Genomic DNA, 56524 nt, shown 5'->3' on the forward strand with positions numbered 1-56524 from the left:
CGCGTGAGGTGAGCGGCCGCCGTCGTGCGTTGCTTTGTGTTAGTTGACCTGGTTGATGATGGTTTCCGCAACCTCACGCATGCTGAGGCGACGGTCCATGGAGGTCTTCTGGATCCAGCGGAAAGCTTCCGGCTCCGTCAAGCCCATCTTGGTGGTCAGGAGGCTCTTGGCGCGCTCTACAAGCTTGCGCGTAGCGAACTGCTCCTGGAGGTCGGAAACCTCGTTCTCAAGCGCCTTGATCTCCTCATGGCGGGACAGTGCGATCTCGATGGCCGGGATCAGGTCCGCGGGGGAGAACGGCTTGACGACGTACGCCATGGCGCCGGCGTCGCGTGCGCGCTCCACCAGTTCCTTCTGGCTGAAGGCAGTCAGAAGGACAACAGGTGCAATGCGTGCCTTGACGATCTTCTCAGCAGCCGAAATACCGTCCATGACAGGCATCTTGACGTCCATGAGGACAAGGTCCGGCTTCAATTCCTCGGCCAGCTGCACCGCTTTCTCGCCATTGTCTGCCTCGCCGACGACGTCGTACCCCTCGCCCTTCAAAATCTCGATAATGTCCAGGCGGATGAGGGTCTCATCCTCGGCAACGACAACGCGTCGGGCCGGCTGGGCTGTGGACGTGGACTCCGTCTGTTCGGTCACGGGATCTCCTTGAAAAGGTTCGGCGGGTTCATGTCCATCTTAGTGTGGACTCATTGATGGCTGGTTCTTGTTGCATCAGCGCGCCCGATTCTTTGAAACAGCCTATCTGCATGTAGAGTAATTCCGCGTGCTGGGAACGGATCGCGTTGCTCACAGGAATGTGAACCGCGAACTTCCCGGTAATCCGCGCCCGAGTGGCGGAATTGGCAGACGCGCTGCACTCAAAATGCAGTATCGAAAGGTGTGTGGGTTCGAGTCCCACCTCGGGCACAGTGTTTCCGCAGGTCAGCAGGGTTTCAGGGTCCTGAGTGTGCACAAAAACTCGTTTTCTGTGCACACGAAGCCTAGAATTTTGGGTATGGCCAGCATTTGGGAACGGAAAAAATCGGACGGATCCACGTCGTTCACGGTTCGCTGGCGGAACCCCGAAACGCGAAAGCAAGAGGGGATTACCCTAGCGACGTCGGCCGAGGCCCAGACGCTGAAGCGCCTCCTTGATGCCAACAACCAATCCTTTGAGATTGCCCAGCATGCGATGGTCGCGAACCAGACCAAAGCACCCACCGTCGCGGCTGTGATCCAAGAGCACATCGACTTTCTGGTCCGGCCTTCAGTTGGCACAGTGCACACGTATCAGACCATGCTGAAGCTGCACATCGCCGACGTCATCGGGCACATTCCCGTGGACAAGCTTGATTACCGGCACCTGACGTATTGGATCAAGGCGATGCAGACCAAGGGCCGGTCGGCCAAGACCATCAAGAACAACCATGGCCTGATCTTCTCGGCAATGGAGACGGCCGTCATGCTCGGCTACCGGAAGGACAATCCGTGCCGGGGCGTGCAGCTCCCGTCAGGCGAAAAGGCAGAGGATGAGGCCAGGTTCCTGACGCACGCTGAATTCGGCCTGATTCTGGAGGGTATGGGGGAGCGGTACAAGGCGTTCACCCAATTCTTGGTCATGACGGGAACGCGGTTCGGCGAAGCGACTGCGGTAACGGTGGCGGACGTGGACCTGATGTCGAAGCCGGCAACGATGCGGATCAACAAGGCATGGAAACGCGGTACCGATTCCGAGTATTACGTCGGAGCGACCAAGACCGGTGCCGGCAAGAGGACGGTTTCGCTGAATCCCCATTTGGTGGAAGTGTTGATTCCGCTGGTGGCCAGCCGCCCTGGCTCGGAACTCTTGTTCACCACCCCCAAGGGCGAGCGCATTGTTCACAAGCTGTATTGGCACCACTACTGGACTCCCGCCGTGAAAGCGGCCCAGGCGCGTGGCCTGAAGAAGTCACCCCGGATCCACGATCTGCGCCATACCCATGCGTCTTGGCTGATTCAGGATGGCGTTTCGCTGTTCACGATCTCGAGGCGACTCGGGCACGCATCTACGCGAACGACCGAGCAGGTCTATGGCCACTTGATGCCGCAGGCGCTCCAGGATGCCGCCGACGCCGTCGAGCGTTCCGCCGATGTGTGGCGTGGATAGCGTCTGGGTGGAGGGTTTACCTAAGAGAACTTCTGGCGAGCCTGTGCTCGCGTCCCGATCATGCGGACGGTCGGCGCAGTCGCGCCACCGGATCGGACTTCGCGTAGCTCTGCAATCTCCCTGAGGTGGACCGACGTGAAGACAATCTTTCCCTTGCCCCAGACGGTGTGCGGGAACTCCCCCTTGGCTGCCCCGTCCCTAAGCCATGCCTCTGAACACTTGAGGACGGTGGCAGCCTCGGCTGGTTCGAAGAATTCAAGTTTCATGCCCCTGACCAATCCTTTCGTCGTTATGCGGCGAGGACGGCTTGCGCGAGTCCTTTCCCTGTTCATGTAAGCCGGAAATCACGGCGGCATGACAGTGACCTGGAAACTCGCTTCGAGGACCGCAGCATGGAGCTGCACCTGCTCGGCGGAAGCACTGAACTGAGTCGATGAGCGCTGCACCAGCCCGGCTTCGGTGAGCAGGCCGAGTTGCCTGCGGATGGTCGAGCGCGAGGCGCTGAGTTCCCTGCCGATCTGGCCACAGGTCGAGGGCCCGTTCCTGAGCAGGAATCGGATAATTCGGCTTCGTGTTCGGTTCATCAAAATGATCGACATGTGGACCACAACTAGGGGAATGGTGAAGGGCTGCTGTAGACGGGTCTACAGCTGCAGGCTACTCCGGTTGAGGTCATGTTGGAAAGACCAGAGTGCGTCAATGAATCCTCACCTGGTTGACGCGGTTGATTGCCGTGCCCGGACGACTCAGGCAATACTGGGGCGAAAGGGAGTCGTTGCGCCTGACCGGGCTCTCGGCCCCGCATCAGATCGAGGGGTGGGCAGCGCGGATGGATGAGGCAGGTCGCGGCGACATGTTGTCTCCCCAGGCCCAGCTGGCTCGTCGTCTGAATCTGCTGCTCGACGTCGTGGTTGCCGAACGTGGGAAGCCCGTAACGTTCCGCGAGGTCCAGACCGAACTCGAGGCTAGGGGCATCAAGTTGTCCCGCGCGCGCTGGTTCTACATGAAAGAGGGGACTGGTCGTCTGGTCAGCGATCCGGCGCTATTGGCCGAGCTGTGCAACATCTTCAACGTTGACCCCTCGTACCTGATCGGCGACAGCGCCGACTTGCCCGAGCGGATCGATTCGCAACTCGAGTTTGTGAAGTCGCTTCGTGCGGCCAGGGTGAAGACCTTCGCGGCGCGGACGCTGGGTGATGTTTCTCCGGAGACGCTGAGGGCCATCTCTGAATACCTCAACAAGGACATTGATCGCCATCCTGGAGCGGAGGAGGCAGCAGCTAGTCCTCCAGAAGATAGTGAAGATGAGCCGCCAGCAACTCCTTAATCCGCGCGGGGTTGGTTGAATAGCGCGGCGAGCGGCCATGGCGCCGGCCCGGCTTAAGGTCCACCGCGATGGCACCGGTCTCCTCAAGTGCAAGCAGGTGTTTGGCTACGCTCGGCTCACCGGCGCTTACTGCTGCCACGATGTCACCGCGGGTCGCCGGACCGTGCGCGGAAAGGTAGCGGAGGATCTCGTTCCGTGATCTGTTGCCAAATGTCGCGACAGCGGCCTCGACGTCGTTCGACCAGGCTTCGTCGTGAGGCTGCGTGATCCTGGGCATGGAACCATTCTCACCGAACGATCCCCGAAAAGTAAGACCGGCAGTCTTGACGATACTTTAATTATCTTTGAAAATAGTTTGTATAGCTTTCCTGTCGTAGTGGTCGGCCTTGGCTTTCGCTGCCACTCTTAGGGCGCCGGTCGTGCCGGCGCCGGACTTATTGGAATCGTTTAGTCGAAGCGGTGAAGACCATGCGCGTCGAAGCCAGGTTGAATCAGGCCTCACAAGATCATCCAAATGTAGGAAGTATCGACATCTCCCTGCGCGGTGCGCCGGAGCCCGCCGCGGTTGCCGTTCCGGTAGATCAAATCATGATCGCCGTAGACGGTGTACAGCGGTACGTGGTTTCGCATCTCTCGCGGATCGGCCGGGCCTGCGACGTGGACGACGTTATGCAGGACATCCGGGTCGCGGTGTGGGATGGGGTGACCCGGGGGCATTACCGCCAGCTTCCCGGTATTCCGTTCGGTGCGTGGGTTCAGGGGGTGTGCGCGAACGTGTGCGCCGCGCACACCCGTCGGGAGCTGAGCCATCCGACACTCCCGATGATCATGGAACCTGGGAATGCCGACGGGCCGACGGCGTTTGTTCCTCTGGCGTTGCTGGGCATGGACCGGGGTGGAGGTCAAATTGCCGAGCAGATTATTGACCAACAATGGGCACGAATGATCATTGAGCTGACTCGGGCCAGCGTGCCGGCAGGAGTTTGGGATCTGGCCGTGGGCAGTCTCACCGGGCCGCGACACTACGGTCCGCCATCGCCACAGGACCGCCGGCGCTGGCACGCGGTGACCGTGGTGCGCAAGACGGCGAAAACCGTTCAAAATGCACTGGACGTTGAGCAAGCGGCCATTAGCAATATCGGAGACGTATGCCAGCGCGCAGCAGAGTGCCTGCCCACACCGGTCCTCCGCAGAACGGCTGAAAGTATCGTTCGCCCCGGACTACGAGGACCCGAACGGAAGAGGGCGATGGAAGCATTGGCGGCCCAGTTGGGCGTCACCGAGCGCTATCTGGCTGTCCAGATCGGCTTCGCACGCCGGCTGTATCAAACGGCCTGGAGGATTCTCCAGGCCGGGACGCGGACTGCCTACTGAGTCATGTTGTGGCCCCGTCCTCTCGCCATGGACAGGCGAGAAGGAGGCCCGAATGCACGTGATGAAGAAGTACGCTCAACCTGGTCTAAGCAGCCGACGTCGATGGTGGATCGCCGCAATCGCCCTCTTGAGCGTGGTCGCGGCGCTTTTTGCTCTCACGCGGCCGTCGCCCACGCCCGTAGAGGCTCCGTTTGCACCCTCGTCGACGACGCCGATCCCTCAGAGCCCGGCAAACGCTTCCCCCGGGACGCAGGCACAAACTCCGACGGGGGCTCCTGACGTTGTGATTGCCGATGCGGAGGGCGCACCCCGCACTGCTGACTTCCGCCAGCTCGCCGCCGCGGCGGCGACGGCGATCTACACCTGGGACACGCGAACGTCTTCCTACTCGGAGGTCTACTCACGGATCCGTGACTGGTGGGACGTGCTGCCGGACGGCTCCAATCCCTTGGCCGTCCTGGTGCAGGAGTTCGAAGCGACCGGGGTCAACGCGGGAAGCTACGCGACTTTGGGTGACCAGCAGGCGCGCCGTTCGGCCGCGGTCGAATCCCTGCACTGCGACAGCGAGCTGGCCAAGGTTCGGGAGCGGCCTGCGCCATGGGCGGGACTGCATGTGTGCACAGCCTCCGTCAGCGTTCTGGATCAATCAATTTCTGCTCGCAACACCTACACGGCACCTGTCAGCGTCATGGTGAACTGCCCGCCGGCTGTTACTGCCCCGACGGACCACTGCGTCATGGTCGGCTTTTACGCCGCACCGAGCAGGATCGTCTATTGATGCCGGCCGCCATGGTGTTGGCTGGGCTGGTCACGCGCCGGGCCATTCTGCGGGTTTCGCTGGCCGCGGCCTCCATCTTGATCCTGGTGGTGTCCATTGCGTTTAGCGCAGCCGTGGCGGTGCTCGGCGCGAGCGCAGCCGACACCCCGTCCGTCTGCTCGCAAAGTGGCGTGGCTGGCGAGCCCGGCGCCAGCGGATCCGGCGCCCTGAGCATCCGCACAAGCAACCAGGCTCTGGTCAGTGTGACCGACAGGCAATTGGCCGTCGCGGGGGACTACGTTTCCATTGGCCGGCAATTGGGGGTACCCCGGGAGGGCCAGATCATCGCAATCATGATGGCTCTGCAGGAATCCAGCCTCAGAGTCCTCGCCAACGTGAACGTACCAGCCTCGCTCGGGTACCCGCATGACGGCGTCGGCCGCGACCACGATTCCCTCGGCACAGCCCAGCAACGTCCCGCGGCGGGCTGGGGGACAGTTGAGCAGTTGATGGATCCCAAGTACAACGTGCGAGCCTTTTACGGCGGACCTGCCGGCCCCAACCATGGCCGCCCGCCCGGGCTGTTGGACATCCGAGGTTGGCAATCCATGAACAAAGGCCAAGCTGTGCAAGCTGTTCAGGTATCGGCGTTTCCGGAGTTGTATGCGCGGTGGGAGGCTAAAGCAAAGGCTATTGTTGAGACGCTCGACGGCGGGATGTCACCGGCTAGGTGCTCCGATACGCTGCCTTCCTCGACGGACACGGTCGTGCCCGCAAATTTGAGCGAAATCCGCAAAAATATCCTGCGGTTCACGCAGGAAGGGGTCGGCGGCGCCTACCTGTGGGGTGGCACGGCGTTCAAGGCGTGGGACTGTTCCGGTTACGTCCAGTGGATTTACAGGCAGGCCGGGATCAACCTGCCGCGAGTGGATCAATGGAGGGTCGGTACGCGGACCGACGATCCGCAGCCAGGGGACCTGGTGGTCCAGAACGCACAGGGGCCAGCCGACTGGGGACACGTCGGCATTTATGCGGGGAACGGCATGATGTACAGCGCGCTAAATCCCGCCGTGGGTACGCTACTGCATCCAATAGCTTGGAATACAGATACGGCCTATTTTGATCTTTTGAGGTGATGCGAAGTTATTTCGAACCTGTAACCCCGCCAAATTTAGGTCCTTCGGGCCAGGCAGGACTGCAAGGATACGAAGTGGCGGAAGACCGGGGTTGTACGCACGTATACGTGACGAGGCGCTTCGGTTCGGTCGCAACACACTGATCGTGGTAACAGGGCCCGAATCAGCGGCGGCTCAGCAAGCGAGCGTCCGGTGGGGTATAGCTGTATACCTGCAACGGACGTCAGGACGGCGCCTGCCCGTTCTGTCAGGTCGGGGCCAATGTGTGTTTCACTGACACTCGAAGGTCGGGGTCTTAGGGTTCAAACTGACACATTGTTAGGAAGTCAGCATGGCCGGCGGGGCATCCGTTTACATAAAGGTCAGCGCCTGGATCAGAACAACCAGCGCCCAGCTTAAGGGCATGCAACGGGACCGGATCTTCACGGATACAGCCTTGGACAACCACACCGGGTGCGCCTGCTGGAGGAGCTGCTGACGTGTTCATTCGAGGCTGGGACACCCTGGTATCGCACAGCAGGGACCGGCTCGCGCGGAATCTGGATGACCTGCGCATCCTGGTGAAAAGGATGACGACAAAGGTGGCCCATATTGAGTTACTCAAGGAATAGTTGGTCTCCAAGCAAAACAGAGGCCAGAACTCGAATGAGTTCCGGCCTCTGTTTTGTAATTTAGGCGGTGATCGGTGGGGTTCTTGTCGTGACCCGGCCGATATCAGCCGGCTGAGCTCCGGATCTGGATGGTATGGCCTTAGTGCGCGGCTTCGTACTTTTCCATGATGTCAGCCTGGATGCGGCCGCGGGTATTGACTGGCAATCCTTGGTCGGCTGCCCACAGCCGGACTTCACGGGCGTTGGAGGAAGAAGGACGAGCTGTCCGAGCCCGCCCGCCGGTCTTCCTGGCCGCTTTGGTGTAGCGGCTGAATACTTCACGCAGTTCGCTTGCGTGAGCATTATTGAGATCGATTGCATATTCGACGCCGTCAAGGGCAAACGAGAGTGTCTCACTTGCCTTGGAACCGTCGAAGTCATCTTCCAAAAGGGTTACTACTCTTTGTGCCATAAGAAAAGCATAGGTCTTCGGGGTTGTCTGCTCAGAGACACGGGACCCCAATAACGTCGTACAGGTACTGCTCCGCGACCACCGGTATCCCATACAGGCGTGCCTTTGCGGCTTTTCCGGAGAGGCTGTCGGGATCTGCTGCGACGACGATATCGGTCTTCTTGGTGGCTCTGTCTGCTACGTTGTAGCCCATTTCGGTGAGGAATCCTGCTAATTCGCTGCGTTCTCTCGTCATTGCCCCTGTCAGTACGATGACGGCGCCGGGCCGGATTGCTCGCGGAGGTGGAGCCGGCGATGCATCAGTCGTCGGGGCAGGAGGCTCTGAAAGGGTGACGTCCACGATGGCTCTTTCAACTGCAAGAAGATCCGCGGCTGTATAGAGGTCTCTTCTTTCCTGGGCTGTCACGACTCCATCGGCCCATGCGGCCCTGACGAGCTGTTCGAGGTAGTAGATGTGAAGGGTACGGCAGCGCTCCTGACTGATGCCGAGTTCATCGGCGACCCGCAGCAGGGCGCGTGTTTCATGAACGGAAAGCTGCAAATCAAGCATGGCCTGTGAAAGTAGCGCCAGATACTGGTCATGTTCTTCAGGTCCGGTGAATTCGGGCATATGCGAAGTAATTCTGGACAAGAAGTGCTTTTCGACGCGGTCACCGGCCGCGCGGAGCACAGGGGAGAACGGCCGGGGACCCGCAGCGTACGAGGGCCAGGAGATGCCTCGGGCAGTCTCCAGAGCCCGGGTCCAGTCGTGGCGGTCAGGGTCCATATCGATATAGCGGCCAAGAAGGCCCGCGGCGGCCATGGCGTCATCGCCGGCGCAGTGTGCCCTGTCATTCGCGACACTGAGGAACTCGCAGCAATGCGCCAGCGACCGGGCATTTCCGATGACGAAATCGTGCGCGAGGCGCATGGTGCATAGCCCGCCGAGGAACGCCTCCGGCAGTGACAGATCGGCGTGGCGGAATTCATGAGCGAGGAAAGATGCATCGAAACTCAGATTGTGGGCGACCATGATGCATCCCTGAAGTATTTCTGCGAGGGCAGGAGCGACCTGGCTGAAGGTGGGCGCATCGAGGACGTCCGCAGCACGGATGCCGTGAATTCGTTGCGGGCCGAGATCCCGTCCCGGATTGACCAAGGTCTCCCACCGGTCAACGATCCGGCCCCCAGCGTCTACCCGTACGACACCAATCTCCGCAACGCGGTGGTTCATCGCAGTGAACAATCCAGTCGTCTCCACGTCCACGACGGCAAACATCGGCTCAGGCACTTGGAGCTCCTAACGCAGTCGCGGGAACCGGCCAGGAACGAACCGCCGAACCACCTATCCCGTTGAAGTACTTTCGAGACGCGCGCAAGCGGTCATTTTCTATCTCCAACCAATAATTCAGGAGTCGGATGCACCCGTTGGCGACCCGCAGCGCTTCTACATTCACTGGCTCAACACATTCCACCGTGCTCTCCCAGACCGAGGGAAGTGGTGGCGCCGGCCAATCGATGTCCTGAAGAGGACCTTGTCGCTGGTACTCCGGAAGCGGTTCGCCGGCGGCGCGGGCCTTCTTGCGCGCTTGAACCTTCTCGGAGTTGTAGGCGGCCCGTCGGTCATTCTCTGCCCAGAACAGGTCCTGGAGAAGATCTACCCAAGACGTGCAGTCGCTGACAAAGACTTCCGGATCGAACTCCGGCGTTTCCAGCACAACCGCTTCCGTGCAATGCTTCCGGGCCCGCGAAGTCAGAAGAACGGGACGCTTATACGAGAGGCTGCGAAATGCCCTCTCATCAAAACCGTCAGTCACAACGGCATTCGTGGCAGATGCTCTCAATGAACCGGTCAGCGACATTGCTGAAACCTGCCAGATAGCCCATCTGTCTTCGTGGATATCGAGAACCGCAATTCCGTGTACGACTGCTTCAGATGTCGGCATCTATTCCCCCATGGTTGAGACCTGCGCTCATCCTAAGCCTAGGAACCTGGAGAGAACGGCCGTTATGAAAAATGACGCGTAGTTCTTCCCAGCAGGTAGCCGGCCCGGGGCCTCATCTCGACATCAATGTAGGTCATAGGTCCAGCCCGGCGGGGAGTGACACCCTCCTCAGGGAGAGGGTCCACGGATTGTTCCGGGCGACGTTCCAGACGTAGTCCCGAAGAAGCTGGGTATTATTCCGGAGATTTGATTCATCCACCTCGCCTTGTCAGGCTCGATCTCGGGGTCGTAATTCCACAGGTCCGGTTCTTTTTAAGATCTAACGCTAAGCACCGAAGAGTCCGTATCGATCTTTATTGAGAAGTGCGGAGGGCAAGGTTTCCTCGATTCCAGCCGCGTGCCTCAATGTCGCACCCTCAAGTTACGCTCCGCTCATGACTATAGATTCAGTAATTTCAGGAGCTCTCGCACGGTCCGACTCTTCGTTGGGCAATGGTGTTCTCACGGGCGTTATCGTTGCCGGGGTGCTTTCTCTGCCACGCCTCATCCGTCGCTTCATTCGCGGAGTCATCACTGCCCCCGAGCGGATGATGATGGGCGCCTTGAACATCATCGATCGAAGGACCTCATCCAGAAAACAGGGGTTGCTGTAAGGGGGCGCTCAGCTTGACTTGGTACTAATTCGCACGGACGGCGATGGCGGTAATTCTGGAGTTCCAGGGTGACGCAGTTGGGATGTTGTCATGTACCCGGAGGCCCCGCAGCGTCTGGCACTGTCCGACCTCCTTGACACATCTCAGTCTCACAATCGATCGATTACTGAGACGGTCGGGCCCGTCTCCCAGGGCGCGTCAGAAGTGTAGAGGACGTCATTTTCCAAAGTCGTCTGCACGAAATGTCCAGAGCCGCCTGCACGGCCACTCGATGTCCGGAAGGGGAACCCGCAGCGGGACGCTTCTGAGGGAGGTTCCGGGTGTCTCCCCGGCTGCTACTGGCCCCAGGGTTTGTAAGAGTTCGTGATGCTCGTTCCACCCGGCGGCGCCGTGACCGGGACTTCAAAGCAACCGTTGTAAGTGTCGAAGTCGGAGTAGCGGTCGACGGCGTCCTCGGGTTCCACATGCCAGGCGGTCGTTTGTTGAAGCGTCCGCGTCGACACCCCGACGCTGGACACGGAGTAGGTCAATTCCTGCCCGGGCTGGAGTGTGACCTGGTACGGCCGTGGCTCCCCGGGGGCAGGTTTCCAGTCCAAATCGGTATCAAGGTAGGTCGTCAGCCGGCCATTGACATCGAGGCCCTCAACGGAGGGTGGCGAGCTATAAACGTAAACCGGCGCGGTTGTTCCGTTCCTGATGATGCCTTGGCCGATGACGTCGACCTGCGTTAGGAGACCAGCGACTGTGGTGTATCGCTCATTGGTCACCGTGACGTTTGTGAGGCCCGAGGTGACCACTCCGGTCGGGCACACCGTCTGCTGTTGTGCTGGGCGCGCCGGCTGTTTCGCGGGGGCCGGGGGCTGCAGTGTTTGGATGGCTTCGGGGGCCGCAGCGGCCGGTGCCTCCTGGAACGATTGCGTGGGGGCAGGTGTGGGGGCCGCCTGCCAGGTCTGCTGCGGGGTGGCCGGTGACCGCGTTGGCCGGACTGTCAGGGCTGGCGGCTGCTTGATCGGCAAGGATGCCACCACCGGGGTCTTCTTACTGGATTCAGCAACTCCAGCGACCACTGCTGCGGCGGCTACGGCGACTGCAATGAAGCATAGGGCGACGACCAGCCAGATAGTAGATTTCCTGGTCCCCCGAATTGTCATAACCGGAGTGTACGTCTCCCCTTAGCTGAAGGACCGCATGTGACGACTACCTTCCGTCCCGCTCCATATAGATGTGGTCGGTGGCGTGCCTGGACTTGCCACAGCAGTCGTGGTCAGTGATGCTGAGGCCAACCTTCTTGCTGCACCCGGAGTGGGAGCAGACATAGTATCCGGCGATGCTCCTCTGGCGTGTCGTCTCGCTCATGGCATGCGTCTAGCCCCCACCCTAAGCCCCGGCTCTGCATCAAAGCCGCGAACCCAGCGGGTGTGCGCGCGTGCACGGTTCACCGGCATCGGTCGGCGATACTCGATTCATGGTTATCAACATCAGGCTCAGCGACCGAAAGACTGCAGAGAGCGATGATCCGCTTGGACGTGATTGGTACGGCTATGACCCTGGGGCAACACCGGAGCAGCTCTGGGCTAACAATCGCGGAGACTGGTTCCTGAGCGCCAGGAGTGTCTCAGAAGAGCGTTGGGCAGCACTCAACTACCAAGGCCGGGTCGTGCTGATCGCGGAACTCAAGGACCCGGACCATGAGATCCTGGCAGGTAACACACGGGCGCCTAAAAAGGCTCTCATAGGCCGCGTCCTGCCGCCCGGACATTTCATTCACGAAGCCCTGATCGGAACGCCGGTCGAATATGCGCCCGGCAGCAGGAACTCAATTTCGTATGGCCCGGACCCTGAGACGGCCGGCGCGGTAGACGCGGACCTACCTGAGGCGTCGGATCTACCCGGGCCAGGGGGACAAGGGCTGCAAATGGACGCCGAGGTCCGCAGAGCGATTGAGAATGCTGCACAGGACCGTTTGATGCGGTACTACCGTGACCGTGGTTGGACGGTTACAGACACCCGGCTAAATCGTCCTTATGACGCTGCAGCGGTCAGGGGTGCTGAGCAGATTTACCTGGAAGCCAAAGGCACCCAGGGCAGAGGGGACACGGTCATAGTCACGCGCAATGAGGTCGATCATGCCCGTCAGTATCCGGGGCTCTGCATGATGGGCGTGTGGTCGGGGATGCGACTCTTGGACGGCGAAGTGGATCCTGATGCGGGAACCTTCAGGATCCTTCCATTCAATCCAGACGACGGGCCACTACGTGCCCGCGACTTTGACTGGACCCTTCCCGACGACGCCAACTGACGACGGCCGCTGTCGTCCGCCGGACCGCCGCCGCGGCGTTTGGGAGAGGTAGTTTTACGTCCTATCAAAGGTTCCTTTGATGAGCCGTCGGCGCTCCGGTGGGTCACTCATGTCGGTTGTCGTTTTTCGAAGTCGTCTGCACTGGCATCCGCGGTAGCCCGGGGGTTGTGCAGACGGGTTTGAACACGCGTTTGTTCAAACCCGGTTGCACAACAGGCATTCTGTCTCAAAGCCGTCTGCACTACCTTTAACTATGGCTTTGAGGCGCCGACACCGTCGTTGCCGGCATGACTGACGAGGAACCGCCGATCGTTGAGCGTGGCCTGCTGGCCATGTCCGATTCGGAGTGGGATGAGGCAGTGCGACAGGCTGCGGTGATTGCTCCCTTGGCTGCGTTGGATGTTGTCGGGCGGGGGGCAGTCAATGCTGCTGCCGCGCTGCTGGGTGTGTCGCGTCGGCAGGTTTACGTGCTGATCGACCGGTCCAGGCGCGGCACCGGCAGAGTCACGGATCTGGTTCCTGGCCGATCGGGCGGCGGCCGCGGAGGCGGCCGGCTGACGCCACCGGTGGAAGCGGTGATCGACGGGCTGATTCGCAAACGCTATCTGAAGCGGCAGAAGCTTTCCCTGGCGGTGGTTCACCGTGACATCGTCCGCGCGTGCACGGAGGAGGGATTGCCTGCCCCGTCCCGCAGTACTGTTGCCCGCCGCGTCGCTGAATTGCATCCAGTGATCGTAGCCCGCCGTCGGGAAGGCGCGGACGCGGCCCGTCCGCTGCAGTCGGCCGGAGGTATTGTTCCGGAAATCTCTGCCCCGTTGGAACAGGTTCAGATCGATCACACCGTGATTGATCTGGTCATCGTGGACGAGCGCGATCGACAACCGGTCGGCCGCCCGTATCTGACCGCGGCCATCGACGTTTACAGCCGCTGCCTGGTTGGCATGGTGGTCACTCTTGAGCCCCCATCGGCAGTTTCCGTCGGGCTCTGCCTGGGCCACGTGTGCGGCGACAAGCGTCCGTGGCTGGAGGGCTTGGGGATTGGTGGGGACTGGCCGATGAGCGGCAAACCGCGGCGACTGTACCTGGATAACGCGGCGGAATTCAAGAGTGAGGCCCTGCGCCGCGGCTGCGAACAGCACGGTATACGACTGGACTACCGACCGCTGGGGCGGCCGCACTACGGCGGCATTGTGGAGCGGGTGATCGGGACGGTGATGGCGCAGATCCATGAGCTGCCGGGGACGACGTTCTCCAATCCCGTGGAACGTCGAACCTATGATTCGGAGAAGACTGCCGCATTGACGTTGAATGAGCTGGAGCGTTGGCTGGCCTGGCTGTGGTTTCCTATCACGGCAGCATCCATAGCGGTCTGGCCCAGACACCTGTGGCGCGCTGGGATCAGGGCATCACCGAGTCCGGGAAACCGCCGGTGGTAACCAGCCCCACGGCGTTTCTGGTGGACTTCCTGCCGGTGCTCCGCCGCAAGCTCGGACGCACCGGTTTCGTCATTGACCACGTGCACTACTTCGCTAACGTGCTCAAGCCCTGGATCGCCCGGCGGGACCGGTTGGGACGGTTTGTCATCCGTCGGGATCCTCGTGACATCAGCAGGATCTGGGTGCTGGACCCGGAGGGCAACAACTACGTTGAAGTCCCGTACCGGACCCTGTCGAATCCTGCGGTGACGCTGTGGGAACACCGCCAGGCTGTGGCGCGGCTGCGCGAGCAGGGGCGTGCGCAGGTCAACGAGCAGGAGCTGTTCCGCATGATCGGACAGATGCGCGAGATCGCCAGCACCGCGCAGCGCGATACCCGGCGGTCGCGCAGGGATCGGGAGCGCCGGAGCCCGCTGAAATCCGGGACCACTCTCAATGTTTTGAAACCGCCGCCGGACGGGATGGCCGGGGAATCTCCGTCGGCCGCGCCGTTTGATGACATCGAGGAGTGGTAGCTGTGGATGAATATCCTTTGGAGGACCTGTCCCATCTCCAGGACTCCGCGCGGGACAGCTGCCGTTTACGGATCCAATTTGGTTTATCGACGCGCCATTTGAGCGAGTCGTCGCCGAAACGATTGAATGTCTCAATGGGTTGGGAGGCAGAAGCTTTACACGCCTCCGCGAACCGCTCCCCCCCATGCTTCACCACCTTGAACCCTGGGCCATGCCCTCATGGAAGCAGCTCGTGGTGTCGACCTCCGCCGACCAATGGACCGCCGTGTTTACCCAGGGCAGCGATATAGGGACGGCGAATGTCGTTGGTGCGCGACTCGACTGCCTCAATATCCGCACGTCTCATCAACCCCACATCACCCGTGATCGGAAGATCATCAGCTACGGCAGCACTGCGCTCTGGATCCAGTCGGGGGCAAGGCACGTACGTTCCATCCAGGCGAGCTATCAGTCCCGCTGGGAATGGACTCTCTTCGGCGATCCGCAACCCTTCGAGAACCTTGATAGCTATAAGGCAAAGAAGATCCCCGACCGGTTCACGCTTGAGTCCCTGAACGAGTACTGCCGCGCCCTAGGCATTGAGCGTGACGATTCAGGTTTCTACGGCTCCGAGGGGTTGCTCATCGTAGAGGACACGAGCAGCTGGCCTCACAAGCCCAGCCAAGTGAGAAGCACCGAACGGTTGCACGACACCGTCTAGGCCGGTGCGCGCTGGAGGGTCACCAACGTCATCGACGCACCTGTGATGAAAACCCAAACTCCGGCTCATCACCGGCTGAACCGGCTCAGCCGAATACAGAAGCGCTCGGCACGACGTTCTCGACCCTAAGTTCATCGAACGGCTCTAGCCATGGTTCCAGGCCGAGGGCGGCCCGCAACGCCCGTTCGAGCCGCACGGGCGCAACGATCTTTCGATTCGGCAATGACGCTGCCTCTGCCGCAGTCGCTGGCCGCCTGCGCTCTCCCGAGAAATCGACAACCTCGATGTTTGTGGCTAAGTCCACCGCCTCCTTGTAGGCCGGCAGCGGGATGGCTGGATTGACGGGCGTTTCAGCCACCACAGTCCAGTGGCCAGCGTAAAGTTTGGCGTCCATCGACAGGGCGAGAAGCAGCACTGGCGCCGAGAGACCCTCAACGGCTCGCTCGGCCACCTCGTCCAGAGGCAGCACAAAGTCGAAGATCGCGAAGAAGTATGCGTCTTTGCCGTAGGTCGCGACCACTTGCCCGACTCCGGCCCGGCCGTCCCCCGTGGGCACGACGAAGACGTCCCCAAGCTTTGGGTCTCTCACCACGGGTCTCCTCCAGCTCCCTCATATCGGGAGTTGCTCTGTTCACTAGTCTTCCCGGCAACCCTACCGGGCAACTGCTTAGCGAGCGGGGCCGCTCTTGGCCCGTTCCGCGCCTACTGCCCCTGTGCGGGTCTTCTTGGCCTTTGCTGGGCTCTAGCCCATGATGACGGCCGCACGGGCGTGTGTGCCCTCGCTGCGTTTCGCAGCGGCGCGCCCCCGGACTTGGGTTTTGTTCGCTCCGGTAATTGCCAGGGATGTGGCGAAAGCTTCCTGGCGTTCCGCTGAGCCACCGGCTACTGAGACAGGTCAAAAGATCCTTCGTTACGCTTTGTTCGAGCATCCTGCTTGGCGCGACCGAGGTCCCAGCGGCATCATCGTGATGCTCGCCGAGGAACTCAAGAAAAGTTGAGGGCCGGATCGGCGGAGTTCAGTGTGTCGCTAGCAGCCTCTCCCGGCGCACAAAGGACCCCGGGAATTGTCTGCGGGTCCTTTTTGCGTGTCCCTGGACCGGTTAGAGGTTGCTTTGCCACATAGCGACAAGCCCTGGCAGAGATTTCCCCGCGGACGAGGCGTTAGTGAGTACGATCGTGTTCGCAGGCGGAGCCTTCCAGAACTGCACCCGGTGCCGTTCCTTGGACATGTCCACCACGTCGTCGTAATCCGCGTCCCTGCCGACGGCGTGAAGCCGGGCCCGATAGCTGCCCGCCTCCGCCGCTGACATGAATCCAATCTCGTGCGCGTCCGCCCCGGTTGGTTGATTGAAGTAAACCTTGCCTTCCGGGATGACCAAGGACACGTCAGCAACGTCCTCCCAGCCGGGAGCTACTGTGTCCGGCTCGTGATCGAGGACTTCAATCGTGAGGTGGATGGTTCCGCTGTAGATCCCTGTGAAGACCAATGGCACCATGAGGGTCGGCGGGATGTCGCCGCGTTGGGCCGCTTTGAGCGCCTGAATGGGATCTTCAGGTTTAGGCGGTTCCACGACCATGTTGACGGCGTGACTCCACGCTTTGATGTCGAAGTCCGCTGATTGGATCACAGGCCCTTGTCCTTTCAGAGGATATGCGCGTGGAACGGGTCCGAGTCGGTGGCCCGCATCGGGGCGCAGAGAACAATATTTCGGACAGAAGTTGTCGACGTCTGTCGAATGCTACAAACCGTGAACCTGATACTGGTGATCTTAGGTGTTGTAGTCGGATTTAGTGCTGCTGTGTATGGGGACAGGAAGCCGCCCGCAAGAGAAACCTTCTGACATGAGGCGCATATCTCACTCGCCAAACTTTTCTTGGGTGCTCTTGGTTCTATGGGGCGCGGTACTAACAATTACGGGAGCATAGCTAGCAGCACCGGCAGAACACAGCACCTCTAATGTGATGCACCACCCGATCCCACGTGCGTCTGCAGTGTCCCTTTAGGGATCCCCAAACGAAACGGAGTCTACGGCGCCGGACACTCGAACCCTACTGCCGCTCTCTGGACTCCATGGCCTGCAGGAGACCGTCTAGTTAGCCCCTGCGTAGGCGAATGACCCGGACGGTGTGAAAACTGATCAACCCCACTCCAACGCTGACGAATATGGCATCTGGCCAGCGAAGCGGTTCTGTGGCAAGCCTGTATACGGCCGGAACCATGATGAATATGGCAAGGCCGATACCGAGCCAGGCTGAGAACCTGATTCGCTTTTGCTCTTCCCACGTTTTGGCAGCGGGCTCACTGCTGTTGGTGTGATCGTTGACCGGTCTGCTGTCATGCTCGGGTTCCATGCGGCTGCCCCCTCAGGCTTGGTGTCCCGAGCCTACCCGAGCCACCCATCCCCTTCAGGAGCGGCTGCTGATCGGTGTCGGTCCCGTAGAGGGTTCCCCATACGGACATGTAGTGGGTCGTGCAGACGAGTGTGGACATTCCGTGCAGACGACTTCGGAAACTGACATCGGTTCATGATTTTTTAGGTCACGGTTTGTCCTAACAATGTGTCTCACCCTGATATTCTCAACATCACATATTTTCGTCCTTTGATAAGACTGGGGGAGTGCATGGCGCGTCTTGGGTACGCACGAGTCAGCTTGACGGATCAAAGCACCGATCTGCAGACCCGTGAGCTGGAGACTGCGGGGTGCGAGCGGATCTACAAGGACCAAGGGATTAGCGGGACGCAGGCAAGGCGTCCGGAGCTGGACCGGATGCTGGACCGTCTCAGTCGGGGTGACGAGGTCGTGGTGTGGAAGCTGGACCGGCTGGGGCGCAACACCCGCCACCTGCTGGAGCTGTTGGATGACTTCAAGTCGCGAGGGATCAAGTTCCGCTCGCTGCGGGATGGCATTGCCACTGACCCGGACAGTGAGATCGGGGGCGCGATGGCCCAGGCCATGGTCACCATCATTTCCGCTTTCGCCCAGCTTGAACGAGACCAGCTTTCCGAACGCACTAGGGCCGGCATGGCTGCCGCAGCTGCCAATGGACGGAAGGCAGGACGACGGGAGGTCACGACTGACCACGAAAAGGTAAAGCGGGCGCATGAACTGAAGACAAGAGGGCTCAAGCCGGCTGACATCGGAAAGATCATCGGTGCCAGCCGCGCCACGGTGTACCGCTACCTGAGTATGGAAAGCAACGAGCTGACCTGACGAGCGCCGAGGCAATGCCATAGACGGCCGGGGCGGGCGCCTCGCCCGGGAACCCGGGGACTGCTGCCGCGTCGATGTGTCGCGTAACTAACGGTGAATACACCGATTCAGTCAGAAGGTTCCGAGGCATAGTTAAGGGAATCGCCGACGGTGGACGTGTCATTTTCCGAAGTCGTCTGCACGACCCACTACATGTCCGTATGGGGAACCCCTGCGGGACCAACACCGACCAGCGGCCGCTCCTGAAGGGGATGGGTGGCTCGGGTAGGCTCGGGACACCAAGCCTGAGGGGGCAGCAGCATGGAACCCGAGCAGTACAGCAGACCGGTCAACGATCACACCACCAGCAGTGAACCCGCAGCCAAAGCGGCGAAAGAGCAAAAGCGAATCAGGTTCTCAGCCTGGATCGGTATCGGCCTCGCCATCTTCATCATGGTTCCAGCCCTATACAGGCTTGCCACGGAACCGCCCCGCTGGGCCGACGCCATATTCGTCAGCGTTGGAGTGGGGTTGATCATCTTTCACACCGTCCGGGTCATTCGCCTACGCAGGGGCTGACTAGACGGTCTCCGGCAGGCTATGGAGGAAAAGCGGCAGTAGGGTTCGAGTGTCCGGCGCCGTAGACTCCGTTTCGTTTGGGGATCGCTTTGCGGGCGCACGGGCAGTAACTGTCTCGCCGGAGCGCGGCCGTCAATCAGCTTCGTGTTGCCGGTCGATCATCCAGGGATGGTGGTGCTCGCCTTGAGCGAACCCTAAATCGGACGGTCGGAACCGGCGGACGGGAACACGCTGAATGTTCCCACGGATCGATTGCGCGAAACGATCATTCAACCTTCGCGCGGCGACGTTGTCGTCGAGAGTGGCCATCGCGATGTTGCGTTGGGGCTGCCGCACGGCGGCCGCGCGGAGGAGCGCGAGTCCTATCCCTCGTTGCCGCGCGGCGGGAACTACGGCAACCAGCTGAATGAACAGCGGGTCCGAATTGGTTCGACCCGCGAGCACACAACAAAACCCGACAGGATAATCCGCGATCTCTGCCAGCAAAACGAGCTGCTGCTCAATCTTCGACACGTTGTACTCGACAGACTGAATGTTGGTTGACTCGCAGTCTGCCTGCATCCATCGCATCCAGCGACCGTCCTGCGCCGTCTGCTCCGCCTCGCGGATCACGACCTCCGAAGATGGCAAAGCGCCTAGCCTTTGCTTCCATGCGCCGAACCCTGGTTCGTGGTACGGGGAGGAGGGATTGAACATACCCGAACACTATCAACGACGAATGGCCGCTCCGGGACCGGTCTGAGCTGGTGGTGGTCTGGTCACCTCTCAGCTTGCGCCCCTAAGCCGGTCGATCACCGTACCGCGGAAGCCTGCCGCCACGTTTCTGTCGTTTTCAGAAGTCGTCCGCACTCGCCCCCGCGGAATTCCGGGGTAGTGCAGACGAGTTAGGCGAATTACTTCTTTAGCGCCGCGCCGCAACTATATTCATATGAGTGACGGGCCGGTCCTCAGTGCAGGCTTCAACGTCTTTACTCTGTAGCAGCGTAAAGCGCGGTCTGCGAGCATTGGGGCATGGACATCGCAGCTGTTGTAGTTTCAATTTTTGCTTTTCTAGCCGCGGCCCTGAGCGCTCTGTACGCCCGACAGCAGGTTCGCGTTGCCCAGTCAGCCTCACGCGCCCAATCGCTTCTCGCTGTCTTGGATTACCTTCAGCGGCCGGACATCCGCGATTCGAGGCGGGAGGTCCTAACTATGTTGAACACCATCCCCATCTCGGCCTGGACAGAGATGCAGCGCGCAACTGCTTCCAACGCGTCGGCTTCCTACGACCTCGTGGGAACACTGTTAAGAAGCAAGGTTGTCGACAAGGGCCCGATTATTCAGAATTATGGAGCCAGCATCATCCGGTGCCACGAAGTGTGCGCCCCCATGATTCAAGGCTTCCGCGCCAACATGCCCGATGCCCTTGCTCGGAGCTACTGGGATGACTTTGATTGGCTGGCAGACGAGGCCCGCAAGGAGTTTGGGCATAGTTCCGTCGGGCAACCGTAATGTGACCGCTGACGCACCCTTCATCACTGGCGGACCTGCCTTCGCGCCACCAAGCGGTAACGAATGCCGCCAGCAGCAACAGAGTCCGCACGTGGTGTGAACGCAAGTCCGCCAGATTTTCAATGGCCCCGTCAGGCAAGTAAGTGACTCAGTCTATCGAGGCCGCGCTCCGCCCGAGGGGCGCCGTGCAGAGGACTTCTGAAAATGACAGGTTTTCCGAGACAGGGGATCGGGTCGAGGGTGTCGCGGTGGGGGACCCTCTTACGGAACAGCTGCATCCCTGTGTCTCATAACCTCCGCGCCTCGAATCCCTTAGTTCTTGAGACCGACGTTTCAGTACAAGATTGCTTGAATACATCAGGGCTTTCCGCCCTAACGTGCTGTGGTGGCTCGCTTCAGACTTATCTAGGGTCCGGTCAGCCGGGATCGGGCCAGGGCGGAAGGAATGTCATGGATGTTCGGGTCGTGGAGTCACTGGTCATGCTGCAGATCGGGGACGGGGTCCTCACCGCCTTGTTCCCGGTGGAGCATTGCGCGAGGTGGGAGTTTGGGCCGTGGGCTCCGCTCATGGGGTGGTTCAAGAAGCGCCCGAACTTGACCCGAGCCCTTGGGGTGGCACAGGTGGCCGGTATGGTGGCGGTGTCCGCCAGCCTGTCCAAGGTCCCTGGTCCGGCCTGGAAGAAATGAATCCTGACCATTGATCCCTTTCAAAGCCCGCGGGTGATTATTTCGTACGGATCTGTTCAGGGTGAGCGCGACCCAGCTGCGGGTCGTCGTGGATGGGTCCCAAGGCCCTAGGCTATGCGCTGGCCGGGTTCAGTTGTCGGTGATGGACTCCAGCAGCCACTGTTCGGACAGCGGGTCTCGTCGCAGCTTAAAGGTCCGCAGCGCTGAGTTCGACCCGAGGCGGACCTGAACTTGCCAGTATTCGATGCTGACCAAGTCGCGGCTGCCGACGGCTGCTGAGCGGCGGGTTTCCCACCAGGCGTCTCTTCCATACCAGTGCTGGGATTCCGTGTCGGGATCGACAAGCCAGATGACTCCGTCGTGGCGGATGGCCAGTGGTTTTCCGGCCGCGTCGAGTCGGACCAGTGTGTCGTGGGTCTGCGGTGCGGTGTCGGCGATGGCGGTGCTCATGGGGTGGTGTTCTTTCGTGGTGCGGTCGTGCGGGTGGTTTAGGCGGCTTTGACGAGGGGGAGTTCGTCCCAGTGGGTGGTGTAGCGGGGGGAGATCATGTCACGTTTCATGGTCCAGTCCGGGCCGCCGCGGATACCTCCATGGCCCAGTCCGATGGAGCCGCGTCCGTAGCGGCGGGTGATGTCTTCGAGGAGTGTTCCGACGTGGCGTTCCTCGTGCGGGTTCTCAAACAGGGACAGGGGAGCCTGGTTGCCGGTGGGCCGCAGGTCGGTGACCATGATCCCGGCCCTGGCGTACCGGATGCCCTCACAAATGCGGGGCAGGAGTGCGTGCGCGGCCTTGGTCAGGATCACCGGGTCGGCGGTAGGCATCGGTAGCGGGATACAGACGGAGGGGTAGGAGGTGTCTTTCGGGTTGAAGTGGGAGGTGCCGGCGAACGCGGTGAGGACTTTGGCCTGGAGGCCGTGTTTGGCCAGCCGCGCCGAGGCCTGCTGGCCGTAGACGCTCATGACCTGCCGCATCCCGGCCGCGGTCGTGATGGGCGTGGCGAAGGAGCGGGAGAAGATGAGCTGGTCCCGGCCGATCCGTTCCTCCTCCATCGGGATGCAGGGGGTTCCCTGCAGTTCCAGGACGGTGCGCATCATGACCACGGAAAAGCGGTCCCTGATCATCACCGGATCCGCCCGGGACAGATCAAGGATGGAATGAATCCCCAGGGCGTTGAGGCGTTTGGTCAGCCGGGTGGCGACACCCCAGATCTCGATCACGGACAGGCGGCGCATCAGAGATTCCCTGTCGGCGGCGGGCACGGAGTCCCAGTGGCAGACGCCGTCGAAGGCCGGGTTGTTCTTGGCCCACTTGTTGGCCAGCTTCGCCAGGGTCTTCGTGGGCGCTATCCCGACGCAGACCGGAACGCCGACGTTCCGCCGCACGGTGGCTTTCATGGTCCGGCCCAGGGCCAGGAGTTCGTCCGCTGTGCCTTTGACGCCGAGGAACGCCTCGTCGATGCTGTAGACCTCCAGCCAGGCCGAGTACCGGCCGAGGAGTTCCATCACGCGGGCGCTGATGTCGCCGTAGAGCTCATAGTTACTCGACAAGGCCACGAGTCCCCATTCCTTCGCCCTGGGGGCGAGCTTGAACCAGGGTTCTCCCATGGGGATGCCGAGGGCTTTGGCCTCGGAGGACCGGGTGACGGCGCAGCCGTCGTTGTTGGACAGCACGATGACGGGTCGGCCCTCCAAAGACGGGTTGAACGCCCGCTCGGCCGAGGCGTAGAAGCAGTTCACATCCACGTGCGCGATCTGCGGCATGTGCCGCATGAGAGCCGGCTTAGACATGGCTTGCCCCCTGCCGGAAAAGCTCCCGTCTAACGCAATAGCGCACCTTAAACATGGTGGAGGCACCGGGTGGCGACGCCCCAGATGACCAGGTCCGACAATGAGGGAACCCGGATGTCCGGGTACACCGGGTTCTCCGCCTGCAGCACCACCCCGGTGCCCGTGATCCGCAGCCGCTTAATGGTCAGCTCCCCGTCCAGGACCGCAACGACCACGGACCCGTCCACCGGGTCCAGGGCCCGGTTCACGATCAGTTCGTCCCCGTCGCTGATCCCGGCGCCTTCCATCGAGTCCCCGGACACCCGCACGACATAGGTGCTGGTGATGTCTTTGATCAGGTGCTCGTTCAGGTCGATCCGGCCATCAAAGTAGTCCTGCGCGGGCGAGGGATACCCGGCCGCGACGGGGACCGGAGAGATCAAAACCGACAACAACGACATGCCCGCATCTATCACACGGGGACCAACGACAACGCCCACAACACACCCTTTATTCGAATATATGTTCGACACATTCAGTGTAGCCCCGGGTGCTGACATTGAGCATTCCCCACCATGTTGCATCCGATGCAGGATGCCCCAGGAGCGGTGAATCTGTGGCAGGAATCAACACAGTCATGTCGCCCCGCCCCGCAACCTCTATGAAGTCGTGAGCCCAAACCCCTCATTCCATTCAAAGACGACAGATGGAGCGCCCGATGTTGCTGGCAGCTGTGGATCCCGGAATCACCCCGAACGCCAACTTCCCCTTTCTCGAATCGCTGAAACAGATCGGCGGCGGCATCCTCGTCGGTGCCTTCATCGTGATCGCCATTGTCGCGATCATCGGCGCCGCGATGCTGCTGGCAGGCAAGTTGAGCCAATCGTCGCGCCTGGCCTCCGGCGGGGGCATGATCCTGCTCTGGACTGGACCCGTGGCCGCTATCCTGGGTGGCATTAACGGCTACATTCTTTGGTCCCAGTCGGCGTTCAATCTCGGATTCTAGGTCCGACTCATCATGCCGGTTGACTGTGATCTCAACGGATGGTGGCCGCCCGGGTGCGGTCTCGTCTCCCAAGCGAACGACGGCGTCCAGAGTTCAATCACATCGCTCTTCGCGAACATTCTCCAAAATGTCGCCTCCTGGATCTGGTCCTTCATCACTGGTGCGTTCAGCTTCTCAGACGTGGATGACTCGCAGTGGACCGCCGTCGAAGGACTCACGAGCTGGTGGGTCGTCGTCATGATGACACCCCTTGTCGTTGCCATGATCCTCCAGCTGCTGTCCGGGTTGATCAGCCAACAACCCCGCCGTCTTGTGCGGGCCCTGGTAGGCGGGGCTGCCGCTGTCCCCATGGTGGCAGGGGCGGTGTACTTGGTCCGCCAGCTCACCAAAGTCAGCGATTCGGCGTCCACGGCGCTTCTTGGCTCCCTGGGAACAGATCCCTACGTGCTGTTCATGCGGCTCTTCGGCTTCGAAAAAGCTCCGGCCGGCGCCGGCAGAGACTGGAACGTCATCTCTTTGGCTCCCGGGTCCAGTGGAGGCGCGGCCGGGGCGGTTGTCGTCACCGCCATGGCAGTCATCGTGGTCTGGGTTCTGGCGTTCATCCTGATGTGTTCAATGATCTTTCGATCTTTTGCGCTCATCGTGCTCGCCGCAGTCGCCCCGGTTGCCCTCATGCTCATGCCGTGGGAGAAGACGCAAACGTGGGCACGGCGGTGGTGCGAGATCGTCGTCGCGTTGCTTCTCGCCAAGCCGTTGGCCGCGACCGTGCTCGCGGTGGCCATCAAGCTCTTTGCCGAGTCGAAGTCGTTCGCCGGACTGGCAGCCGGCGTAGTCGGCATGGCCTTGGCGTGTGGTGCTCCGTTGATGGCGTTACGCCTTGTCAGTTTCGCCGGTGGTGAGCTTGCAGCAGCCGCGCAAACTGCGGGCGGCGGTCACGTACTTTCCCGAAGCTCTGGCTTTGCCGCCCGCCAGATCAGCCGACAGACCGGCGGCCGATTCACGCTCGCGGGCCTGGCATCGCACTCATCTGCGACCCGTCCGATCCAGTCGAGCCGACCGCAGTTTCCCACTCGCGTGCTGCCACCCCGGGCGCCACTGCCGCCATCGCAGATAGGCACGCTGTCGCCCCAGACCCCCGGGGGTAATGGCACCGCATTGATGCTCGACGCCGGCGCCACGGCTGGCGAGCGACCGTCGCCCCGGGCGCATGGAGGCCGTCACGGGCCGAATTCGACTCCGGGCGCACCGCTCAAGGGTCCGGGTATGGGTGAAACCGGCGAGCAGGCTCCGCCGCCGAGGCAGCCGGCTGATCAGGTGGCCTCTCGAACGGCACCGCCGCCGGCCTCCCCGCCGCCGGCCTCCCCACAGGGGCCTCCGGTGGCAACACCGGGCCGCCCGCCCATCCGACGGCAAGCAGTTGTCCCGCACCTGAATGACGGTGATTCCCATGTCTGAAAATTCGCGCGCCCTCGAGGCCGTTAAATTCCCCCGGTACGAGCGTCGCGGATTGTTTATGGGTTTGAAGTGGTACCAGTTGCTGCTGCTGGCGGCCGGGGTCCTTGTAGCCAGTACGGCATCGGCACTTCGCGGACCAGTTGGCCTCTTCGCATCGGGACCAATCTGGCTGTCGCTCATCCTGCTCGGGTTGCTCCAGTATTCGAGGATTCCCTACCCGGTCTGGGCAGGGCATGCAGCCCTGTTCTTGTACCGGTTGGCCACCAAGCAGACACGCTTCCTGGTCAGGCCGGAGCGCCCGGCCTTGACGGGGCGCCTGGCGCTGCCGGGCGGATTGGGGAATCTGGAACTGCGTCGGACCTCAACCGGTGAGTCGTTCATCGTGGACGCCCGAGGCAGGGAGGCGATCGCCGTGCTGCGCTGCAGCACCAGATCATTCGCGCTCCTGGACTCTGACGACAAGGCCTGGGCGGTTCAGGCCTGGTCAAGGGTGCAGGCAGGCATGGCACAGCGCAGCAGCGTCGCCAGAATCGCCGTCCAGGATTACACCGTCCCGTATCCCTCGTCGGCTTTGCGCGACTTCTACGAACGCACAGTCCCGCAGCATGCAAGCACCCCTAAAGAACTCACCTGGGGTCAGCGCGCCTACGAGGACCTGATCGCTGCGGCCGGATCGGCGATGAGCCACGACCTCTTGGTCGCACTCGTGGTGGATACCGCCAAGGCCCGACGCCGAATCAAGGAGTCCGGCGGGGGACTGGTCGGCGTTGAGCAGGTGCTGCGGCTGGAGGTTGAGGCTATGACCACCGCGTTGGGCACTCACAATGTCAGGGTGGAGGAATGGCTTCCGGAAGCGGGTCTCCTCGACGTCGTCCGGGGCGCCTTCGATCCGGCCGCCCCGGCAACCCCGGCACGGCAGCCCGTAGACTCCACGACGGCGCCCCAGAACGATACAGAATCCCAGGCGCCCGGCGCCACTGCCGGGCCAATGGCGGTCGATGAGCACTGGACTTATGTGCGGACTGACTCCGGTTTTCATCAAACGTTCTGGATCGCCGAATGGCCGCGGCAGAGGGTCATTCCGGGCTTCCTCCACCCCTTGATCTATGTCGGCGATTTCCGCCATACGGTCACCGAGGTGATCCGCGCCGTGCCAACAACGGAAGCGCTGCGGGACATTCGCTCCGCCCAGGAAGCCCACGAAACGCGTCGGCGGATCAACACGCGCTTCGACAGGCCGCTCACCAGGGAGCAACGGGCAGAGGAAGAAGAAGTGACCCAGCGGGAGGAAGAGATCGTCGCCGGTCACGGAGACGTGCGGCCGGCCGCGTACGTGACCATCACGGCAGGCACCCTCCAAGACTTAGCTCGACACAGGCAGGAGCTCGAGTCTGCGGCGGCGGGAGCCTTCGTCGAACTGCGGTTGCTGGCCGGTCAGCAATGGGCTGCCTTTGTCGCCGGTGCGCTCCCGTTTGGACGGGGACTACGGTGAAGAGGCCATCCCAAACGGTGCACTATGTGCCGGCGGGTGGGAACCGCCAGGAGCGGAAGGAACGACGCCGACAGGACACCGACACTCACAGCCAACCGTGGGAGTCCGCGCTCCGCAGCTTGGGAGAGACGGTCGGCGCCGGACTCGACGGAAGAGAGCACGGCGGGGACTGGGGGGACCGGGAAACGAATTCTTTGCGCGGCCCGCACCGCCTGCGCCCGGCTCCGCACCGGGCGTCCACCATGACCTTCGCCGCTGCATACCCGTTTATCACCGAATCGGGCCTGGGCCACGAGGGGACGTACATTGGCACGGACGTGTTCGGCTCCGGTGCCTTCTCCTACGATCCGTGGATTCTCTATGACAAAGGTGTCATCAGCGGCCCGTCGATCGTCGTTATCGGCACCGTGGGGACTGGGAAGTCCATGTGCGGGAAATCCTTGGTGGCCCGGTCGATCACGCTGGGTCGGAAGGCCGCCGTCGCCTCTGACCCTAAGGGGGAGTGGGTCGCCGTCGCGAACGCCGTCGGCGGGAAGGTCATTTCTGTGGGCCCCGGCCGCGCGGCCCGGGTCAATCCGCTCGACGCCGGTCCGCGGTCCAGTGCGCTGAGCGAGGCGCAGTGGCAGGCCGTGGTCCGCCAGCGGCGACGCTATCTGCTGGTGGCCCTGGTGTCCCTCATGCGGCAGGGGATGCCGCTGCATCCGGTCGAGCACACAGCTCTGGACATGGCGCTCATGGAAACCGTGGCCCAGAACTCGAATCCCACGCTGCCGATGGTCCTGGACCACCTGCTTAACCCGTCAAGGGAAACTATCGGGCTGGTCGGCAAGGACGGGGGACAGGCAGTCAGCCACTCCCTGCGGCGCACCGTGTCCGGCGACTTGGAGGGAATGTTCGATGCGCCCTCCACCGTCTCCTTCGATGCTGATGCGCCCATGATGGTGATGGACACTTCCGCGCTGATCGGTGCCTCGGAGCAGGCACTGTCCCTCGCCGCGGCGTGCGGTGCCACCTGGCTGGAAGCGGCCGTGACAAATCCCGACGGCGGCAAACGGCTGGTGGTCTACGACGAAGGCTGGCGCATGCTGGCGGACCCCTACATGCTCGCCAAAATGAGCGAGCAATGGCGGTTGGCCCGTACCTACGGCATCGCGAATCTGCTCATCATGCACAAGGTGGCCGATCTCAATGAAATCGGCGACAGCACCAGCGGGCACCGCCAAAAGGCACTCGGCCTGCTCACAGAAGCCGACACCAGGATCATTTACCGGCAAAAGCACGACGCAATGCGCCTGACCAAGGAGGCGCTGGGTCTTTCGGAGGCCGAATGCGAGCATGTGGAGAACCTCCCCAAGGGCGTCGGGCTCTGGAAAGTCGGGAACCGTTCCTTCATCGTCGCCAACCGGGTCACCACCGATGAGCTCGCGGTCTTCGGCACCGATGACCGGATGGTCTGACAGCCACCATGAACCGGCGGGCGGGAGACAGTACTCCACTCGTGACGGCCGGGCTGATCGTGACCGCCGGCTACGTTGGCTTGTGCGTCCTCATCCAGAGCGCAGCACATCTTCAGATGCTCTGGCGCTGCGGCGGCAGTCCACCACCGCAGTTCAACCCGGCCGCCGTCGTCGGGCTCGTTGTTGGCCGGGCTGATTGGATTCTTGGTCAACCAGAAGGGTGCGACGTCAGCGCCGGCGCCGTCTGGTGGGTGGTCGGCCCGGTGCTTCTCCTGGTGGCGGCGCTCGCCGTCGGGTCCGTCCTGGCATGGCGGAGGTGGAAGCAATCAGGTGCGTGGCTGCGCCAGGACATCCTGAACCGTGAGGGTATCGCCCGGCGCTCCGAAATCCTCCACGACTTCGGAGCCAGAGCCGTCCGAAGGCGAGGAAAATTCACACGGCCAGGCTTGGAAAAACCCCGGATCGAGGACGTTGCCTGGACGCTGGGCCGATCCCGCGGCGTCACGATCCACGTCTCCACCGAGGAATCCATGGTCGTCCAAGGCGCGCCGCGCTCCGGCAAGGGCCTCTACGTGGTCATCAATGCGATCCTCGACGCGCCGGGCGCCGTAGTCACCACGTCCACCCGCGCCGACAACCTGGTGGTCACCATGAAGGCCCGCGCCACGGGCAGCAGACCCGTAACAGTGTTCGATCCGCAGGGAATGTCCGGGCTGCCGTCAACGCTCCGCTGGTCTCCCGTCCGTGGCTGCAAGGACCCGGACATCGCCACCCGCCGCGCGCTCGTCATTACCGCCGACACCGAGATGAAAGGCGAAAATGCGGCCTGGCAGAAGCGCTCTCTGATTATCCTGCAATGCCTCCTGCACGCCGCGGCACTGTCCGGGGAAGGAGTCCGCGCGTTTCGCCGTTGGTCCTCGAGCCCTGTCCTGGCGCGTGAGGCGTTGGAGGTACTCAGCCGGCCCGAAGCGGCGCTGGGATGGCAGGCCGATCTCATGGGCATCCTTGAGGATGACCCTAGGAATACGTCCAACTCCTGGATCGGTGTATCCGCTGCAGTCGCGCCGCTGTCATCGCCGAAAGTGCTCGCCGCCTTGGACCCGTTGGACGAATCCGAGGAATTCGATCCCAAAACATTCATCCGGGACTGCGGGACCCTGTATCTGATCGGCACCCGCGCCGGAGCCGCCGCAGCTGGTCCGTACCTTTCGGCCTTGATCGACGACATCGACAATGCTGCCCGCGAGATGGCCTTTATCGCCCCTGGTGGCAGGTTGGATCCCCCGCTGTCCCTCATCCTGGATGAGATTGCGAACCTGGCACCGTGGCCGGGCTTGCCGATCGCCCTCTCTGACGGCGGCGGCATCGGCATTTCCACTCTTGTGGTCTTGCAGTCCCTGTCCCAGGCGCGGACGGGATGGTCTATCGATGAGGCCGCCACCATTTGGGACTCGGCCATCATCAAGGTGATCTTCGGCGGCGGCTCTGACGAGCGTGACCTCCGTTCGCTGACCGGGCTGCTGGGGGAGAGGAGCCTGATCCTGAACACCCGTTCCTGGTCTGCACAGGGCCGCCAGGACGGTGAGCAGATCAGGGAGAGCCCAGTCCTGGCGCTGCACGAGATCCGGCGTCTGCCCACCGGCACGGCCCTCATGCTGGGGCGGCGAACCCGTCCCATCCTGTTGGACTTGCGCGAATGGCACAAGCGCAAGGACGCGGCCGAACTTGGCCGGTCGAAGCTGGAGCTTGAACAAGCCCTGGCAGACGGGCATCGCCTGCAGCAGCAAACAGCCGTGGAGGTGACCGATGGCGAGCCGGGATGACATCGAATGCTTTGAGATCCCCTCAACAGGAGGAGAGGACGACGACCTGACGGCCGAGCTGTTCCGATCCGCATTCCGACCGCCCGGGAGGGTGACCGGCGTGACATACCGTTGGCGGGAAATGACGGCTGCGCAGGCAGGGACCGTGTGGGGCGACCTGGCGGTGTGGGTCAGATGGCTGGTCGCCACGTACCAGCTGTCGACGTCGGTGGTTCCGGATTGCTGGTGGCGACACACCGAGATCGTTGCCGAGCTGTACGCGCTGCATCGGGCGGAATTGGCTTCCTATGCCACCGATGATCCCGGTTTCGGGCCGCTCGCCTTTCACGAGCGGCTACCGCACGCCGTCGAGCGTCTGCGGACCCATACCCGGACGGCCGGCTGTGTGGGCCTGCAATCGCACAAGGAGCCCGCGTTGAGGATCCTGCGGTTGGATGCGCCGGGCTTCGTTGACTGGCAGGCGGCGACCCACCAGGTCGGAGACGAGTTCTGAAGTCATGCTGTTTGCGTCTCTCAGGACATGAATGGGTATCCGCTGGGTGTTCCCGGCGGGAACCCGAGAAGCATGGAGGGCGGCTGTCGTGGCCCCTGAACCTGATCACACATCCAGCGATGTGGCGGCAGATAGCGCGTTCAACGCTAGCGATACCGGTCATGAGCGCATGACACCTGAAGAACGCATCGCTGCGTTAACGGATGGTCTCCATAGGATCTTGGAGAAAGCCGTTGAATCTCCGTCGCACTGGCAGGTGCTGCTGGACGCCTCGGCAACATTGTGGCGTTACTCGGGCGGCAACATTGCCCTCCTCATGATGCAGATGGCCCAGCGCGGCACCGAAGAACCCACCCTGGTGGTCGGCTACAAGGAATGGGCTCGCCACGGCCGCATCGTGTCGCGGGGTGAGCATGCACTCTGGGTGATCGCGCCCCGCACGGCCAGGGTCCAGCAGGTGACACTTCCCGACGGTACCCGGCAGCGCGTCCCGGCGGGGAATCATTTGCCGCACGGTGCCGTCGACGATGGGAAGAAAACCATTATCACCGGCTGGCGAGGACAGGCAGTCTTTGACGTCTCGCAGACGCAGGGGACACCGCTGTTGGTGCCTCGCGGCGGTGCCGGCTCTGGCGTGGACGCAGCTGAGCTGTGGCGATCCCTGGCGGCCGTCGCCGGCAGACACGGGTTCGACGTCGACGTGACGGACGCCCAATATGGGCTGACAAGCGGCTTTACGGACTTCGCCGGACACCGGGTCCAGGTTGGTGCTTGGCTGGGCACGGAAGAGCGCACCGCGGTTCTTGCTCACGAGCTTGGGCATGTGCTGCTCCATGGTCCGGACGACGAGATCGGCCGGCTCTACGGCAGCAGCGCGGACCACCGGGGGCTGGCTGAAGTCGAGGCTGAATCCGTCGCCTATACCGTGCTCAGGGCCCACGGGATCGACCGCGGCCCGCAATCCGCCACCTACCTGGCCGGATGGGCTGACGCCGTCATTGAGGCAGAGAACGATGCGATGGTCCGCGACGTCGGCAGCAAGCTACCCGGGTCCCGTGCGGACATTGCCAAGTCAGTGTTGGGCCGCGTCACCGCTGCCAGCAAGGGGATTCTTGAAATCACCCATCCGCCGGGATTTGGCGGCAAGATCTCCGAAGTTGAGGCGGATCCGCGCGTGAACCCCGGCGCGTCCTACATGGGCGTGGAACGGCCCGTGCGTTCTGTGGACGGACCCGTAATAGCCGGGCCGTAAAGACCGCCGCACCAAATCTGTCCGGCGGGAGAGTCCCGACGGCAACTGAAAGGACAAGAAAATGAGCACCAAGATCCCGGTTAGCATAGCGGGCAATCTCGTCGCCGATCCCGAACTGAGTATCGGTGAAAGCGGCGTGGCCCACGCTAAGCTTCGTGTCGCCGTGAACCAGCGAGTCCAGGGGGCAGACGGCACATGGCACGATGGAGAACCCGTCTTCCATAATGTATCCGCGTTCCGCGCGTTGGCCGAAAACGCGGCGACTTCACTGAAGAAGGGCGACCCGGTCACTGTCGCGGGGGATCTGGAATTCCGCTCGTACGAAAAGGACGGCGAACGCCGCGAAGCCCGGCGTATCGTGGCCGACACGATCGGGCCGGACCTTCGCTTCGGCACCTCGGTCTACCAGCGCATGTCGCATGCGCCCGATGCTGAAGTGCGTGCAGGCCTTGAGGCGCCCGTCGTGGCCGAGGGTGCCACGCAGGCCTACAACGTCACCTCGAAAGGTCCGGTGGTGGTGCCCCCTTTCGGGAGCGTGGCGGGGAATGAGCTGAGCTGCTGAAGAGCTCAAGTGTCCGTCCCGGGCGCGGGCGTGAGTGCTGCCTAAGCGGGTTGGTGAGCACACCAACCCCCTTTCCCATGCGGCGATCGCCAGAGTGCCTCGGCCACTTCGCCTGAGAAAGTTCACTCTCGCAGCGCGACTGTCGTCGTCGCCGAGGGTACGTGCACGCCAACTCTACCGACGACGGCGCATGTCCGAAAAAGCGTGCACGTTCGTCGAATGGGATCTCCCGACCGCGCGGCGCCGCTACTCGAAGGAGAAGGCGCGTGGTAGATTCTCCGATCGGCACTGGCGGGACCGCCGCCGTGTCTTGACAGATGGATTCGATAACTTCAGGCGTAGTGGCGTCAGTGGGGATGGGGCAGACACATGGATCGAAACGAGAAGAGACGGCTTCGGGACTCCATAGGGCAGCACCTGGACGTATCCAAAACTCGCCTCACGGACGAGGAAGCGAATGTCCTAAGCGACTTCATTGACAACTACGACTCGACGTACAAGGGCAAGACTGACACCAGAAGCAGGACTTACGACGGGTGGAGTTCGGACGGCAAGTACACTCGCCGGGAGAGTCGCACCGAAACCTTCACTGACGACATCGGTATCCGCGAAGAATACGAGTACCACGATGACGACGGTCAGACTGGCCATTACACCAAAGAGATCAAAGACGCCCGAGACATCCTCAACAAACTGAAGGGCTGGCGAAATGTCTGACGAACACGCCCAGCACGACGTGTCCGGGACTGATGAGGCACCCAAGGCCGCGACGACACTAGAGGCTTCGGACGGAGTGGAACCCTACGACAAGGAGCAGCTCCAAAAAGCGCTCGACGAGCTGCCCCCTGGAGTGCGCATCGAAAATGCCATTGCCCAGTTGGCGGAGGCCGCCCACTCCGTTTCGTTTGCGAAGATAGCGGCGCCCCGGCTCCGAGCCGTCAGCAGACAGGCTGGAAACAACCCGCTCAGTGCTGGCTTAGACCACCTCGTTGTCAGTGTGCTTCAAAAGGCGGTTGTAGACACGGCATCGCTGTTCGATCAGACCGGCGACGGCTCGAATTCGCTTCACAACGCTTTGGCGATGGTCCGCCGACAACTCAAAGCCAGTCCTAAGTCTCCGGAACGCGACGCCGCCCTTGCCCTCGTGACTGAGATCCAGCAGGGCGGTATTGAGAACAAGACTCCGGAACTCAAGTATGTCCAATACATGCGGAACAAGTGGGCAGCGCATTCGTCGATGGACATTTTCGTTGACCCTTGGAAGCCGGGCAAATCGGTAGATTTCGACAAACTCGAGCTGGCGGTTCAGCAGATGCAGAACCACTTCGTTGAGCTGGCCATCCTGATCCAACAGGTTCCTGCACTCGAGGGCATGGAGCGAGAGAGTCGCCGAATCGATGAAGATACTGTGCGAATGGGGCTCGCCTGGCACGGTTTCGGCCGGCAGGCGGTGACAATGATGGGGGATCTAGCGGGGAACTCTGCACGTCTGCTGATGGATCGCATAGAGCCTGCGCTGCTGCCGGTAGAACGTCAGTCTTAGAAAGTCTTCTAAGCTGCTTCGGTCCCTTCCGTGCAGGGGCAGCATAGGGCCGTAAGGCGCCAAGAGGGGCGGTGACCGATGAGTCAGCGTCGGCACCGGAGATAGTGTTGGATTGCCGCAAGGCAGGCTCCGGATTGGGGATACGGTGGCGACGTACGCGGTGGGCGAGTTCCGCTTCAAGAAGAAGGGTGCCGTCAGTGAGCTCCTCAGTTCAGTTTTGGAGCACCTGGAAGTCGGCGAAAGGGTCACGGACCCCTTCGTATCGGATCTGCCAACTGCCTTAGCCAGGGAACATCCTGAGGCGGCGGACAAGATTGGCGAGGGCATTGGGTGCTGGGTTGTTGCCTCGAACAAGGATCTGGGATATGCCTCCAAGGGCCTCCGTGCGAAGCAACGAGGGCGGGACGAGCTGGTCCTCTTTAGCTACAAGGACGTCTTGACGCCGCCGAAGCGACGAGCCCTAGTGGCGGAAGCTCTGACCCAAGAGGCGCTCCCTTGCGAAGCGGTGTGCACGATGCTCCGATGAGCTACCCCCGGGCGTCCCGTTCAGTATCGCCTCCCACGTACTGACGCCCCGGATCGTCAGCGACCGGGTCAACTCGGTGCGGAACGACGGCCCCGAACTGGTGGAGCCGGCTGACGCCAAGGGCGGCGTCCTCCGTCTTTGGGCGGGCCCGTCCGGGGCCGCTGACGCCGGCGCAGGAGGCTCGGGCACGCAAACCGGATGCTCGGGGATAGAGTGTCAGTCGATGAGCCTTACATCGCTTCTACAGGACCCGCAGTCGCCAGAGCGTGCTTACCTGGACCACATATCTCCGCTCCTTGAGGCTTCCAGCGGGCGAAGCGACGGCTCCCGTGCGGCCGCGGACGCCCTGGGCCTGACACAACTCGCCAGGAGTAGGACAGTGGTGTCTCCGTTCCAAGGGGCGGACGGCCGACTGGCCGGCACCGCTTTCGACTTTCGCGCGCGGATCGAGTTAGGCGGATTTGACCCACTCCATTCTGTGGCGGCTGCCGGCGTCGGCTTGCTGGCTACCCTGGTTCCTTCGGTCGAGAACGGCTCCCACCGCACACGGATCCTCGCTGAAGCCTTCGACGTGGCCATCAAGCTGCTGCAGGAACCGTACTCTGACTCGGGACTCGACAGGGCGGCACTTCTGCTGGCCTACTGCGAGCAGGTGGCGCGGAAGGGCGCCGTGGTGATGAACGGTTCATTGGGAACGATCTGCGACCAGGCAGCGGACGGACAATCATTCGCCGATCGGATTGATCCGCGGACGCTGGGAAACATCAGATCGTTGATGTCGTCAAGCGCTGATCAGCTGGAAGCCTGGCAGGAGCAGATCGCCATTGGAGTCCGCTACGAACCAAATCCGGGCTTCGCCGGTTCTGTATTCGTCGGGGGAGCCGACGCTGACTGGATGATCGGGGAGACCCTCATCGACTGCAAGGTCTACAGCACGTTGACGGTCAGCAAGCTCAGGGACTTCCTGCGTCAACTGCTCGGCTACGTCATGCTCGACTCCGATGACAGCCTCGGAATCCGCCGGGTCGGCATTTGGCTCCCACGCCAGCGGCTGATGCCAAGCTGGAGCCTTACCCATCTCCTTGGCGGGAAGGCAGAAGAACTGCTGCCATCCCTGCGGGAGGAGTTCATCAAGGCGACCGCAAAGACGCAGCTTGCCCGGCAGGCGCCGATACCGGAGAGGCGCAGGCATCAACTTCTCGCCGACAACCGGTACACGTCGTTCGAGAGGTTGGCCGACCTCGCCGAGAGTGAGGACCCCGACATCCGTCGCCGCGTGGGACGGAATGAGTCGACACCTGAACCCACCGTTCGGATGTTGGCAGGCGATGCCCGCTGGCAGGTTCGTCAGGGGATCGCCACCAACAGGAAGGCACCCGAGGACGTACTGAAGGCCCTGGCACGCGATCGAAGCGTTGCGGTCAGGCGGGCCGCTGCGGCCAATCCGTGCACTCCACGGCCGCAGTTGAAAGCGGTGACCGCCGACATCAGCGGCAACGGCGACCAGGATGCTAAGGCGGCCGATGGCGGACGCGCCTTGGCCGCGCGGGCAACGGCAGAGGCCAATTGGGGCACTGCGCTCGACCAGAACAGGGCTCACATCAGCTGCGATCGGGACGAATCAGCACTGGAAACGACATGGTTCTGGGACTTTCTCCAAATGGTCGGGGGCCACGGCCAACTATCGATTCCCCGGGCGAGCTATCGCTGGGGCTGGGAGGCTGGGCGGAAGCTTGGCGTCGAGGAGTGGATGTGGACGGGTCTCCCGGATGACGTCTTGACCGATCTGATCGGTGCGAACCGCCCCGCGTGGGTACGGAGGGAGGCAGCAAGGAAGCTGCCCATCTCGGACGCGGACGTGCGTACAAGCCTGCTCAGCGACCTTGATCCTGAGATTCGCTGGCTCACACTGGAACGTTCGGTCCGGCACCAGGGCGACGACCTCACTGCCTTCCTTGCCGACCTCGCAGCATCACGGGAAGCGAGACTGCGATTCCGCACCGCCGGTTCGGGCGCCCGACGCGAGTGGCGGTACACCGCTGCTGATTACGAGCGTCAAACACTCCGCGTCATTGCAGCCCACCCGTCGACCCCCTACGGCACACTACTAGCTCTAACGGACTCCCCACCCGAGGTGCTGGCCAGTCTGGTCGAGAACCCGACCCTGAAAGCTGAAGACCGCGCGCGCCTCGTCCAGTTGCTGCAGGCCAGCAGGTCCGTGACAGTTCGCGAGATGCTTGCGTCACTGGGATCCGCGCCGGAGACCACCTTGATCGAATTGGCATCGGATAGAGACGCCAGGGTCCGGGCAGCAGTCGCAAGACATCACGCGACACCGCCGTCCACCCTCACCCGTTTGGCAGGGGACTCTCATCGCGCGGTGCAAACGTCAGTGCTGGAAAACCCGAACAGCCCCTCCGAGCTGGCGAAATCCATCGCCGAATCCCTGCTGCTCGCCGACACCGATGAGGACCTGCTCGAAGTGCTCGGGCTGATGAAGAGGTGGCCGGACATCGATGTGCCGCCCAGGGTTGTTGAAGGCGCCCTTGACCGGTTATCGAAGAGCCGACGGCGGGACCCTGACATGCGTCTCGTGGTCGCTGGCGACGAACGCAGCGGCGAGAAAACTTTGTCACGCCTTGGCCGTAGCGCCGATGACGATATACGCCGGGAAGTCGCCTCGAACCCCCGCACCTCAGATGCCGTCATGGAACAGCTAGCCGGAGATCCCGAACCCAGCGTTCGAGCATCAGTAGCTGCCAACCCTCGTGCACCGGCAACGATTCTCGAACGGCTCTCCCACGATCAGGAACTTCTTGTCCGGGCCGGGGCGGCCGGGAACCCGAGGCTGCCACAGAGGATCCTGTTAGCTCTGCTCATCGACTCTGAATCGCGCGTACGGTCAGTAGCTCTGAAGAACCCTGCGGCGCCGGAGGAGCTCGTTCGGGAAGCAGAAGCCGAACTGGCATTGACTCGGCAACGGACTGGACCCGACCGTGCGGCTCTGGAACGGATGGTCGCGGATAAGAGCGCGAAGGTGCGCACGGAAGTCGCCTTCAGTCCAGCCGCTGACGCCGACCTGCTGAGAATGCTTGGTGGTGAACGACCCAGCACGCAAGTGCACCGGGCCGTGGCCGCCAACCCGAATACTCCTTCCGCGGTCCTTCGCTCACTTGCCGGCCACAACGACACGCAGGTCCGCCAGGCAGTCGCCTTCAACAGCGCAACACCACCCGATTTGCTCATAGAACTCGCCGGTCGAAGTATCGACCTGGCAGTTCTCGTCGCCATGAACCCCGACGTCCCACGGGAAGTCCTTGGCGCCCTGGGCCGGGACAGCAGCCCACTCGTCCGCTTCGTCGCCAAGGGCTATTTGCGGTCCCGCGGTGTCCTAAGCAGCGGAACTACCCCGACGGGGCCGGCCGGAAGCTGCGGAGCACGTCTGCCCGACAACGGGGGACCTCCGGACGATCCCGATTCGTTCCCTGGAAGGATCCACACATCGGATGGCCACCGAGGCTGCCCTTCGGGGTGTTGTGCTGGATAGTGCAGTGCTGGAAAGAAGGTCAACCTTCTTACGTCTTGGAGCGGATCCGGAGCTGATGGTCCGGGCTGGACGGCAGTCCTGATGAATCGGACGTGGTGGAAGAGCTCCTCCTCTTGTTGGCCGAAGAAGTTCTCCATCAGCGCGTTGTCGCAGCAGTTGCCCCAGCGTGACAGTGAGGGGATCGCCGTAATCCATCCGGATAACGGGACTCCTGAGCGGGCAGCTGAGAGAATCGGAATGCACCTTGTCGCTGATGATCGAGGCGGGAATATCCCGATCCGAGCAGTCCTCAGCATGCAGCTACTAAAATGGCTCATTTTGTCCGGTTGGGATTCCTTTCGGGGCGCCTGAGAGGATGAGTTTCGAGACGCTTGTTTAAGAGACCGTGTGTCGCTGACTTGGTGGCCACTGCACCTGCCAGCACAATGACTAAGTAACGTACTTGTCTGGAATGCGGAGTTGGGGGGAACTGATGGCCGGGTTCGACGCGTCCGCGTCCGCACTGGGGTTCCTTCATCAAGTGCGGTGGGCAATGTACGAGCTACTCGTATCATCGCGCCGGGCATCGGATCAGTCCATGCGGATGACATTGGAAGTGTTCGACGACGTCACGTTGACTGACGCGGCCGGCCATCCACTTAGTGCAATTCAGCTGAAACAGCATGTGTCGCAGACGTCGTTGACCGACAAGAGCGTCGACCTCTGGAAGACAATTCGGGTTTGGCTTGAAACCCCTTCACTCGCCGCCGCGGACGGGCCGATGCTGACGCTGGTGACCACATCCCCGGTGCAAGCCGGCAGCGCGGCGTCGTTGCTCGGCATCGATGACGCCGAACGGAATGTTGCAGAAGCGCTGACCCTCCTTGACGCGGCCTCGGTGACTGGCTCCGTCGCAACGAAGCAGGGACGGAATGCGTGGACGCAAGCACCTTCATCCGTCAGGGCATCATTGCTCACCCGTATGCGGGTGCTTGGTGAGCAGGCGTCCGTTGGGGAACTAGACGTCCTCTTGGATGCGGAGTTGGCACCGTTCGTTCCGGCCAAGCATGTTGCTGAATACCGTGCCCGGCTTTGGGGCTGGTGGGACAGCCGCGCGGTGTTGATCCTGCGACAGAATCGCAGCGTCGCCGGGGGCGGTTCGGTGTCGGCGGCAGAGCTGTATGACCGGATGCAGTATATTCGAGACGATTTTCGTGTCGACGCGCTCGTCGTGGATTTCACCCTCGACTTCGACGACGAGGAGGTTGCCGCAGGTCACGACGAGCACTTTGTTGACCAGCTCCGGCTGGTGGAGGTTGGACCTGGCACGCTCCGTAACGCGGTCGTGGACTACTTGCGCGCGTACGCCCACACGACGAAATGGGTGCAGAACGGCGACCTTTTCGATGATGAGCTTGAGCGGTACGAGTCGGCGTTGAAAGACGAATGGTCCCGCCGGTTCGACGAGATGCTTGAAGATTTGGAAAGCGACGGGGTTACAGACCCGCATGCGCGAGCGATCCGTGGACGTGAGCTATTTCGCACGCTTGGCCAATCGGCTCAGGTGACGATCCGCTCGGAGTTTGACGTCCCGTTTCACGCGCGAGGCACCCGCCACAGCATCGCTAACGACGGTGAATACGGGTGGCATCCCGACTTCGAACAACTCCTCGCCGGTGTTCTGTCAGGAGCGCAGGAATGAACGGCGGCATCGTGGCGTGGCCGCATCGACCGCAACCTGCATCGGACATCCTGAACCCCGCTATCAGCGCTGTCTGTTTGGCATGGTGCGCGGCCCGCTATGAACGGGAGGCTGGGACGGTTCTGCCGTGGCCGCTGGCGTTTCTCGTCGCACCGCTGACGTTGCATGCTCCGACCAGGGCCCGCTTTCCCAGGTCAATCGCGACCCATTTCCCGACCTGGATCAACGACAACGCGGACGTGCTTGTGGGTTTTCCCGCTCGAGCGAGAGCATTCGCTCCGTACGTGCGTGAAGGGCTCCGATTCGGGCTCCGGACCGGCCTGCTGAGTCTCGAAGGCGACGGTGGGCTGGGCGCCACAATTGCCGTTCACACGAGGGTCGCTTCCGATACGGAACTGCGAAGCATCGCTGTAGCTTCGGCGTTGACCGGAGCATGGTTCGCTCGGTCCGGATCCACCGCAAACGTGTTCACCCAACTTGGAGTCAGTCCGTAATGCAACTGCTGAAGATCAGGATCTATAACCATGTCGGCGACATCCGAGATGTAGACTTCCGGCCGGGTGAGCTGAACATCGTCACCGGCGAGTCGAGCACGGGCAAGAGCGCCCTTCTAACCATCGTCGACTACTGCCTCGGCAGAGACGAGGCGACCGTTCCGCGAACGGCTATGTTCAGCACTATCGCCTGGTACGCGGTGATGTGGCAGTTCAACGACGGCAGCCGTGTCGTGGCGGGCAGGAGAGCTTCGCGAACGAAAAGCAATTCCCGCGCAATGCTTCAGTTTGGTGGTTCGGACTTGGAGATGCCGACCTTCGACGAACTCCGCGAGAATGTGGACTCTGACGCACTCAGGGTACAGATTGGCGCCCGCATCGGGCTCGACAATGTGACTCTGGAAGCCAACGACTACGGCACCGGCCCTCGCACCGTCGGTCTCGGCACCGCGGCACTGTTCTGTCTGCAGGAACAGGAAGAGATTGGCACAAAGTCGACACTGTTCCACCGGCAAGCAGAAGATGGCATAAAAGTTTCCCTTCGGGACACCTTCCCGTTCTTCCTCGGCGCCGTCGACGGGGACCAGGCACGAAAACGTGAAGCGCTCAGGGACGCCAAAAGGACCCTCCGCCGTGCCGACGCCGCCCTTGACCGTGCCGAGAGCGCCGCGAACGAACACGACACCGTGTTCCGGGACCTTCTCAGGGAGGCGCGCGCGGTAGGCCTCTTCCCGAACTACGGGCTCATCGATGCGGGGGACTACCGGGGTGCAGCGCTGTCCATCCTGTACGCAGGACAGTCCGCGACGTCGCAGCCGGCCGATACCGAGGCGGATGTTCGTGCTCAGGACGACCGACGGCGTCTGGAAGCGGATCTCGCACGCCTACGCAACGAACTGAATCGCGCTATAGCCATCCGGGACCTCGTTCTCGATCAGCGCGGCGGCGAAACCGAATACTCGGGGTCCCTTCAAGCTCAGGTCGGCAGGCTTGAAAGCATCGGCCTGCTCCCGGATCACGACGGGGACGCACAGAGGTGCCCCCTGTGTGTGCAGGAGCTTCCCGAACGCGATGCCACGGTCACGCAGTTGCAGGAGCGGCTGGCTGAGCTCCGCAACAGTCTCGCGGAGGTGCAGCAAGTGCAGCCTCGCCGCGCCCAAGCAGTGGCGAGAATCAGCGCCCGCATCGCCGAGATCCGGGATGCTCTCGCCTCCGCCACCAGGGCCCTCGACGCGGCAGCACGCTCGGTCGGCGAGGCCGGACCAAGCGATGTCACCGCCCGGCAGTCGTTCGTGCGTGGTCGCATCGACGCCATCCTTCGCAGCGCAGAATCCTCCGACCAGGAGGGACTCGACCGGCTCCGCGCCGCGCAACGCGAGGCGGAGCTGCGTGTCAGAAGTCTCGACGCTGAACTCAGCAGCGACGAGGTGCGTGAGCAGACGACCTCACGCCTGAACGTTATCGGCACATACCTCGGTGAGTACAGCCGTGAATTCGAAGCGGAGAGCGCCGACCGACCCGTCCGACTGGACATCAACGCGCTCACAATCGTCGTCGATGAGGAGTTCGGCCCCGTCGAGCTGACCGGCTTCGGCAGTGGTGCGAACTGGGTCGGCTACCACATTGCAGCACACCTTGCCCTGCACCGGTACTTCATTGGGCAGAACCGGCCGGTGCCGCGGTTCTTGATGCTCGATCAGCCCAGCCAAGCCCACTTCCAAGGTGATCTGTCGGCATCGGCCGATGGAAACGCCGACCGTGAAGGCGAGCGAGTGCGAGCCATGTTCAAAGTGGTCGCGGACTTCGCTGAGGCCCACGCCGGTGCCATGCAGGTCATCATCATCGACCATGCCCGGTATGCGGACGAATGGTTCACCAGCCACGTACGGTACGACTGGCACGGCGGGGAGAAGCTCATTCCCGACAGCTGGAAGCAGTACGCACGGAAATCCAAGGGCGACGAAGGCTAACCGTAACTGTCATGACCCCCTCTTTACTCGTTAGTAGTCCCGCGGGAGCAGGAATCGGGCCGTCAACTCTGTGACCGGCGGAACCGGAGGCAACGCCAGCCTGGCCGCCCCCAACAATGTCCCTTGCGTCCTCGCGGATCGAGGGGATCGTGCCGGCATCGCTCGCCTCCTCGACACACATTTCCCGGTTGCGGCGGCCCGCGACGGCCAGCTCCTTCAGCTGGCGGCCGTTGTGGCCGCGGCCCCACTCGTGGAGATTTTGCCGCCCAAGCGGCGCAATTAAGGATGCACGTGCATCCAGCAACCGAGGGGGAGTCATTGAATGGCTGAAGGGCGAAGGAACGATGTCGGCGCGTCGCGGGGCGGCGCGTGTAGCGAACGGGTGGTGAACCGTGTTGCGTTGGCTCCGCATGGACCGTTGGCAACTGGTCAGGTCGGCGAGTCCGCAACCTCAACGAGCAGTCCCGATGCCGCGGCGTACTGCCGGGCGACCGATTCTGTCGCGCCAGCCATCGAAGCCCTTCGCCGCATTTCGGCATCCGTCGGGGGGCGCTCGATGAGCGAGGCTGTGGAGGTGTCTTGCCGGATAGGATGCGGCGCCGCCCGGCGCTGGCTGAGCACTCTGGGCCACACTGCGTGCAGATGCACGATGTGATCCGCGTGCCGTCGCGGCCGAGTGGCTGGCCGGGCTTGGCTTCACCAGCCTGCCGGTGCTCCTTACCCCGGACGGGCGCGCCGCGGCAGGCAGCGACCCGCGCACCCTGGCAGAACAACTGCCCATGGTGAAATCCGCCCGGACGAATACTGGACCAGGAGAGCCCCGATAGCTGTAAACCGGTCACGATCAGTTTGGATGGGCAGCGTCGGAAGCCCCCAAAGATCCTGACGCTCAATAACCGGCACCGTCCGTGGATCGGACGCTCTAAATGTCCCGGTGCTGATGGCCAAAGGGCTCTCGGCAGAACAGTGCGTCGTCGGGGATCTGTCCACAGTGTCCTTGCATTACCGGAACAGTATGCTGCTGGCCTGGTTTGAGGGCAGCGTGAACGTGGGCACAGGAGAAGCCCCTGAGGCTCGTGGTCCTGTTCCAGATTGAATGCTAGACACACTCATCCCAGCAGGGCCACGGGCCCCTTGGTTTTCAACGACACGAACTCAATTCCCCACCAACCACCAAGAGCCCCATTGCGCTATACCTAATTCTGAGATTACATCTGAGACGGAAATTAGTGGCTGTTGAGATACAATTCATAATCCGCCGCAGCGGCCATTATATCTTCGTACGCGACAAAGTCATACCCCTCGAGAAGGTAAGGACGATGGGACTGTGCACCATTCACGCAAAGTACATCGTCGTGCCAGTCATAGTTGTAGGTCTCGTCGTAATAACAGGACCAGCCTGCAGGCTCAGGAACGTAACCTGGTATCTCCGATTCATCCGGAGCCCAACCGGGCTCTTCTTCAGGACGATACCCGTCCATTTCCGGCGCTTCGTTTCCAATCCTGTCTGAATACTCCGGGTCGAAGGAGGGGCCACAGCCACACAGCAATGCGGCAGCGAATAAGGGCACCGAAATGGCTCTGAGATGTTTCACTGGGAAAATTTAGCATCCGTAGCAGTCATCGAACGTCCTATATGGGCTCTTCCACTTTGAGCGTGGTTACAGGTGTTCAGCACGTGGAAGAGGACGGTGTCGAGACCGAAGGTCCGTCCGCCTAGGCCCAGTTGATCGCTCGCCTGTAAAACGACGGCGGTGCTGGCACGCATGCCAAAGTACACGCTTTTTTGTATGTATGCCTGATGGCGTCACCAAAGTCTGCACCTCCCGCTGCCGGCCGTTCACCACATATCCCGGCCCATACATGCAGTGCGCTTCTGCTCAGTTGGACCCTCAGTGCTGAGCGCGAGGAGAATCTTGACGTCTCAAGCTCAACCGGCCGCCCAGGGGGTTGCGCTGGGGCTTTGACCGAGCCTCGCTTGCGGCGCCCAGGCCAAGGAATCTGAACCCCGTATGTAATAAGTTGCCGGCCATGGCGCTCCAGGCCTGATTTGCGCGGGGTCCGGTGAAATTAGTAGAACGGAGCCGGGCCAGATCGGCTCCGGCAGGGCCTCGATCCATGCTGGCTGAACGTGGTCGAAGCGGTTCCACTTGATGGTGATCCAGGAGCCTGTGGGTTCAAGAGCGTCCACGCTCAGAACCGTGACCTCTGCCGTCGTGCCACTGCTTCGCTTCAAATCGTTGAAGTGAACCCACTTTTCGGTAGCCCCAGCCATCCATGAACGCCGCCGGCGTCCTCGGACCAACCAGACCGCCCCAGCGGCTGCGGCCGCGGGGAGTGCGATAGCCGCGGTTTGGAGCAAGGATAAGTTATCAGGTGCGTTGGCGGCCGCAGCACCGACGAGATAGACGACCCATGCAGCGATTGCCACGCTGCTCAGGATCAAAGCAGGTGTCGCTAGCTTCGGTTTCAGGGCTGGGTTTGCATCCATGGACTACCTTCTCGACCAGTTTAGATTTGCCAGCCGACATTGATCAGCCGGTCTTCCCACGTAGTCGGGTCATCAAGCAACGTCGAAGCCTGCCGGTAACTGGGAGACGATGGAGCAGATTGGTCAACAAGGCGGATGATCCTGGCGCGCTGCTCCTGTTGTTCCCAGTCATATGAGTCAGGAACTGGGCCCAGGGGGAGGGGCGAGTCATCGATACCCCATCGGTCCCTGTGGATGGCGACTCGGCGAAGGACGTTCGCCGCATGCTCTGGAAGTGCATTTGAACCCAGGGCCCCAAGGAGCGTCCGTTTCCATTCGGTGTCACGCGTAATGGCGTCGCGGGCGACATTAGTCATCCGCTGCTGGATCCGGTCCTGAGCCTGGCTGATCATGTCGGCTACATCAGGACGAGTCGTGCGAGCAGGTTCAGCCAGGGGATCTATTCCAGCTGCGGGCATCCCGGACAGGAACTGACGGAGTCGGGAGTGGATGACAGCCGCCATATCTCGAGCCGCGGCGTCTGTTTGCAGGGCAGTCAAGACAACACGTTGCGTGCTTGGACGGCTAACGCCAGTGGCCTGGCGCCACGCTGCGACAGCGGCTCCCCACGAATGGGCTTGGTGAAGTTCTGAGGCCCTGCCGGGAGAGTGGGTCTCAAGGAACCCTGCCAGGTCCTCAGCGGCAGCGATTTGTGCGAGGTAATCGTATTCAGCACTGAGGTGCTCCAGGCTGTCCGCCGTCAAGTGCTCGGCGTCGCGGACTTCATGGGCCGTACGTTCGGCTCCCTCGGCGGCAAGGACCTCACCAAGTATCTGGCGCCACGAAGACGGCGAGGCGGGATCCAGAGGCTCGTCGTCCGCAGGATCGTTTTCGCTAACGTACGCATGGTTTCCCGCTCGTCCGCGGGTCATGCTCACGTACAGTAGCTCCCGCGTAAGCCGGCCTTGCGTGACGACGGTGTGTCCGGTGTCCACGGTGATTCCCTGCGAGCGGTGGGCCGTCGTCGCATATCCCAGCTCAACCGAGGCTTCAACATACTCCCGGCCAAGAATAATCGTGGCGCCGGTGTCTCTGCGTACCGCGGTGAGCGAGCCGTCGCGCGCGACAGTACGGACGACGTCGAGCATGATCCCGTTCCGGACAAAGTCACCGCTGCTGTCGGTGATGCTGCGGTCATTGTGGCGGGCGATGACAGTGTCGCCGGGGCCGGCCTGCGATCCGTCGCTGAGCGGCACCGTGTGCTCCGCGTCCACGGTGCCTTGGATGACGAGGTCGGCCTGGGCCCGCTGGTTGAGCATGCTGACTGTGTCGTTGTCGGCCGCAATGAGAATGGACGACGTGCCGCCTTGGAGGTCCGATTGCCAGCTCAGATAGGCTTCGTCGACCATATCGAGGTACGAGCCGTGTTGAATCCTTTGGTGCCGGTCATAGTCAGCGATGGCCGCGAAGTCACCGGCCCGGAGCTTGAGGGAGGCGTCCTGCTCCCACTTCTGTTCGAACCGCCAAATGGTGCTCAGTCGTACCGTCTTCCCTTGCCGGTCGAGCCAGCCGAGCGTACCGCCGGCGTCAATGGCATCCAATTGCCCGGGGTCGCCCACCAGCAGCATCTTGGCCCCGGCGTCCCGGGCCTGTTGTACCAGGGCAGACAGATGAAAGGTGGAGACCATGGAGGCCTCGTCGACGACGACCAGCTGGTTGGGATGGAAACGCCACCTGTCCTGCTCGGCAGCGAGCCGGGCGGCTCTCTGAGCGAGCCGAAGGGACAGTGGGCCGGTAGTAGCACCGACGGTGAGCTGTTGCTCCGTGTCGAAGAACTGAGCAGCCCTGTGGCCGGCTCCCTGCCCGACCGACTCGTACAGCCATTTAGCGACGTTTTCAGTGGCCAGTGACAGTTCCCGTCCGAGGACCTCGGCGCTCGCCGCTGCCGGTGCCAGTCCGACGACAGTACCGGCCCCGAATTCTGCCTCCCAGGCCGCTTTGACCGCGCCGAGAGTCGTCGTCTTGCCGGTTCCGGCGGGACCGACGACGGCATCAAGCCGGTTGCCGCTGAGCAGCACCTGGGCCGCCGCCGCGCGCTGGTCACTGTGGAGCTCGAGCCGACCACGGTGTTTGTAGCCGGCGAGCGATTCCATGGCGACGGCCGAGCTCACCGCCGGGCCGCCGTCGTTGTTCCGTGCCGCCATGACGACATCCTCATCGGCGAGGATTGCCGTGTCTGTGTAGAGCCGGGAGCCGTGGAAGTCGAAGATGCTGCGGTGTGCGAAGCGGAGGTCAGGCTGCGCGTTAACGGGGACGGTGTAACGGTACTCGTTGAGTGGAACGGACTGTTTTTCTGCGGCGGTGGCAACGGCATCGATCATGGTGTTGCGGTCCGCCGGCGTGTTGCAGCGGATGTCGGCGCAGACCCGTTCGGCTTCCGCAAGGAGGTTCCACCGGTTCCAGGTGGCGCGTTTCGTCGCGACGCGCTCGCGGGTCAGTGTGCCCACAGCGTCAATCCAGTTGGCAGTGAAGTCACCCTTCCGGTACGGGGCGGCGTGGGAGCGTCGCACGGTGTTGGCCAGAACGAGGCTGGGCTCGAAGCCCTTGGCCGCTGCGCGGGCCCGCCACTGTTCGGAGAGCTGATGGAGTGGCGCGGCGGACTCCGGTTTGGCGCTGCGGGTGGAAAGGGTTGCCTGCTGGCGGAGCTTGATGGTGGTTGTAGCGGTTGGGGGAGTGCTGTGCCTGGCGGTCCATTCGGCGACGAGGCGGTCGGTTTCCAGATCGATGAGCCGGGAGCGGTTGGAGAATTCGCGGATCAGCACCTGGTCGACGCCGGTGAGTTGCTGGCTGGGGTTGTGCGTGTCCGCGGCCGGTTCGCGGATGTCTGCGTCGGTGCCGAGAGTCCGGTGGAGTGCGTCGAAGAGGAGACCGTTGTAGTGCTCGCTGGCAGCGACCGCGGCCTTGTAGAGCGTCCGTGAATCCAAGGTGACCCACGCATCGTCGGTGATGCGCTGGACGCGGTTGGCGATGACCAGGTGGGTATGCAGCTGCGGATCCCCGGCACGGGACTCCCAATGGTCGAAGGCGGCGGCAATGGCGCCGCGGGTGCCGAGGTGGGCGACGCCGTTGCGGCCTGCCCTCGTGTGGATGACGGATTCTTCGAGCCACTGCAGGGTGTCGTTGACGACGTCGTGGTGGGTCTGGAGGATCTGGTCCTGTAGGGGGCGGGGGCTCAGGGCCCAGAGGACGGACACGGATTTGGGGACGCTGAACGTGAGGTCGAAGCCGACGACGGCGTGGCGCGTTTCGATTCGGCCCTGGCTGTTCTGGACGACCGTGGGTTGGCCATGCGGACGGCCCAGGGGAGAGCCGGTGTCCGGGTGAACCGCGTGGTCGAAAAGGGCTTTGGCTGCGGATTCCGTGACGACGTCTCCGCTGGTCCGGCTGATGCCTTCCAGACCGGAACCCAGCCAGCGGCCATGCGGCGTGCCCGCTTTCATGTAGTACGTGGTGGCATTGGCGGGAGTGACCGTCAGATCGTCCAGCATGGTGGTTTTGAAGAGGTACTTTAGGCCCGACTGCGCGGACAGCCGGGCGATGGACATGGTCATTGCTTCTGCGCCTCCCGATGGCGGCTGGAGGATGTCCACCCTCGCCGGCGGAATACGGCTTTCGTGGTGTCGTCTAGTTCAAGGCCGGTGGCCTGGGACAAAGCCAGCAGCTTGCCGGCCAGACGGACCAAGTCCTGGGCGTCAGATTTGTTGGCGGTCTGGTGTCGGTCGATGTCGGCGCGGAGGCCCTTGATCATGGCTCGTTGGTCCGCGTTCTCCGCAGCCAAGTGGTCGATGTCTGCAGCTTGGGACCGGAGCTGGGCATTCAGCGAATCCAAGAGTTTGCTGCTCGTCGCGAGGGCTGAAGAGAAACGGGCCTCGGCGTTGTGCTGGCGTGCCCCTGAGGCAGAAGCTTTGGCGCGTGGATCCGGCGTAGCGAGCGCGGCGGGAGCCGACGAGGCCCCCGCTGCCTTTTGCCGCCGTCGACGATCACGCTGTCTGTTGGCGCAACGCGTAGAGCAGAAGCGCTGCGACGCGCGCGACGGCTCGAAGCGCTCGCCGCATTCACTGCAAATCTTTCCGCTCACAGTCGTTCATCAACGCCGGCGCACCCTGCGACATGACTTGCCGTGAGTACGCGCTCACGCCGACAACCTTGGATGCCAGAGGTGTGAGGGTGGTGCGGTTTGGTGCTCTGGACATGTCCAGAGCACAGGCGTTCAATGGTGGTAGGCGAGTCTTTGCGGGCCCATATGAGCGGGCCGATTCGTCGAAGGGCAGCGGGCATCGATACGAGCCAGCAGTCCAGATGATGGGATTCCAATGGGACATTTTGCGGACTCTGAAAATTCGCCGGCGCGCAGCGCTGCGGAGGGCTTCCGGGCGCTGAACCTGCCAAGCCGCCTCTCCTTGGACCGTCTGATCTCGATCATTGAGAAGGTCCGCGGACGGCGGATTGAGATCGACGTTTGTGAGTCCTTGAACAGCGGAACGGTCTGTGGGCTGTGGCTGTCCACGAACACTCGGGAGATCATCCTGCACGCGCCAACGCCGTCGGCGCTTCACCGCCAGCAGTTTATCCTTCACGAACTCGGACATATGGTGCTCCGCCACGATGAGGTGGTGGTGTCCGCGAACTACGCCGAGACCCTGTTTCCCAATCTTTCCGGCGAGAAAGTCTCGCGCATCCTGGGGCGCAGCGACTTCCTGGATCACATCGAAGCCGCCGCCGAGACCCTGGCAGATCTCTTCGCCGCGGCAATCAGGGACAGCAGCATCGAGCCCAGGTCGTTTGAAAGGATTTTGGGGTGATCCAGATCTTTGCCGCCGCCGTGATCTGGGGCTTGGTCCTGTGCCTCCTTCCAAGCATGAAGCGGCGCAGCGACCACAGCATCATGGTGGCTGCCGTGACTATTGCCACCGCACTCACCCTGAACGTCGACACAATCTACCTCGAGGGAGACCGGCTTCTCGGCGGCCGCAATGTCCTGGATCTGGTGGCCAACAGCTTCATGGTCGTCGGGATCTATTTCCTGTCCCGGGCGATCCTGCGGGCGGCCGATCCGGACGAGAGGACGGACCGGCGCAACAGGGGCGGATTTGTTCTTCTGGGCGTGGTCGTCGTCGCACTGATTCTGAGTTTCAGCCTGGTTGATTCCCCGCGGACGTCCACCTCTTTCATGAAGGACTTTGGCGGTCAGGGGGCGGCCGCCGCGTACTCAAGCATCCAGTTCCTTTACATCGGTGCGGTGGTGACCGTCACCGGCTATACGTGCTTCAAGTTCCGTGGCGAGATGGCAAGGCCGTATTTCCGTCTCGCACTCACTTTCATCGGCATTGGCTGTTCCTTGGCCGTGCTGCTCGTTCTTGCGGTGCTGGGCATGGATGTCCTGCACCTGATGGGAGAGATTGAGTCAATGTTGCGGCTCTCCTACGTTTACGACGCCGCGGTATTCGGAGCCATGGCGTTTCTGTGCGTGGGCCTTGCCCTGCCGCCCGTCGCACGTGGCCTAGAGCGCAGGTCCGATTCCCGGATCACCGCCGACCTCCTCGACCGCCTGGCTGGGCCCTGGGAACGAACCACCGCGGCTCGCTCCGGGGTTAGGCTCAATGCTCTGGCGGTAGCCAGCGACCCGCGGGGTGCGTCCAAGCAGCGTCTCCACAGGATGTTGGTTGAGATCCAGGACGCCCTCTTGGTCGACCCCGAACTTGCTAGGTCAATGGGGGAGAGTGATATTCAAGTACTGGCGGAAGCGGAGGAGTACCTCGGAACCCGGGTTTCCGCACCCGGGCATTGGGGAGCCAGGTCGTCAATCAAGGGGGAGTGGAAGTCATGACCGACAGCGACGGCGGGCTCTCCGAAACGCCGCAAGCCCGCCTCGCCCGAAAGTTGAATCTCCTCCTGGATCTTTTTGAGGCACAAGGGTCTTCGCCCTTGACCTATCCCCAGATCAGCCGGGACATGGAGGAGCGGGGAACGCCTTTGTCCCGCTCCCGGTGGGCTTACATGCGCAGCGGCGACGGTCCCATGGCGACGGACCCGGCGCTTCTACAGAACCTCGCCGACTATTTTGGCGTCGACTCCCGGTATCTCCTGGAGGACACCGGGGAGATCCCCGATCTCGTCGATGCCCAACTGCAGCTGTTGCGGACGCTGAGGGAAAACCGCGTCAGGAATTTTGCAGCCCGACAATTGCGGGAGATTTCCCCCGACACGCTGCTGCGTTTACGCCAGGTAATCGACGACCGCATGAAAGAACCAGAGGACGACGGCGGTGCGTAAGGCCGTTGTGGGCGTGGTCACCGGAGGTGTCATGGCGGGCGCTGCGGCGCTTTTCGCTGCTGTCTATTTCGCGCGTCAGATTGTGGTGCCCACATCGCGGCGAGTTGAGGATCTGCCGATTCTCAGGGTGTTCCGCGACAGCAACGATTCGTTGTTGATTGAACTGCCTGCATCACCCCGGACCACGGTTCCAGGCCGCTACAGCATCTGGTTTGCCAATGGCGCAGGCCACGCCTGCATCGGAAAGATCGTGGCCACCAACGACGGCGCAGGGCCCGCCGACGTCGTGACGGTGACGCGGCTGGTTGAACGGGTTGACTCAGGGGACCTACTGAGTGCCAAGGCCGGGATCTGGAGCGGGTACGTCTATCCAACCCCGGACCCGCTGGGCCTTCCCTACAAAGACGTGGGGATTCCGGTGGAGAACGGCATCGCGCCCGCGTGGCAGTTCCCACCCTCTGAAGCCTCCCCAGGAGATACCGGGACGTGGGCCATCCATGTCCATGGTCTGGGGGGCAAGAAATCGGGCGCATTACGCGGTGTACCCGTGGCGGCCCGGCTGGGTTACACCTCTCTGGTGGTTTCATTCCGCAATGATGGGGAAGCGCCGGCGTCAGTGGATAGCCGCTACCACCTGGGACAGTCCGAGTGGCGCGACGTGGACGCAGCTGTCTCATATGCCCTGAATCAGGGCGCTAGCCAGATTGTGCTGTTCGGTTGGTCTCTCGGCGGGGCGATTGCACTTCAGTTGACCCTGGAGTCGGAGTTCCGGGACCGCATTGCTGGGCTCGTTCTTGATGCGCCGGTCATTGACTGGACGAGCACGCTGATGGCCAACGCCCGATCCAGCATGCTTCCGCGCTGGATTGCGGCCCTGGGGCTGCGGATTCTTGGGTCATCTCGACTGTGTTGGATCGCCGGGCTGGGAACAGCCTTGAATTTGAAGGCCCTGGATGCCGTGGCCCGGGCGGACGAACTCCGCCCTCCTGCCCTGGTGGTCCACAGTGAAAGGGACCGGTCGACTCCCTTCGGGGTTTCCCGCCGCTTCGTCGACCGCCGTCCTGATTTGGCCACGCTGGCGACTTTTCCCTCTGTGGAGCACACGCAGGAGTGGAATGTCGATCCGGAGGGCTGGGACGCAGCGGTGTTTGGATGGCTCCGAAAACGTGTGGCGTCAGGCTGACTGCCGGTTCCCTGCTAGATCAATCTCTCGGTACGGGTTCAGGATGCCTCAAGTCCGCGATTCCGATACGCCGTGTTCTGGTCCATGGTCCAGCCGGCGACTATTCCGCGACCGATCATTTGGTCGCTGAGCCTGGCCAAGTGGTAGCCGGGGTCGGCCTCGAGTGCGAGTTGCAGGAACTGGTGAGCCTTGCTGCCTCTGCCTTCCCACCAATTGATGAAGGCGATGGCGGTCAGGATGGGGGCGGAGTGCCTGGTGCTGCTGTGCGTGTAAGCGTGGAGCAGCAGCTGCTCTGCCCACTCGACCCGGGACCAGTGCGGCTTGCCGTCCGTCTGGGCCAGGAGGACGCGGTCCATGGGTTCGTCGATTCCGGGGATGTCCGCCATGAGCTGATCCCGAATGGCGGGAAACTGGAGGTTCGCGATCAGGCTGATGGTTTGCTCGTCGGCCGGGAAGTACTTTGCGTCGAGCATTTCCGTCCACAGCGTCCGGGCCCGGTCCATAGCGTCTCGGATGTTCAGGCTCTGCAATGATTCCATGCACCTTTCGACGGCCTCGGCGCTTTGGGTTTCTTTGGTCGAGACCGGCAAGGTGATGCGGTTGGTTGGGGCGATGGTGCTGCCGCGGTAGACGAACTCGGCGTTGATCTGGCTGGACTGCGTCAACGTTAGGGGCAGCGACGGTCCGGCCGTGGGATCGCCGTCGTATTGCGACACTGCATCGTCTCCCACGAGGAGCCCGTCACGGATGAACATTCCCCGTTCGGCCAGGGCCCCTGTCAGTGCCGCGATGGTTGCGGCGTGGGGCCTGGAATGTCCGGACTGGGCGGGCAAAGATGTGTAGACGGCGAAGACAACGCTGGCGGCCTTGGAGTCATGGGCTAAGTATCCGGCGATGGTTTGTGCGTAGCTGATTTCTGCTCCGGGCTTCGGTAGGTCAACGCGCAGTGTGGCCCCGACGTGGTTGTCGACGAGGGTGATGCAGACGAGGCTTTCGCGGGGCCAAAACCCCAGGGTGTGCCCGACGAAACTGAGTACGTCTGCGGGTGTTTTGATGGTCAGCGTTTCCATGTTCCTTCTCCTTCAGCGACTGGCGGGCACCGGTTGTGTCTGTCAGATTTCGGCGTCGTTCTGATAGAGGAGTCACCGCTGGGTATGAGGGGCCGGAGTGCAACTTGGATCGCGATCGGCGCATCGCGCCCTGGTTGCGCGGAGGGCCCGCCCAGCGATGATGGGGGATCAGAATGACAAACAGCGAAGATGCTTCTGGTCGTTCATGGACAATCCTTGGCTGCGCGGCATGACGCGAGTGAGTCTTGTCGGGTCCCGCGTAGAAATCGAGCGTTTGTGTCAGTTTCGCGTTCCAGAAGGGGAAACAGGAGGAAGTTCACGAATCATGGCGCGTATACACCCCGGAATGGGTCGTCGCGAATGTCGGGGAGGGCCAGAACATACTCAATGACGGACGCCCGATGGTCGAGGTCGGCAGGGAGCTCCCGGTCACTGAGGCGACCTAGTACCGTTGGACGAACCAGTACGGGTCCGAGAGAACGCCGAGACGTCCAAACGGACCAGGGAACTGGAGAGAATTAACGCCCGCCTCAAGCGCCTGCTTTGTCGAGACCACCGATGAGGAGTTCGACATCGACCACTGGATGGAGCCGCCCGGCACCGACAGGTTCACCGATCTGCTGAACCTGGTCCGCAGCGGCGACCCGGACTACTGGCGTCGGGCGCGGGATGTGCTGGCGGGCTTCCAATACGCCGTCAGCGACGTACTCATCCAGGAACTTGAGGACGTGGCAGGATCCATCGGCAGCAGGCTCCAGCGTTAATTGGACGCAGCTGCGCGGGACGACGGCAGCCGGTCACGCCTCTTGACGGCGATCGCGGACTTCACGTCAGCCTGTGAGCGCCGGTTGCCTTTCGCGGAGTACATAGACGTGGATTTCAGCACCGTTCTGCCTAAGCGGCCGCCCTCTGTCGCTTTCGGACACGGACACGGCCGTGCCACTGCGGTCCGCTACCGCATTTCGCCGCTCGGGCAGATGGACCTCAACGGGCTGACCGTATTTGAAGAGGACTTTGACGAGACCTGGTCGGGGCGAACAGCGACCCGTGGGCCCTGCTAGGCGCCCGCAACGCCACGCAGGATCTGCTCGCCATCCAGTCCGCTGCGGCAAAGCTGAGAGAGGCCGAGCAAGATAGGGTCCGCCAGGACGATCCGGCTGCCGACGTGAGCGCAGTCGGCCTGCCGACTGAGGCCCAGGCGTACCTTGCAGCATTGTCCGGCAAGACCGAGCACGCGTTCCCATGACAGACGGGGCCCGAGCCCACGTCGAGCGAACTGCGTTAATTGACGTTAATTCGTTCTACGTCTCGTGCGAGCGTGCTTTCGATCCAAGTATGCAAGGCAAGCCGGTCTTGGTGCTCTCCAATAACGACGGATGCGTGGTAGCCCGGTCCAATGAGGCGAAGGCCCTGGAAATCGACAACGTGGACCCGTGGTTCAAGCTGGCGGCCGATGCCAAGCGGATCGGCCTGATCCAAAAATCCAGCAATTATGAGCTCTACGGCGATCTGAGTTTCAGGGTCATGGAGATCATCGGGCGCTCCGCGGCCGTGACGGCCACCCGCTGAACGATTGCGCGGACAGGCTGGCTGTCATGGGCCGACGCAACAAGGAACTCCAGGTCGATCACGAGACCCGAGGCCGCATTAAGGCTACGATCCGAGAAGACGCCAAGGCCGTCTGCGCGGCGCTCTGAATACTAGCCGCAGCAATCAGGCAATGAGGATCGGAACACCTATGCTCAGCTTTATGACCTTCCGCCGACTGCCGCAGCTCGCCGCACCAACCTTGCTCTTGGCTTTGACCCTGGGCGGATGCTCAGCACCACATGATTTGTCCGTGACCGAATCCTGCAATCAGTGGAAACAGCTGAAGCGAGGGGCCTTTACCGACGAGGTCAAGGACGACCTGCGCGCCGCCGCACCGCGGATGCACGAAGCCGTCGCAAAGCAAGTGCTGATCGCCGTCAAGTCAATCCCTTCGGACGGTGACAAGACAGAAATGTCAGATGAACAAATCGATGCCGGCCTTGCCTCCTACCAGCGGCTTTACGATCTTTGTGGCGGTCTTTGACCTCTGCCTGCTGGCGGGGGAGGCACGACACGGTGCTTCATCCACCAGGACCTCCCTGGCCCTGCGCATCTAGTCCGTACCACCCCGGAACCTGCCGGGGAACTACTGCTGATTTACCGGGGCGGGCTGACCCGCACCCGGATCACGGAGGTGACCGGGGCTCCTGCCTCGAATTGCCTTTAATGAGCGCTCTTTATTTAAGCGGGAAGCGGGGCTCGCGATGAAATCTGCGCGCACATGGGCTGATCGGCCGAAGCGGACCCCTGAGGGTTCTAAGCTGGGCTGGTGCAGACCGAACCTGGCTCCCTTGATCCTGTTCTGACCAATGACCTTCTAGCCCTCCGCGGGCTTTTGGACCTGGCCGTCCGAACCGCTCGCAAACAAGATGACGTCAGCCGATCGACAGCCGTGGTGCTCCTGGACGCAGCGTGTGAGCGAGCTGTCCACATGGTCGCGGTGTCGCGGGCAGTGGCACAGAAAAGGGACGATTTCCCTCAGCTTGTTGGGAACGTGCGGGCATCACTTGGTGAGTCTTGGTCTCCCGGGCACCTGCCAGCAATCCGCAAGCTCCATTTGGCCCGGAACAAACAACAGCATGAGGGTTTGGGGTCAGACCGAACCGACGTGGAGTCGTGGAGCGTAGCGGCACCCGGATTCATCGAGAGCATCGTCTTCGCCGCTTATGGCGTAAGCCTTGGCCAGGTCTCACTGGGACTGGCGATCCGACGTTCGGATCTGCGGGAAGCTTTCGAAGAAGCCAATTCTCTCATTGAGCGAGAACGGCCGGAAGAGGCCTTCTCAAAGCTCGTGCAGCTTTTTCAGAACGCCGCTGCTGAGTGGAGCTCCTTCGCCGGCCCAATTAACGGCTTCTACTCGGAGTCGTTGTCATTTAAGGCGCTCGACAAGGAAGGCCACGACCGTCTTCAGCGGCAGATTGACCGAATGTGGGGAATGGCGCTTTACTCGCCCTTGGCCATTGACCCCGGCGAACTGGCTTGGTTTCTTCAGGCGCGAAGAGAGCATTTTTTCGCAGACAGACCTGATGCGGAGCGGGCATTGA

The 56524-nt window shown here is 62.2% G+C and carries 54 protein-coding genes, 1 tRNA gene and 3 pseudogenes (1 of these 58 cut by a window edge); 39 read left to right on the forward strand and 19 right to left on the reverse strand.

Annotated features, from left to right (window positions below; genetic code table 11):
* Nucleotides 1-39 precede the first annotated feature (39 nt).
* Entirely contained in the window at nucleotides 40-645 is a 606-nt protein-coding gene (locus MOD31_RS18420) for an ANTAR domain-containing response regulator (RefSeq protein ID WP_011774540.1), read from the reverse strand.
* A 188-nt stretch (nucleotides 646-833) separates the two neighbouring features.
* On the opposite strand from MOD31_RS18420, the gene MOD31_RS18425 reads away from it, so the two are divergent.
* Nucleotides 834-915, forward strand: a tRNA-Leu gene (locus MOD31_RS18425).
* An 88-nt stretch (nucleotides 916-1003) separates the two neighbouring features.
* Nucleotides 1004-2134, forward strand: a complete 1131-nt coding sequence (locus tag MOD31_RS18430; RefSeq protein ID WP_250821309.1) for a site-specific integrase — start codon at nucleotides 1004-1006, stop codon at nucleotides 2132-2134.
* A 20-nt stretch (nucleotides 2135-2154) separates the two neighbouring features.
* On the opposite strand, the gene MOD31_RS18435 is transcribed toward MOD31_RS18430, so the two are convergent.
* Complete coding sequence (locus tag MOD31_RS18435; protein ID WP_250821310.1) at nucleotides 2155-2400, reverse strand: hypothetical protein; 246 nt, start codon at nucleotides 2398-2400, stop codon at nucleotides 2155-2157.
* A gap of 78 nt (nucleotides 2401-2478) precedes the next feature.
* Nucleotides 2479-2718, reverse strand: a complete 240-nt coding sequence (locus MOD31_RS18440; protein ID WP_250821311.1) for a helix-turn-helix domain-containing protein — start codon at nucleotides 2716-2718, stop codon at nucleotides 2479-2481.
* 131 nt (nucleotides 2719-2849) lie between these two features.
* Between MOD31_RS18440 and MOD31_RS18445 the strand changes: the two genes are divergently transcribed.
* On the forward strand, nucleotides 2850-3461 hold the full coding sequence (locus MOD31_RS18445) for a hypothetical protein (protein WP_250821312.1): 612 nt from the start codon (nucleotides 2850-2852) through the stop codon (nucleotides 3459-3461).
* Here the strand turns inward: MOD31_RS18445 and MOD31_RS18450 are convergent.
* A complete protein-coding gene (locus MOD31_RS18450; RefSeq protein ID WP_250821313.1) occupies nucleotides 3415-3738 on the reverse strand; it encodes a helix-turn-helix transcriptional regulator in 324 nt (107 codons plus the stop codon). The genes MOD31_RS18445 and MOD31_RS18450 overlap by 47 nt on opposite strands.
* 191 nt (nucleotides 3739-3929) lie before the next feature.
* Between MOD31_RS18450 and MOD31_RS18455 the strand changes: the two genes are divergently transcribed.
* Genes MOD31_RS18455 through MOD31_RS18465 form a run of 3 tightly spaced genes read left to right on the forward strand, consistent with a single transcriptional unit; the run spans nucleotide 3930 to nucleotide 6728 of the window.
* Nucleotides 3930-4835: a hypothetical protein gene (locus MOD31_RS18455; protein WP_250821314.1), complete on the forward strand. Its 906-nt coding sequence runs from the start codon at nucleotides 3930-3932 to the stop codon at nucleotides 4833-4835.
* Between the two features lie 52 nt (nucleotides 4836-4887).
* Nucleotides 4888-5613, forward strand: a complete 726-nt coding sequence (locus MOD31_RS18460; protein ID WP_250821315.1) for a hypothetical protein — start codon at nucleotides 4888-4890, stop codon at nucleotides 5611-5613.
* Nucleotides 5613-6728: a C40 family peptidase gene (locus tag MOD31_RS18465; RefSeq protein ID WP_250821316.1), complete on the forward strand. Its 1116-nt coding sequence runs from the start codon at nucleotides 5613-5615 to the stop codon at nucleotides 6726-6728. The genes MOD31_RS18460 and MOD31_RS18465 overlap by 1 nt, the downstream gene beginning before the upstream one ends.
* 750 nt (nucleotides 6729-7478) lie before the next feature.
* Here MOD31_RS18465 and MOD31_RS18470 read toward each other — a convergent pair.
* From MOD31_RS18470 to MOD31_RS18480, 3 genes are read right to left on the reverse strand one after another with little or no spacing between them, the layout of a single operon-like run.
* A complete protein-coding gene (locus tag MOD31_RS18470) occupies nucleotides 7479-7790 on the reverse strand; it encodes an Lsr2 family protein (protein WP_250821317.1) in 312 nt (103 codons plus the stop codon).
* A 31-nt stretch (nucleotides 7791-7821) separates the two neighbouring features.
* Complete coding sequence (locus MOD31_RS18475) at nucleotides 7822-9060, reverse strand: exonuclease domain-containing protein (protein ID WP_250821318.1); 1239 nt, start codon at nucleotides 9058-9060, stop codon at nucleotides 7822-7824.
* A complete protein-coding gene (locus tag MOD31_RS18480) occupies nucleotides 9053-9487 on the reverse strand; it encodes a hypothetical protein (RefSeq protein WP_250821319.1) in 435 nt (144 codons plus the stop codon). The genes MOD31_RS18475 and MOD31_RS18480 overlap by 8 nt, the downstream gene beginning before the upstream one ends.
* A gap of 662 nt (nucleotides 9488-10149) precedes the next feature.
* Between MOD31_RS18480 and MOD31_RS18485 the strand changes: the two genes are divergently transcribed.
* Nucleotides 10150-10368, forward strand: coding sequence for a hypothetical protein (locus MOD31_RS18485; protein ID WP_250821320.1), 219 nt, complete (start codon nucleotides 10150-10152; stop codon nucleotides 10366-10368).
* A gap of 335 nt (nucleotides 10369-10703) precedes the next feature.
* Here the strand turns inward: MOD31_RS18485 and MOD31_RS18490 are convergent, their stop codons facing one another.
* Nucleotides 10704-11519, reverse strand: a complete 816-nt coding sequence (locus tag MOD31_RS18490) for a hypothetical protein (RefSeq protein WP_250821321.1) — start codon at nucleotides 11517-11519, stop codon at nucleotides 10704-10706.
* Nucleotides 11520-11833: 314 nt separating this feature from the next.
* Here MOD31_RS18490 and MOD31_RS18495 point away from each other — a divergent pair, with 314 nt between their 5' ends.
* From MOD31_RS18495 to MOD31_RS18510, 3 genes and pseudogenes are all read left to right on the forward strand, one after another.
* Nucleotides 11834-12667, forward strand: coding sequence for a DUF3883 domain-containing protein (locus MOD31_RS18495; protein ID WP_250821322.1), 834 nt, complete (start codon nucleotides 11834-11836; stop codon nucleotides 12665-12667).
* Nucleotides 12668-12954: 287 nt separating this feature from the next.
* Nucleotides 12955-14618: pseudogene (locus MOD31_RS18500) on the forward strand (Mu transposase C-terminal domain-containing protein).
* Nucleotides 14619-14802: 184 nt separating this feature from the next.
* Nucleotides 14803-15318 carry a hypothetical protein gene (locus MOD31_RS18510; RefSeq protein ID WP_250821325.1) on the forward strand — a complete coding sequence of 172 codons (516 nt, stop codon included), beginning with the start codon at nucleotides 14803-14805 and terminating at the stop codon, nucleotides 15316-15318.
* An 85-nt stretch (nucleotides 15319-15403) separates the two neighbouring features.
* Here MOD31_RS18510 and MOD31_RS18515 read toward each other — a convergent pair whose 3' ends face one another.
* Complete coding sequence (locus MOD31_RS18515) at nucleotides 15404-15907, reverse strand: immunity 26/phosphotriesterase HocA family protein (RefSeq protein WP_250821326.1); 504 nt, start codon at nucleotides 15905-15907, stop codon at nucleotides 15404-15406.
* Nucleotides 15908-16418: 511 nt separating this feature from the next.
* Nucleotides 16419-16946 carry a hypothetical protein gene (locus MOD31_RS18525; protein ID WP_250821327.1) on the reverse strand — a complete coding sequence of 176 codons (528 nt, stop codon included), beginning with the start codon at nucleotides 16944-16946 and terminating at the stop codon, nucleotides 16419-16421.
* Nucleotides 16947-17940: 994 nt separating this feature from the next.
* On the opposite strand from MOD31_RS18525, the gene MOD31_RS18530 reads away from it, so the two are divergent.
* Entirely contained in the window at nucleotides 17941-18531 is a 591-nt protein-coding gene (locus MOD31_RS18530) for a recombinase family protein (RefSeq protein ID WP_250821328.1), read from the forward strand.
* 300 nt (nucleotides 18532-18831) lie between these two features.
* On the forward strand, nucleotides 18832-19089 hold the full coding sequence (locus tag MOD31_RS18535) for a hypothetical protein (protein WP_250821329.1): 258 nt from the start codon (nucleotides 18832-18834) through the stop codon (nucleotides 19087-19089).
* A gap of 132 nt (nucleotides 19090-19221) precedes the next feature.
* Here the strand turns inward: MOD31_RS18535 and MOD31_RS18540 are convergent, their stop codons facing one another.
* A complete protein-coding gene (locus tag MOD31_RS18540; RefSeq protein WP_250821330.1) occupies nucleotides 19222-19785 on the reverse strand; it encodes a GNAT family N-acetyltransferase in 564 nt (187 codons plus the stop codon).
* 315 nt (nucleotides 19786-20100) lie between these two features.
* Here MOD31_RS18540 and MOD31_RS18545 point away from each other — a divergent pair, with 315 nt between their 5' ends.
* Both MOD31_RS18545 and MOD31_RS18550 read left to right on the forward strand, forming a co-directional pair.
* Nucleotides 20101-20580: a hypothetical protein gene (locus MOD31_RS18545; RefSeq protein WP_250821331.1), complete on the forward strand. Its 480-nt coding sequence runs from the start codon at nucleotides 20101-20103 to the stop codon at nucleotides 20578-20580.
* A gap of 450 nt (nucleotides 20581-21030) precedes the next feature.
* On the forward strand, nucleotides 21031-21267 hold the full coding sequence (locus tag MOD31_RS18550; RefSeq protein ID WP_250821332.1) for a hypothetical protein: 237 nt from the start codon (nucleotides 21031-21033) through the stop codon (nucleotides 21265-21267).
* Nucleotides 21268-21396: 129 nt separating this feature from the next.
* Here the strand turns inward: MOD31_RS18550 and MOD31_RS18555 are convergent, their stop codons facing one another.
* Genes MOD31_RS18555 through MOD31_RS18565 form a run of 3 tightly spaced genes read right to left on the reverse strand, consistent with a single transcriptional unit; the run spans nucleotide 21397 to nucleotide 23533 of the window.
* A complete protein-coding gene (locus tag MOD31_RS18555) occupies nucleotides 21397-21717 on the reverse strand; it encodes a hypothetical protein (RefSeq protein WP_250821333.1) in 321 nt (106 codons plus the stop codon).
* Between the two features lie 38 nt (nucleotides 21718-21755).
* Complete coding sequence (locus MOD31_RS18560) at nucleotides 21756-23054, reverse strand: Y-family DNA polymerase (protein WP_250821334.1); 1299 nt, start codon at nucleotides 23052-23054, stop codon at nucleotides 21756-21758.
* A 47-nt stretch (nucleotides 23055-23101) separates the two neighbouring features.
* Nucleotides 23102-23533, reverse strand: coding sequence for a translesion error-prone DNA polymerase V autoproteolytic subunit (locus tag MOD31_RS18565; protein ID WP_250821335.1), 432 nt, complete (start codon nucleotides 23531-23533; stop codon nucleotides 23102-23104).
* Nucleotides 23534-23751: 218 nt separating this feature from the next.
* On the opposite strand from MOD31_RS18565, the gene MOD31_RS18570 reads away from it, so the two are divergent.
* From MOD31_RS18570 to MOD31_RS18635, 15 genes are all read left to right on the forward strand, one after another.
* Entirely contained in the window at nucleotides 23752-24039 is a 288-nt protein-coding gene (locus tag MOD31_RS18570; protein ID WP_250821336.1) for a hypothetical protein, read from the forward strand.
* 12 nt (nucleotides 24040-24051) lie between these two features.
* Nucleotides 24052-25494: a type IV secretion system protein gene (locus MOD31_RS18575; RefSeq protein ID WP_250821337.1), complete on the forward strand. Its 1443-nt coding sequence runs from the start codon at nucleotides 24052-24054 to the stop codon at nucleotides 25492-25494.
* Nucleotides 25487-26986, forward strand: coding sequence for an SCO6880 family protein (locus MOD31_RS18580; protein WP_250821338.1), 1500 nt, complete (start codon nucleotides 25487-25489; stop codon nucleotides 26984-26986). Before MOD31_RS18575 ends, MOD31_RS18580 begins: the two co-directional genes overlap by 8 nt.
* Nucleotides 26987-27228: 242 nt before the next feature.
* Nucleotides 27229-28443: an ATP-binding protein gene (locus MOD31_RS18585; RefSeq protein ID WP_250821339.1), complete on the forward strand. Its 1215-nt coding sequence runs from the start codon at nucleotides 27229-27231 to the stop codon at nucleotides 28441-28443.
* 41 nt (nucleotides 28444-28484) lie between these two features.
* Entirely contained in the window at nucleotides 28485-30266 is a 1782-nt protein-coding gene (locus MOD31_RS18590) for a type IV secretory system conjugative DNA transfer family protein (protein ID WP_250821340.1), read from the forward strand.
* Nucleotides 30250-30759, forward strand: a complete 510-nt coding sequence (locus MOD31_RS18595) for a hypothetical protein (RefSeq protein WP_250821341.1) — start codon at nucleotides 30250-30252, stop codon at nucleotides 30757-30759. Before MOD31_RS18590 ends, MOD31_RS18595 begins: the two co-directional genes overlap by 17 nt.
* 88 nt (nucleotides 30760-30847) lie before the next feature.
* Entirely contained in the window at nucleotides 30848-32011 is a 1164-nt protein-coding gene (locus MOD31_RS18600) for an ArdC-like ssDNA-binding domain-containing protein (RefSeq protein ID WP_250821342.1), read from the forward strand.
* Between the two features lie 61 nt (nucleotides 32012-32072).
* On the forward strand, nucleotides 32073-32573 hold the full coding sequence (locus tag MOD31_RS18605) for a single-stranded DNA-binding protein (RefSeq protein WP_250821343.1): 501 nt from the start codon (nucleotides 32073-32075) through the stop codon (nucleotides 32571-32573).
* A gap of 369 nt (nucleotides 32574-32942) precedes the next feature.
* Entirely contained in the window at nucleotides 32943-33290 is a 348-nt protein-coding gene (locus tag MOD31_RS18610) for a hypothetical protein (protein ID WP_250821344.1), read from the forward strand.
* Nucleotides 33283-34116, forward strand: coding sequence for a hypothetical protein (locus MOD31_RS18615; protein ID WP_250821345.1), 834 nt, complete (start codon nucleotides 33283-33285; stop codon nucleotides 34114-34116). The genes MOD31_RS18610 and MOD31_RS18615 overlap by 8 nt, the downstream gene beginning before the upstream one ends.
* Nucleotides 34117-34261: 145 nt before the next feature.
* Nucleotides 34262-34642 (forward strand): hypothetical protein, encoded by a 381-nt coding sequence (locus MOD31_RS18620; RefSeq protein WP_250821346.1) that lies wholly within the window; start codon nucleotides 34262-34264, stop codon nucleotides 34640-34642.
* A 223-nt stretch (nucleotides 34643-34865) separates the two neighbouring features.
* Entirely contained in the window at nucleotides 34866-38189 is a 3324-nt protein-coding gene (locus MOD31_RS18625; RefSeq protein WP_250821347.1) for a hypothetical protein, read from the forward strand.
* Between the two features lie 577 nt (nucleotides 38190-38766).
* Nucleotides 38767-39870, forward strand: a complete 1104-nt coding sequence (locus MOD31_RS18630) for an ABC-three component system protein (protein WP_250821348.1) — start codon at nucleotides 38767-38769, stop codon at nucleotides 39868-39870.
* Nucleotides 39867-40364 (forward strand): three component ABC system middle component, encoded by a 498-nt coding sequence (locus MOD31_RS22185; RefSeq protein ID WP_374207000.1) that lies wholly within the window; start codon nucleotides 39867-39869, stop codon nucleotides 40362-40364. Before MOD31_RS18630 ends, MOD31_RS22185 begins: the two co-directional genes overlap by 4 nt.
* Nucleotides 40364-42334, forward strand: coding sequence for a DUF3732 domain-containing protein (locus MOD31_RS18635; RefSeq protein WP_250821349.1), 1971 nt, complete (start codon nucleotides 40364-40366; stop codon nucleotides 42332-42334). The genes MOD31_RS22185 and MOD31_RS18635 overlap by 1 nt, the downstream gene beginning before the upstream one ends.
* Before the next feature lie 1226 nt (nucleotides 42335-43560).
* On the opposite strand, the gene MOD31_RS18640 is transcribed toward MOD31_RS18635, so the two are convergent.
* The 4 genes from MOD31_RS18640 to MOD31_RS18655 form a co-directional block, all read right to left on the reverse strand.
* Nucleotides 43561-43929: a hypothetical protein gene (locus tag MOD31_RS18640; protein ID WP_250821350.1), complete on the reverse strand. Its 369-nt coding sequence runs from the start codon at nucleotides 43927-43929 to the stop codon at nucleotides 43561-43563.
* 335 nt (nucleotides 43930-44264) lie between these two features.
* Nucleotides 44265-44825, reverse strand: a complete 561-nt coding sequence (locus MOD31_RS18645; RefSeq protein WP_250821351.1) for a hypothetical protein — start codon at nucleotides 44823-44825, stop codon at nucleotides 44265-44267.
* Between the two features lie 20 nt (nucleotides 44826-44845).
* Nucleotides 44846-48415 carry a MobF family relaxase gene (mobF, locus tag MOD31_RS18650; protein ID WP_250821352.1) on the reverse strand — a complete coding sequence of 1190 codons (3570 nt, stop codon included), beginning with the start codon at nucleotides 48413-48415 and terminating at the stop codon, nucleotides 44846-44848.
* On the reverse strand, nucleotides 48412-48942 hold the full coding sequence (locus MOD31_RS18655) for a hypothetical protein (RefSeq protein ID WP_250821353.1): 531 nt from the start codon (nucleotides 48940-48942) through the stop codon (nucleotides 48412-48414). Before MOD31_RS18655 ends, mobF begins: the two co-directional genes overlap by 4 nt.
* 235 nt (nucleotides 48943-49177) lie before the next feature.
* Here MOD31_RS18655 and MOD31_RS18660 point away from each other — a divergent pair, with 235 nt between their 5' ends.
* From MOD31_RS18660 to MOD31_RS18675, 4 genes are read left to right on the forward strand one after another with little or no spacing between them, the layout of a single operon-like run.
* Nucleotides 49178-49666, forward strand: a complete 489-nt coding sequence (locus MOD31_RS18660) for a hypothetical protein (RefSeq protein WP_250821354.1) — start codon at nucleotides 49178-49180, stop codon at nucleotides 49664-49666.
* Nucleotides 49663-50691 (forward strand): hypothetical protein, encoded by a 1029-nt coding sequence (locus MOD31_RS18665; RefSeq protein ID WP_250821355.1) that lies wholly within the window; start codon nucleotides 49663-49665, stop codon nucleotides 50689-50691. The genes MOD31_RS18660 and MOD31_RS18665 overlap by 4 nt, the downstream gene beginning before the upstream one ends.
* A complete protein-coding gene (locus tag MOD31_RS18670) occupies nucleotides 50688-51137 on the forward strand; it encodes a hypothetical protein (RefSeq protein WP_250821356.1) in 450 nt (149 codons plus the stop codon). Before MOD31_RS18665 ends, MOD31_RS18670 begins: the two co-directional genes overlap by 4 nt.
* Nucleotides 51130-52320 (forward strand): alpha/beta hydrolase, encoded by a 1191-nt coding sequence (locus MOD31_RS18675; RefSeq protein ID WP_250821357.1) that lies wholly within the window; start codon nucleotides 51130-51132, stop codon nucleotides 52318-52320. Before MOD31_RS18670 ends, MOD31_RS18675 begins: the two co-directional genes overlap by 8 nt.
* A gap of 38 nt (nucleotides 52321-52358) precedes the next feature.
* On the opposite strand, the gene MOD31_RS18680 is transcribed toward MOD31_RS18675, so the two are convergent.
* On the reverse strand, nucleotides 52359-53390 hold the full coding sequence (locus MOD31_RS18680) for a DUF4192 domain-containing protein (RefSeq protein ID WP_250821358.1): 1032 nt from the start codon (nucleotides 53388-53390) through the stop codon (nucleotides 52359-52361).
* Nucleotides 53391-53770: 380 nt separating this feature from the next.
* Here MOD31_RS18680 and MOD31_RS18685 point away from each other — a divergent pair.
* The 6 genes and pseudogenes from MOD31_RS18685 to MOD31_RS18710 all read left to right on the forward strand — a co-directional run.
* Nucleotides 53771-53934 (forward strand): annotated as a pseudogene (locus MOD31_RS18685) (transposase); the annotation flags it as partial.
* A 40-nt stretch (nucleotides 53935-53974) separates the two neighbouring features.
* Nucleotides 53975-54154 carry a hypothetical protein gene (locus MOD31_RS18690; RefSeq protein WP_250821359.1) on the forward strand — a complete coding sequence of 60 codons (180 nt, stop codon included), beginning with the start codon at nucleotides 53975-53977 and terminating at the stop codon, nucleotides 54152-54154.
* Nucleotides 54155-54451, forward strand: a complete 297-nt coding sequence (locus MOD31_RS18695) for a hypothetical protein (RefSeq protein ID WP_250821360.1) — start codon at nucleotides 54155-54157, stop codon at nucleotides 54449-54451.
* 181 nt (nucleotides 54452-54632) lie between these two features.
* Nucleotides 54633-54941, forward strand: a pseudogene (locus MOD31_RS18700) (DNA polymerase V subunit UmuC); the annotation flags it as partial.
* Nucleotides 54942-55110: 169 nt separating this feature from the next.
* Entirely contained in the window at nucleotides 55111-55464 is a 354-nt protein-coding gene (locus tag MOD31_RS18705) for a hypothetical protein (protein WP_250821361.1), read from the forward strand.
* Between the two features lie 285 nt (nucleotides 55465-55749).
* A protein-coding gene (locus MOD31_RS18710) for a hypothetical protein (RefSeq protein ID WP_250821362.1) crosses the window boundary here: on the forward strand, nucleotides 55750-56524 show its 5' end (the start). 842 nt of this gene lie beyond the right edge of the window; the window shows 775 of its 1617 coding nt (coding positions 1-775); its start codon is at nucleotides 55750-55752; its stop codon lies off the right edge, out of view.

Source organism: Paenarthrobacter sp. TYUT067 (genome assembly GCF_023656375.1).
Lineage (GTDB): Bacteria > Actinomycetota > Actinomycetes > Actinomycetales > Micrococcaceae > Arthrobacter.

Bases quoted from the DNA above. Each gene is read 5' to 3' on its own strand.
- MOD31_RS18625 (WP_250821347.1), top strand. From the start codon at position 34,866: ATGAGCCTTACATCGCTTCTACAGGACCCGCAGTCGCCAGAGCGTGCT.
- MOD31_RS18450 (WP_250821313.1), bottom strand. From the start codon at position 3,738: ATGCCCAGGATCACGCAGCCTCACGACGAAGCCTGGTCGAACGACGTC.
- MOD31_RS18495 (WP_250821322.1), top strand. From the start codon at position 11,834: ATGGTTATCAACATCAGGCTCAGCGACCGAAAGACTGCAGAGAGCGAT.
- MOD31_RS18610 (WP_250821344.1), top strand. From the start codon at position 32,943: ATGGATCGAAACGAGAAGAGACGGCTTCGGGACTCCATAGGGCAGCAC.
- MOD31_RS18690 (WP_250821359.1), top strand. From the start codon at position 53,975: ATGGAGCCGCCCGGCACCGACAGGTTCACCGATCTGCTGAACCTGGTC.
- mobF (WP_250821352.1), bottom strand. From the start codon at position 48,415: ATGACCATGTCCATCGCCCGGCTGTCCGCGCAGTCGGGCCTAAAGTAC.
- MOD31_RS18585 (WP_250821339.1), top strand. From the start codon at position 27,229: ATGACCTTCGCCGCTGCATACCCGTTTATCACCGAATCGGGCCTGGGC.
- MOD31_RS18595 (WP_250821341.1), top strand. From the start codon at position 30,250: ATGGCGAGCCGGGATGACATCGAATGCTTTGAGATCCCCTCAACAGGA.
- MOD31_RS18435 (WP_250821310.1), bottom strand. From the start codon at position 2,400: ATGAAACTTGAATTCTTCGAACCAGCCGAGGCTGCCACCGTCCTCAAG.
- MOD31_RS18430 (WP_250821309.1), top strand. From the start codon at position 1,004: ATGGCCAGCATTTGGGAACGGAAAAAATCGGACGGATCCACGTCGTTC.
- MOD31_RS18490 (WP_250821321.1), bottom strand. From the start codon at position 11,519: ATGACAATTCGGGGGACCAGGAAATCTACTATCTGGCTGGTCGTCGCC.
- MOD31_RS18615 (WP_250821345.1), top strand. From the start codon at position 33,283: ATGTCTGACGAACACGCCCAGCACGACGTGTCCGGGACTGATGAGGCA.
- MOD31_RS18510 (WP_250821325.1), top strand. From the start codon at position 14,803: ATGCTTCACCACCTTGAACCCTGGGCCATGCCCTCATGGAAGCAGCTC.
- MOD31_RS18530 (WP_250821328.1), top strand. From the start codon at position 17,941: ATGGCGCGTCTTGGGTACGCACGAGTCAGCTTGACGGATCAAAGCACC.
- MOD31_RS18570 (WP_250821336.1), top strand. From the start codon at position 23,752: ATGTTGCTGGCAGCTGTGGATCCCGGAATCACCCCGAACGCCAACTTC.
- MOD31_RS18545 (WP_250821331.1), top strand. From the start codon at position 20,101: ATGGACATCGCAGCTGTTGTAGTTTCAATTTTTGCTTTTCTAGCCGCG.
- MOD31_RS18605 (WP_250821343.1), top strand. From the start codon at position 32,073: ATGAGCACCAAGATCCCGGTTAGCATAGCGGGCAATCTCGTCGCCGAT.
- MOD31_RS18555 (WP_250821333.1), bottom strand. From the start codon at position 21,717: ATGAGCACCGCCATCGCCGACACCGCACCGCAGACCCACGACACACTG.
- MOD31_RS18550 (WP_250821332.1), top strand. From the start codon at position 21,031: ATGGATGTTCGGGTCGTGGAGTCACTGGTCATGCTGCAGATCGGGGAC.
- MOD31_RS18470 (WP_250821317.1), bottom strand. From the start codon at position 7,790: ATGGCACAAAGAGTAGTAACCCTTTTGGAAGATGACTTCGACGGTTCC.
- MOD31_RS18560 (WP_250821334.1), bottom strand. From the start codon at position 23,054: ATGTCTAAGCCGGCTCTCATGCGGCACATGCCGCAGATCGCGCACGTG.
- MOD31_RS18485 (WP_250821320.1), top strand. From the start codon at position 10,150: ATGACTATAGATTCAGTAATTTCAGGAGCTCTCGCACGGTCCGACTCT.
- MOD31_RS18580 (WP_250821338.1), top strand. From the start codon at position 25,487: ATGTCTGAAAATTCGCGCGCCCTCGAGGCCGTTAAATTCCCCCGGTAC.
- MOD31_RS18635 (WP_250821349.1), top strand. From the start codon at position 40,364: ATGCAACTGCTGAAGATCAGGATCTATAACCATGTCGGCGACATCCGA.
- MOD31_RS22185 (WP_374207000.1), top strand. From the start codon at position 39,867: ATGAACGGCGGCATCGTGGCGTGGCCGCATCGACCGCAACCTGCATCG.
- MOD31_RS18705 (WP_250821361.1), top strand. From the start codon at position 55,111: ATGAGGATCGGAACACCTATGCTCAGCTTTATGACCTTCCGCCGACTG.
- MOD31_RS18440 (WP_250821311.1), bottom strand. From the start codon at position 2,718: ATGAACCGAACACGAAGCCGAATTATCCGATTCCTGCTCAGGAACGGG.
- MOD31_RS18670 (WP_250821356.1), top strand. From the start codon at position 50,688: ATGACCGACAGCGACGGCGGGCTCTCCGAAACGCCGCAAGCCCGCCTC.
- MOD31_RS18460 (WP_250821315.1), top strand. From the start codon at position 4,888: ATGCACGTGATGAAGAAGTACGCTCAACCTGGTCTAAGCAGCCGACGT.
- MOD31_RS18540 (WP_250821330.1), bottom strand. From the start codon at position 19,785: ATGTTCAATCCCTCCTCCCCGTACCACGAACCAGGGTTCGGCGCATGG.
- MOD31_RS18680 (WP_250821358.1), bottom strand. From the start codon at position 53,390: ATGGAAACGCTGACCATCAAAACACCCGCAGACGTACTCAGTTTCGTC.
- MOD31_RS18645 (WP_250821351.1), bottom strand. From the start codon at position 44,825: ATGGATGCAAACCCAGCCCTGAAACCGAAGCTAGCGACACCTGCTTTG.
- MOD31_RS18660 (WP_250821354.1), top strand. From the start codon at position 49,178: ATGGGACATTTTGCGGACTCTGAAAATTCGCCGGCGCGCAGCGCTGCG.
- MOD31_RS18630 (WP_250821348.1), top strand. From the start codon at position 38,767: ATGCGGATGACATTGGAAGTGTTCGACGACGTCACGTTGACTGACGCG.
- MOD31_RS18575 (WP_250821337.1), top strand. From the start codon at position 24,052: ATGCCGGTTGACTGTGATCTCAACGGATGGTGGCCGCCCGGGTGCGGT.
- MOD31_RS18455 (WP_250821314.1), top strand. From the start codon at position 3,930: ATGCGCGTCGAAGCCAGGTTGAATCAGGCCTCACAAGATCATCCAAAT.
- MOD31_RS18465 (WP_250821316.1), top strand. From the start codon at position 5,613: ATGCCGGCCGCCATGGTGTTGGCTGGGCTGGTCACGCGCCGGGCCATT.
- MOD31_RS18535 (WP_250821329.1), top strand. From the start codon at position 18,832: ATGGAACCCGAGCAGTACAGCAGACCGGTCAACGATCACACCACCAGC.